This is a genomic window from Flavitalea antarctica, assembly GCF_054461535.1.
The window spans coordinates 1-57,074 of record NZ_JBTLQG010000035.1; the positions used below are offsets into that span (position 1 = coordinate 1).

Annotated in this window: 58 protein-coding genes; 29 read left to right on the forward strand and 29 right to left on the reverse strand. The window is 44.7% G+C overall.

Translation table 11 applies throughout. The annotated features are described in order from the left end of the window. The 6 genes from ACX0G7_RS22335 to ACX0G7_RS22360 all read left to right on the forward strand — a co-directional run. The coding region (locus ACX0G7_RS22335) for an alginate export family protein (protein ID WP_458925749.1) at positions 1-682 on the forward strand (682 nt) is incomplete at its 5' end. Positions 683-851: 169 nt separating this feature from the next. Then, entirely contained in the window at positions 852-1,256 is a 405-nt protein-coding gene (locus ACX0G7_RS22340) for a nuclear transport factor 2 family protein (RefSeq protein ID WP_458925750.1), read from the forward strand. A 117-nt stretch (positions 1,257-1,373) separates the two neighbouring features. Beyond that, positions 1,374-2,252, forward strand: a complete 879-nt coding sequence (locus ACX0G7_RS22345) for an alpha/beta fold hydrolase (protein WP_458925751.1) — start codon at positions 1,374-1,376, stop codon at positions 2,250-2,252. A gap of 264 nt (positions 2,253-2,516) precedes the next feature. Beyond that, positions 2,517-3,833: an OmpA family protein gene (locus ACX0G7_RS22350; RefSeq protein WP_458925752.1), complete on the forward strand. Its 1,317-nt coding sequence runs from the start codon at positions 2,517-2,519 to the stop codon at positions 3,831-3,833. A gap of 69 nt (positions 3,834-3,902) precedes the next feature. Continuing rightward, positions 3,903-4,883 (forward strand): hypothetical protein, encoded by a 981-nt coding sequence (locus ACX0G7_RS22355; protein WP_458925753.1) that lies wholly within the window; start codon positions 3,903-3,905, stop codon positions 4,881-4,883. Between the two features lie 94 nt (positions 4,884-4,977). After that, positions 4,978-6,945, forward strand: a complete 1,968-nt coding sequence (locus ACX0G7_RS22360) for a tetratricopeptide repeat-containing sensor histidine kinase (RefSeq protein ID WP_458925754.1) — start codon at positions 4,978-4,980, stop codon at positions 6,943-6,945. Between the two features lie 36 nt (positions 6,946-6,981). Here the strand turns inward: ACX0G7_RS22360 and ACX0G7_RS22365 are convergent, their stop codons facing one another. The 3 genes from ACX0G7_RS22365 to ACX0G7_RS22375 form a co-directional block, all read right to left on the reverse strand. Further along, a complete protein-coding gene (locus ACX0G7_RS22365) occupies positions 6,982-7,623 on the reverse strand; it encodes a response regulator (RefSeq protein ID WP_458925755.1) in 642 nt (213 codons plus the stop codon). Between the two features lie 53 nt (positions 7,624-7,676). Next, positions 7,677-9,086, reverse strand: coding sequence for a PAS domain-containing sensor histidine kinase (locus ACX0G7_RS22370; protein ID WP_458925756.1), 1,410 nt, complete (start codon positions 9,084-9,086; stop codon positions 7,677-7,679). A 140-nt stretch (positions 9,087-9,226) separates the two neighbouring features. Beyond that, the gene (locus ACX0G7_RS22375) at positions 9,227-10,123 is read right to left on the reverse strand and encodes a helix-turn-helix domain-containing protein (RefSeq protein WP_458925757.1); all 897 of its coding nucleotides are present in this window, start codon (positions 10,121-10,123) and stop codon (positions 9,227-9,229) included. Positions 10,124-10,377: 254 nt separating this feature from the next. Here ACX0G7_RS22375 and ACX0G7_RS22380 point away from each other — a divergent pair, with 254 nt between their 5' ends. From ACX0G7_RS22380 to arsN2, 3 genes are all read left to right on the forward strand, one after another. Then, positions 10,378-11,502 (forward strand): aldo/keto reductase, encoded by a 1,125-nt coding sequence (locus ACX0G7_RS22380; protein WP_458925758.1) that lies wholly within the window; start codon positions 10,378-10,380, stop codon positions 11,500-11,502. Positions 11,503-11,587: 85 nt separating this feature from the next. Beyond that, positions 11,588-12,505 carry an MBL fold metallo-hydrolase gene (locus ACX0G7_RS22385; protein ID WP_458925759.1) on the forward strand — a complete coding sequence of 306 codons (918 nt, stop codon included), beginning with the start codon at positions 11,588-11,590 and terminating at the stop codon, positions 12,503-12,505. A gap of 210 nt (positions 12,506-12,715) precedes the next feature. Beyond that, positions 12,716-13,171, forward strand: coding sequence for an arsenic resistance N-acetyltransferase ArsN2 (gene arsN2, locus ACX0G7_RS22390; protein WP_458925760.1), 456 nt, complete (start codon positions 12,716-12,718; stop codon positions 13,169-13,171). A 96-nt stretch (positions 13,172-13,267) separates the two neighbouring features. Here arsN2 and ACX0G7_RS22395 read toward each other — a convergent pair whose 3' ends face one another. From ACX0G7_RS22395 to ACX0G7_RS22435, 9 genes are all read right to left on the reverse strand, one after another. Next, entirely contained in the window at positions 13,268-13,804 is a 537-nt protein-coding gene (locus tag ACX0G7_RS22395; protein ID WP_458925761.1) for a YeeE/YedE family protein, read from the reverse strand. Positions 13,805-13,816: 12 nt separating this feature from the next. After that, positions 13,817-14,380 carry a YeeE/YedE family protein gene (locus ACX0G7_RS22400; RefSeq protein WP_458925762.1) on the reverse strand — a complete coding sequence of 188 codons (564 nt, stop codon included), beginning with the start codon at positions 14,378-14,380 and terminating at the stop codon, positions 13,817-13,819. 28 nt (positions 14,381-14,408) lie between these two features. Continuing rightward, a complete protein-coding gene (locus ACX0G7_RS22405) occupies positions 14,409-15,830 on the reverse strand; it encodes an MBL fold metallo-hydrolase (RefSeq protein WP_458925763.1) in 1,422 nt (473 codons plus the stop codon). 90 nt (positions 15,831-15,920) lie between these two features. Then, the gene (locus ACX0G7_RS22410; protein WP_458925764.1) at positions 15,921-16,715 is read right to left on the reverse strand and encodes a sulfite exporter TauE/SafE family protein; all 795 of its coding nucleotides are present in this window, start codon (positions 16,713-16,715) and stop codon (positions 15,921-15,923) included. Between the two features lie 158 nt (positions 16,716-16,873). Continuing rightward, positions 16,874-17,521 carry a Crp/Fnr family transcriptional regulator gene (locus ACX0G7_RS22415; protein ID WP_458925765.1) on the reverse strand — a complete coding sequence of 216 codons (648 nt, stop codon included), beginning with the start codon at positions 17,519-17,521 and terminating at the stop codon, positions 16,874-16,876. An 85-nt stretch (positions 17,522-17,606) separates the two neighbouring features. Next, complete coding sequence (locus ACX0G7_RS22420; RefSeq protein ID WP_458925766.1) at positions 17,607-18,413, reverse strand: DUF6544 family protein; 807 nt, start codon at positions 18,411-18,413, stop codon at positions 17,607-17,609. 168 nt (positions 18,414-18,581) lie between these two features. Next, positions 18,582-18,884 (reverse strand): hypothetical protein, encoded by a 303-nt coding sequence (locus ACX0G7_RS22425; protein ID WP_458925767.1) that lies wholly within the window; start codon positions 18,882-18,884, stop codon positions 18,582-18,584. Between the two features lie 17 nt (positions 18,885-18,901). Beyond that, positions 18,902-20,014: a zinc-dependent alcohol dehydrogenase family protein gene (locus ACX0G7_RS22430; protein WP_458925768.1), complete on the reverse strand. Its 1,113-nt coding sequence runs from the start codon at positions 20,012-20,014 to the stop codon at positions 18,902-18,904. 196 nt (positions 20,015-20,210) lie between these two features. Further along, a complete protein-coding gene (locus ACX0G7_RS22435) occupies positions 20,211-20,627 on the reverse strand; it encodes a nuclear transport factor 2 family protein (RefSeq protein WP_458925769.1) in 417 nt (138 codons plus the stop codon). Positions 20,628-21,031: 404 nt separating this feature from the next. Here ACX0G7_RS22435 and ACX0G7_RS22440 point away from each other — a divergent pair, with 404 nt between their 5' ends. The 8 genes from ACX0G7_RS22440 to ACX0G7_RS22475 all read left to right on the forward strand — a co-directional run bounded on the left by ACX0G7_RS22440 (position 21,032) and on the right by ACX0G7_RS22475 (position 27,460). Then, the gene (locus ACX0G7_RS22440) at positions 21,032-21,625 is read left to right on the forward strand and encodes a YdeI/OmpD-associated family protein (protein ID WP_458925770.1); all 594 of its coding nucleotides are present in this window, start codon (positions 21,032-21,034) and stop codon (positions 21,623-21,625) included. Positions 21,626-21,943: 318 nt separating this feature from the next. After that, positions 21,944-22,810, forward strand: coding sequence for an STAS domain-containing protein (locus ACX0G7_RS22445; RefSeq protein ID WP_458925771.1), 867 nt, complete (start codon positions 21,944-21,946; stop codon positions 22,808-22,810). 2 nt (positions 22,811-22,812) lie between these two features. Then, positions 22,813-23,211: an STAS domain-containing protein gene (locus ACX0G7_RS22450; protein WP_458925772.1), complete on the forward strand. Its 399-nt coding sequence runs from the start codon at positions 22,813-22,815 to the stop codon at positions 23,209-23,211. Next, entirely contained in the window at positions 23,192-23,605 is a 414-nt protein-coding gene (locus ACX0G7_RS22455; RefSeq protein ID WP_458925773.1) for an anti-sigma regulatory factor, read from the forward strand. Before ACX0G7_RS22450 ends, ACX0G7_RS22455 begins: the two co-directional genes overlap by 20 nt. After that, on the forward strand, positions 23,598-24,614 hold the full coding sequence (locus ACX0G7_RS22460) for an ATP-binding SpoIIE family protein phosphatase (RefSeq protein WP_458925774.1): 1,017 nt from the start codon (positions 23,598-23,600) through the stop codon (positions 24,612-24,614). Before ACX0G7_RS22455 ends, ACX0G7_RS22460 begins: the two co-directional genes overlap by 8 nt. Before the next feature lie 3 nt (positions 24,615-24,617). Next, positions 24,618-26,249 carry an ATP-binding protein gene (locus tag ACX0G7_RS22465; RefSeq protein WP_458925775.1) on the forward strand — a complete coding sequence of 544 codons (1,632 nt, stop codon included), beginning with the start codon at positions 24,618-24,620 and terminating at the stop codon, positions 26,247-26,249. Between the two features lie 15 nt (positions 26,250-26,264). Further along, positions 26,265-26,663: a response regulator gene (locus ACX0G7_RS22470; protein WP_458925776.1), complete on the forward strand. Its 399-nt coding sequence runs from the start codon at positions 26,265-26,267 to the stop codon at positions 26,661-26,663. A 62-nt stretch (positions 26,664-26,725) separates the two neighbouring features. Beyond that, on the forward strand, positions 26,726-27,460 hold the full coding sequence (locus tag ACX0G7_RS22475; protein ID WP_458925777.1) for an SDR family NAD(P)-dependent oxidoreductase: 735 nt from the start codon (positions 26,726-26,728) through the stop codon (positions 27,458-27,460). On the opposite strand, the gene ACX0G7_RS22480 is transcribed toward ACX0G7_RS22475, so the two are convergent. Both ACX0G7_RS22480 and ACX0G7_RS22485 read right to left on the reverse strand, forming a co-directional pair. Beyond that, complete coding sequence (locus ACX0G7_RS22480; protein WP_458925778.1) at positions 27,455-28,237, reverse strand: SAM-dependent methyltransferase; 783 nt, start codon at positions 28,235-28,237, stop codon at positions 27,455-27,457. The genes ACX0G7_RS22475 and ACX0G7_RS22480 overlap by 6 nt on opposite strands. A 174-nt stretch (positions 28,238-28,411) precedes the next feature. After that, positions 28,412-29,263 (reverse strand): helix-turn-helix domain-containing protein, encoded by an 852-nt coding sequence (locus ACX0G7_RS22485; RefSeq protein ID WP_458925779.1) that lies wholly within the window; start codon positions 29,261-29,263, stop codon positions 28,412-28,414. A gap of 420 nt (positions 29,264-29,683) precedes the next feature. Between ACX0G7_RS22485 and ACX0G7_RS22490 the strand changes: the two genes are divergently transcribed. Beyond that, positions 29,684-30,460 (forward strand): DUF2490 domain-containing protein, encoded by a 777-nt coding sequence (locus tag ACX0G7_RS22490; RefSeq protein WP_458925780.1) that lies wholly within the window; start codon positions 29,684-29,686, stop codon positions 30,458-30,460. A gap of 114 nt (positions 30,461-30,574) precedes the next feature. Here ACX0G7_RS22490 and ACX0G7_RS22495 read toward each other — a convergent pair whose 3' ends face one another. Next, positions 30,575-31,426 (reverse strand): AraC family transcriptional regulator, encoded by an 852-nt coding sequence (locus ACX0G7_RS22495; RefSeq protein ID WP_458925781.1) that lies wholly within the window; start codon positions 31,424-31,426, stop codon positions 30,575-30,577. A 149-nt stretch (positions 31,427-31,575) separates the two neighbouring features. On the opposite strand from ACX0G7_RS22495, the gene ACX0G7_RS22500 reads away from it, so the two are divergent. Then, positions 31,576-32,547: a phytanoyl-CoA dioxygenase family protein gene (locus tag ACX0G7_RS22500; RefSeq protein ID WP_458925782.1), complete on the forward strand. Its 972-nt coding sequence runs from the start codon at positions 31,576-31,578 to the stop codon at positions 32,545-32,547. Positions 32,548-32,700: 153 nt separating this feature from the next. On the opposite strand, the gene ACX0G7_RS22505 is transcribed toward ACX0G7_RS22500, so the two are convergent. Next, positions 32,701-33,756, reverse strand: a complete 1,056-nt coding sequence (locus ACX0G7_RS22505) for a sensor histidine kinase (RefSeq protein WP_458925783.1) — start codon at positions 33,754-33,756, stop codon at positions 32,701-32,703. 326 nt (positions 33,757-34,082) lie between these two features. Here ACX0G7_RS22505 and ACX0G7_RS22510 point away from each other — a divergent pair, with 326 nt between their 5' ends. Next, complete coding sequence (locus ACX0G7_RS22510; RefSeq protein WP_458925784.1) at positions 34,083-35,495, forward strand: phosphatase PAP2 family protein; 1,413 nt, start codon at positions 34,083-34,085, stop codon at positions 35,493-35,495. A gap of 12 nt (positions 35,496-35,507) precedes the next feature. Here the strand turns inward: ACX0G7_RS22510 and ACX0G7_RS22515 are convergent, their stop codons facing one another. Further along, entirely contained in the window at positions 35,508-36,182 is a 675-nt protein-coding gene (locus tag ACX0G7_RS22515) for a Pr6Pr family membrane protein (RefSeq protein ID WP_458925785.1), read from the reverse strand. 215 nt (positions 36,183-36,397) lie between these two features. Here ACX0G7_RS22515 and ACX0G7_RS22520 point away from each other — a divergent pair, with 215 nt between their 5' ends. Then, on the forward strand, positions 36,398-37,927 hold the full coding sequence (locus ACX0G7_RS22520) for a GH3 family acyl-acid amido synthetase (RefSeq protein WP_458925786.1): 1,530 nt from the start codon (positions 36,398-36,400) through the stop codon (positions 37,925-37,927). A 26-nt stretch (positions 37,928-37,953) separates the two neighbouring features. On the opposite strand, the gene ACX0G7_RS22525 is transcribed toward ACX0G7_RS22520, so the two are convergent. Both ACX0G7_RS22525 and ACX0G7_RS22530 read right to left on the reverse strand, forming a co-directional pair. Next, positions 37,954-38,610 (reverse strand): hypothetical protein, encoded by a 657-nt coding sequence (locus ACX0G7_RS22525; RefSeq protein ID WP_458925787.1) that lies wholly within the window; start codon positions 38,608-38,610, stop codon positions 37,954-37,956. Next, on the reverse strand, positions 38,607-39,173 hold the full coding sequence (locus tag ACX0G7_RS22530) for a winged helix-turn-helix transcriptional regulator (protein ID WP_458925788.1): 567 nt from the start codon (positions 39,171-39,173) through the stop codon (positions 38,607-38,609). Before ACX0G7_RS22530 ends, ACX0G7_RS22525 begins: the two co-directional genes overlap by 4 nt. Before the next feature lie 142 nt (positions 39,174-39,315). Here ACX0G7_RS22530 and ACX0G7_RS22535 point away from each other — a divergent pair, with 142 nt between their 5' ends. Continuing rightward, complete coding sequence (locus tag ACX0G7_RS22535) at positions 39,316-39,687, forward strand: DoxX family protein (RefSeq protein WP_458925789.1); 372 nt, start codon at positions 39,316-39,318, stop codon at positions 39,685-39,687. A gap of 93 nt (positions 39,688-39,780) precedes the next feature. Beyond that, positions 39,781-40,740 (forward strand): hypothetical protein, encoded by a 960-nt coding sequence (locus ACX0G7_RS22540; protein ID WP_458925790.1) that lies wholly within the window; start codon positions 39,781-39,783, stop codon positions 40,738-40,740. A gap of 17 nt (positions 40,741-40,757) precedes the next feature. Here the strand turns inward: ACX0G7_RS22540 and ACX0G7_RS22545 are convergent, their stop codons facing one another. After that, entirely contained in the window at positions 40,758-41,687 is a 930-nt protein-coding gene (locus tag ACX0G7_RS22545) for an AraC family transcriptional regulator (RefSeq protein ID WP_458925791.1), read from the reverse strand. A gap of 528 nt (positions 41,688-42,215) precedes the next feature. Here ACX0G7_RS22545 and ACX0G7_RS22550 point away from each other — a divergent pair. Genes ACX0G7_RS22550 through eutC form a run of 4 tightly spaced genes read left to right on the forward strand, consistent with a single transcriptional unit; the run spans position 42,216 to position 46,084 of the window. Next, positions 42,216-42,542 (forward strand): hypothetical protein, encoded by a 327-nt coding sequence (locus ACX0G7_RS22550; protein ID WP_458925792.1) that lies wholly within the window; start codon positions 42,216-42,218, stop codon positions 42,540-42,542. A gap of 27 nt (positions 42,543-42,569) precedes the next feature. After that, positions 42,570-43,910 carry an ethanolamine permease gene (eat, locus tag ACX0G7_RS22555; protein WP_458925793.1) on the forward strand — a complete coding sequence of 447 codons (1,341 nt, stop codon included), beginning with the start codon at positions 42,570-42,572 and terminating at the stop codon, positions 43,908-43,910. Between the two features lie 48 nt (positions 43,911-43,958). Further along, positions 43,959-45,335, forward strand: coding sequence for an ethanolamine ammonia-lyase subunit EutB (locus tag ACX0G7_RS22560; RefSeq protein WP_458925794.1), 1,377 nt, complete (start codon positions 43,959-43,961; stop codon positions 45,333-45,335). Beyond that, on the forward strand, positions 45,335-46,084 hold the full coding sequence (eutC, locus tag ACX0G7_RS22565; protein WP_458925795.1) for an ethanolamine ammonia-lyase subunit EutC: 750 nt from the start codon (positions 45,335-45,337) through the stop codon (positions 46,082-46,084). Before ACX0G7_RS22560 ends, eutC begins: the two co-directional genes overlap by 1 nt. A 48-nt stretch (positions 46,085-46,132) precedes the next feature. Here the strand turns inward: eutC and ACX0G7_RS22570 are convergent, their stop codons facing one another. From ACX0G7_RS22570 to ACX0G7_RS22580, 3 genes are read right to left on the reverse strand one after another with little or no spacing between them, the layout of a single operon-like run. Continuing rightward, positions 46,133-46,705: a pentapeptide repeat-containing protein gene (locus ACX0G7_RS22570; RefSeq protein WP_458925796.1), complete on the reverse strand. Its 573-nt coding sequence runs from the start codon at positions 46,703-46,705 to the stop codon at positions 46,133-46,135. A gap of 12 nt (positions 46,706-46,717) precedes the next feature. Then, positions 46,718-47,800 carry a calcium:cation antiporter gene (locus ACX0G7_RS22575; protein WP_458925797.1) on the reverse strand — a complete coding sequence of 361 codons (1,083 nt, stop codon included), beginning with the start codon at positions 47,798-47,800 and terminating at the stop codon, positions 46,718-46,720. Positions 47,801-47,837: 37 nt separating this feature from the next. Further along, the gene (locus tag ACX0G7_RS22580; RefSeq protein ID WP_458925798.1) at positions 47,838-48,695 is read right to left on the reverse strand and encodes a transglutaminase-like domain-containing protein; all 858 of its coding nucleotides are present in this window, start codon (positions 48,693-48,695) and stop codon (positions 47,838-47,840) included. A 271-nt stretch (positions 48,696-48,966) separates the two neighbouring features. Between ACX0G7_RS22580 and nudK the strand changes: the two genes are divergently transcribed. Further along, the gene (gene nudK, locus ACX0G7_RS22585) at positions 48,967-49,545 is read left to right on the forward strand and encodes a GDP-mannose pyrophosphatase NudK (RefSeq protein WP_458925799.1); all 579 of its coding nucleotides are present in this window, start codon (positions 48,967-48,969) and stop codon (positions 49,543-49,545) included. A gap of 50 nt (positions 49,546-49,595) precedes the next feature. Here nudK and ACX0G7_RS22590 read toward each other — a convergent pair whose 3' ends face one another. From ACX0G7_RS22590 to ACX0G7_RS22615, 6 genes are all read right to left on the reverse strand, one after another. Beyond that, positions 49,596-50,438, reverse strand: coding sequence for an SDR family oxidoreductase (locus ACX0G7_RS22590; RefSeq protein ID WP_458925800.1), 843 nt, complete (start codon positions 50,436-50,438; stop codon positions 49,596-49,598). 761 nt (positions 50,439-51,199) lie between these two features. Further along, positions 51,200-52,102, reverse strand: a complete 903-nt coding sequence (locus ACX0G7_RS22595) for a helix-turn-helix domain-containing protein (RefSeq protein ID WP_458925801.1) — start codon at positions 52,100-52,102, stop codon at positions 51,200-51,202. Between the two features lie 20 nt (positions 52,103-52,122). After that, positions 52,123-52,485 carry an Atu4866 domain-containing protein gene (locus ACX0G7_RS22600; protein ID WP_458925802.1) on the reverse strand — a complete coding sequence of 121 codons (363 nt, stop codon included), beginning with the start codon at positions 52,483-52,485 and terminating at the stop codon, positions 52,123-52,125. A 99-nt stretch (positions 52,486-52,584) separates the two neighbouring features. Then, positions 52,585-53,241, reverse strand: a complete 657-nt coding sequence (locus ACX0G7_RS22605; RefSeq protein WP_458925803.1) for a YdeI/OmpD-associated family protein — start codon at positions 53,239-53,241, stop codon at positions 52,585-52,587. A 27-nt stretch (positions 53,242-53,268) separates the two neighbouring features. Further along, positions 53,269-55,527 carry a xanthine dehydrogenase family protein molybdopterin-binding subunit gene (locus ACX0G7_RS22610; RefSeq protein WP_458925804.1) on the reverse strand — a complete coding sequence of 753 codons (2,259 nt, stop codon included), beginning with the start codon at positions 55,525-55,527 and terminating at the stop codon, positions 53,269-53,271. 23 nt (positions 55,528-55,550) lie between these two features. Beyond that, positions 55,551-56,009 carry a (2Fe-2S)-binding protein gene (locus ACX0G7_RS22615; RefSeq protein WP_458925805.1) on the reverse strand — a complete coding sequence of 153 codons (459 nt, stop codon included), beginning with the start codon at positions 56,007-56,009 and terminating at the stop codon, positions 55,551-55,553. A 302-nt stretch (positions 56,010-56,311) separates the two neighbouring features. Here ACX0G7_RS22615 and ACX0G7_RS22620 point away from each other — a divergent pair, with 302 nt between their 5' ends. Continuing rightward, positions 56,312-56,998, forward strand: coding sequence for a YceI family protein (locus ACX0G7_RS22620; RefSeq protein WP_458925806.1), 687 nt, complete (start codon positions 56,312-56,314; stop codon positions 56,996-56,998). Positions 56,999-57,074 lie beyond the last annotated feature (76 nt).

Here is a 57,074-nt window from a genome sequence, read left to right on the forward strand (position 1 = left end):
AATAAATGCTGACTTCTATTACCTCGGGTTTTACAATCCATCGGCAAGCTATACTAAACAGCCGCACCGGGCAAGGGAAACGAGACATAGCATTGGCATCAGGTTGTTCGGAAAATTATTCGAGGCTGTTGATTTCGATGCAGAGACTATTTACCAGTTTGGGACATACGGGAGTTACACAATACATGCATTTGAAGTAGACGGCAAGATATGGAAGGAGTTCAGGATGAAAAATGGAGTGCTAAAGCCAGCGGTAAAGTTTGGCTATGCATCCGGTAATCGTTCACTAAATGACAGCCGCCTGAATACGTTCAATCCTTTATTCCCAAACCTCCTGTACTACCAAACGGCAATTGGTATTTTCCCAGCTAACATTATCAATCCAAATGCAAGCCTAACCTGGAGTGCCCGGAAAATGGCATTGGCTGGGGGATTGGATTTTTTCTGGCGGGCGTCGAAACAAGACGGGTTATATGCGCCGTTTGGAACCATTGAGTTCATCATCGGAAACAGTACCTATCTCGGACATCAATTGTATACCAAAGGCGATTACCAATTTACGCCCCACCTCAGTGCAACGGTTTTAGTATCCCGGTATTATAAGAGCGACTTCGTGAAAATGAATGTAGACAGGCGGGGAATTGATTTGCTCCTCAATGTGCTACTCAACTGTAAACTATAAGCGTATGCGCATAAAAAGAAAGTACCTGACTTTTGTTACTGCTGTTTGTATGGGCTTAAGTATGGAGCTGGTCAACGGACGATGGCTCTTAGCAGAAAGAGCTTACTAGGTCTTGTATCTCAATGCAAGCCTTTTAAAAGGAACCGCATTCACCTAATTAACAATAACCATGACACAAACTAACAAAGAAACAGCATTACTTGCCTTTCGATATCTGGCTGAAGGTCACAAACGGGGCAGCTTTGACAATTACCTGAACCTTCTCACCGAAGACTATACCTTTTATGCGCCGGCAGGAGAGTTCAGAGGTAAGAATGTAGGCAAAGCCAGAGCAAAACAATTTTATGATACCATCACAACTGCCAAAGCCGATTTTATTTTTTCCGAGCCGCTTCGCGTAACCGAAAGTGGCGATACGGTAGTCATCGAATTTACTGACGAAGGTACGATCATGGGGTTCCCATACTTCAACCGTATTGCCTCATCCTTTGATATTAAAGATGGCAAAATTTATAGCTACCGGGAATATTTCGGAGATATCGACATGGATGCAATGATGAAAATGCAAGGGTAAACATTCTGGACTGAAAGGGTTATTGGTAAACGGCTATGGCATATATAGCGACGCCTTAACTGATGAATTGGAAGCAAAAGTTAGCCGATAAGATATAATTCACCTAAACAACCATTTATGAAGTTCGAAGATTTTAAGCACAAAAAAGCGAATGTGAACGGTGTTCAGATTCACTATCGCATAGGGGGAAAAGGGATGCCTCTGATACTCATCCATGGCTGGCCGCAGCATTCACTCATGTGGCATGCCATTGCACCAATACTAGCCGAAAAATATACAGTGATTGCGCCAGATTTGCGGGGTGCCGGCGGCTCATCCATTCCTACCGTTGGCTACGACAAAAAAATCATGTCGAACGACTTGTATGAACTGATTAGGTTGTTGGGATACGAAAAACTCTATGTCGCTGGTTACGACCTTGGTTCTGGGGTGGCTTACAGTCTTGCCGCTCAACATCCTGACCTTGTTGAAAAGCTGGTTGTGATGGAGTTTGGCTTACCAGGCTTCGGCTACGAAACCATTATGGCACCCGCGCCTGAATGGACTGCGGGAAGCAATTGGCACCTGGGCTTCTTTACCGTACCGCAGGTTGCGGAGTTTGCATTTGCCGGGAAGGAAAGGCAATTACTGACCTGGTTTTTCTGGCACCTGAGCCACAACGAAAGTGCCGTCAGTAAAGAGCATTTCGAAGAATACGTAAAGCAGATCTCAAAGCCGGGGGCGCTACGGGCAGGCATTGAATATTACGCAGCTGTTTGGGAGGATAAAAAGAACAATGAAGAATTAGCAAAGAACAAACTCAAAATGCCCCTGCTTGCTGTTGGAGGCGAGAGCAGCTCAGCGCAATACGTTGGCATATTGTTTCAATCGGTTGCCGATGATGTTGCCACGCTGGTTGTTCCCGACGCAGGGCATTGGCTGGGCGATGAGAATCCTGTATATCTCGCAGAAGAACTCTATAAATTTTTTTCTCAAAAAGAAACTCACGATCACTGATTTGAACCAACGCAACGGAGGAAATTACTTCGTTTCCATTTCTTCGCCGTAATATATTTGCTGTGAATACCCGCCTGGCCCACAAAATATAGCGGTTGCGGCGCTAGATTAATACCCCAACGGGGTAAGGGGGATGAATCTGTTATAAACTTTGCCTGCCTGCTACGTAGTAGTACTGAATTGCGAAAATCGTTATAGCTGCTGATCTTTTGGCGTTTCTCTTCCGGTTATTTTGCCTTTTCAACAGACAAATAACCTACAATAATGAAAAAATTATTTGCATTTGCAATGCTGACATTGCCCTTTACAGGCTTTAGCCAGCAAGGATACCTTGACAAATTAAAAGACAAAGCGAAGGCGAGGACTGAACAGCGCGTTGATGAGGGCATGGACAAAGCCATTGACAAGGCGGAAGAAGAACTCACCAGGAAACCGGAAGCAAAAAAAGGTTCCGACACCCCGAAAAAAACAGAAGAACAACCCGGGACCAATGCAACTGCGCCGTCAAGTGCAAAATCAGAAACGAAAGCAACTTCGTTTAAAGTCTATTCTAAATTTGATTTCATTCCCGGGGAACGTATTGTATATGCTGAAGATTTTTCTCAGGATGAAATCGGCGAGCTGCCACTGAACTGGAGCACCAACAAACGCGGCGAAACAGTGACCCTCGAAAGCCATCGCGGTAAATGGATGCAACTCTTTAGCGGCAGCCGTTATGCTTCGCCAGCCTTGCAAAAGCTGCCCGACAATTTCACGGTGGAAATGGATGTGATGCTGCAGTACACCGGCGAAGAGGGATATACTTATCCGGACCTTGAGTTTAAGATGCTGGAACTGCAACCGGGTGATACAAAGGCCCGGTCTTTCCTGGTGGACGAAGCTGCTGCCAACGAAGTGTCTTTTGTTCTGGTGCCCCACAAAACGGAACCGGCAACTTATCTGAAAAGCTTTGCAAAGGGTACAGACTACTTCTCTAACGAACCTAAGGAACTGAAATCGGGCAGCCTGGCGGGGAAACCCTTTCATCTTTCGGTGTGGGTGCAAAAAGAACGCATCCGTATTTGGATGGATGCCGAAAAAGTTTGTGACATCCCGCAGGGTATTCCCGAAGGAGCAGTGTTCAACCGGATCGGTTTTGGCCTGACTGCTTCGGCTTACACACCTGACCAATTTGGCGTCTTCTTGTCCAACATCAAGGTAGCCGAAGGAACCCCGGACCTGCGCAACAAATTACTTACCGAAGGCAAGTTGGTAACGACTGGCATTTTATTCGATGTGGCATCGGCTAAGATCAAACCTGAAAGTGCCGGCGTACTCAAAGGGATTGCCGCAGTGTTGAAGGAAAATACTTCGCTGAAAGTGAAAATTATTGGTCACACCGACAGCGATGGCGACGATGCAAAAAATATAGACTTATCCAAACAACGTGCTGAAGCCGTAAAGAACGCTTTGAGCACTGAGTTTGACATTGAAGCCAGCCGTGTGCTATTCGATGGCCTGGGCGAATCAAAACCAGTTGCTGAAAATACGAGCAAAGAAGGCAAGGCAAAAAACCGAAGAGTTGAATTCATCAAATTGTAATCCCGCTTATTTATTGTAACCCTGACTCTCAGCCTTTCCGGTTGTATTGAATACTTTATATAAAATCAAATGAAAATCTTTCAAACATTTCTGATTTCCCTTCTGGCAATAATGTATTCCTGTACTGGAAAAGCCCAGGAAGCGCTGTCCGTAGATGAGTTTACAGCACACCTCCCACAACCACCAGCCACTTTGCAACTGGCATTGGCAAAGCCAACTCCCGACGTGGAGATGCTTCTGGCTACTTGTTCAGGGAAGGTGAAAAAAGGCTCAGACGAAGCATACAAGCCCTTGTATGCATACTTTCTTAAAAATCTGGAGAGCGGTGCGGCAAATTCAAATGCATACAGTGCTGCAGAGCGAACGCTTTACAGGGATTATTCAAGTAGCACTAAAGGATTATCGTCCGATAACCAGTATCTCCAGTTTCAACTGCTGGTTGCGGGCAGGCCATTATTGAGCAGCGGCCTTTTGTCCTGGGGTGTAGCGAGCAAATTCTCCGGCGCTGAAAAAGACTGGTACCTGCAAGCGATTTCGCTGGAGAAGATGATTGACCATACTCTGCCAAAATCGAACGCACTGGTTGCAAAGTTAGATTTCGGCGGACAGGACCCGGCTTTAAACGCGATACACGAAACGTTCAATAAGGAGTTTGCGGCGCTGCCAAAGCTAAATGTAAAAACGGCGGAAGGTTTCACCCTCGAAGTGGAAGACCCAAATAAGGCCATAGCAGCTTACAAAATATACGGGCGAAAACGACATGAGCACTTCGCACGGGTCTATGAGACTCGATTTGCAAAGTGGCAGGTTCAGTTTCAACGACTGTCGGCGATTGCAGAGAAACTGCAAAGCTTATCGGCACAGCCATCCACCCGAACACCTGCGGGGGTGGTCTTACTCTCAGACCTGCAAGCCCGGGTTTGGAATGCTGCAACCCACCTATACAGTGCGACAGAGCGTTTATGGCAAGACATACTAATTGCGCAAGCTGGTCAGAACCAGGTTGAAGAGGCAATCAAAATATATTCTGGTTACAAAGCCAGTCTCTAGGAAGCCCAGGCTTTCAGGGGTCACCTGTTTTCTCCCGACACAATCAAACGCGTTGAATCATCAACTGTCGATTTTGACCATGTAACTGTCTTAGATGAAATGGATACCAGTTTTAGTAATCTTCCTGACAACGTCTTCCGCTTTCGCCCAGGATACCACGCTGCAACGCCTGCTTGCTGCAAAAGAAGATACGGTTAAGGTCAGGAATCTGATCCGGTACACAGGGCCTTTAATTGGAAATGATAACAAGAGAGCGGATTCACTGCTTAGGATTGCCCTGGATCTGAGTCAACGGAGCAAATTTTGGTTAGGGGCGGGGCTTTGCACGATGAATATAGGCATTACCTACATGCAAACCGGTCAACCTGATTCGGCAATGCTGATGTACCAAAAGGCAATCACATTCTTTGAAAAAACGGATCGCCGGAAATATGTTGGCTCCTGCTATGGCAATATCGGATCGGTTCATGAGATGACGGGAAACCGTGACAGTGCAATCCTTTATTATCTTAAAGCGCTCCCTTGTTTCAACATATCTTCTGACGCTTATGAAATAGCGACTATGAACAGGAATATCGGCGTCCTGTTCGGCAACAATGAAAACTTCGAAAAGGCTCTCTATTACACCCATCAGGCAATAGATATAGCCAGGCAACAAAAAACCGACCGAAAGTCGATTGTGATTTTAATTGCCGCTCTGACCGATAAATCCCGTGCCCTGAGCGCATTGAAATTGCTGGAACAGGCCCAATCTTATGCCTCCGAAGCGGTGCAAATTGCTACTACGCTCGGAGAAAATTATTCGTTGGCAGAAAGCTATTTCAACTTAAGCGAAATTCTTTTTGAGGTAAACAGGATTGATTCCGCTATTAGTTATGCAAGGAAGGCGATGCGGTATGCGCATCAAAGCGGCCTGGCAGGCTTGTATCTCAATTCGTGTATAACCCTTTCGTTGGCATACGATAAAAAAGGATGGCAAAAAGAACGGCAGGAGCTCTTAAGAAAAGCGCTGCGAAAGTCAGAAGAAACAAACCTCGTCGTACTACAGGATGATCTCTTTGAACACCTTGCTGATGCCAACTTCAAATCAGGCGCTTACAAAAGCGCCTATCTGTTTCTGGGTCAGTACATCAAAATAAAAGACTCGATTCTAAATGTTCAAAGCATGGCTGCCCAGGCAGATGCTGAAACGCGTTACAAGGCTTCAGAACGCTCAAAAGAAATTACAGAGAAAAGACTTTTGCTGACACAAGCTAACCTTTCGCTGGAAAAAAGCAACAAGCAGATTTTATATGCTGTTAGCGGTTTGCTGGCAATGACTTTGCTCGCAACCGGGCTGTATCTGCGATCGCGGTACAGACGGAAGGCATACCGGTCCAATCTTTTAAGTCTGCAAAAGCAAAAGGAGATTGACACACTGCAAGCGTTGATTAACGGCGAGGAAAAAGAACGCAGCCGCATTGCGAAAGATTTGCACGATGGGGTGGCGGGCATGCTGGCAGCGGTAAAAATGCACTTCGGCAGTATAGCCGACGGTCGCGACCTCACCCAAACCGACGGCTTTCAGCGCGGGATGAGTTTGTTGAACGAAGCAAGTCAGGAGATACGCAAAACAGCGCACAACCTGATGCCGGAGATACTGATTGCACACGGATTGGATGCGGCTCTGCAACGCTATTGCGGAAACATCTCCAGCAGCCGGTTACAGGTTCAATACGACTCCTGGGGTGATATCACACGATACAATGAAAATTTTGAACTGGCCATCTACCGGATTGTACAGGAACTGCTTCATAACGTAGTGAAACATTCAGGAGCTTCTCAGGCCATAGTGCAGTTGAGCGTTCTTGGCCAGATACTGTCACTAACTGTTGAAGACAACGGGATTGGTTTTAGGGATCAGTTACAACCGGACGGTACGGGCATCAAAAGCCTGCAACAACGTGTCTTGGCCATGAATGGTAAGATGGATATTGACGGTGCCGGTGGTGCCGGTGTCAGTGCGTACCTCGAATTCGATACAACAAGCCTGGAGGTGCAGGGATCAAAAGCAACGGCATAGTCGTGGAGTAACCGTCTGTTCGGCGCAACACCATCTTTAGTCAACCAGCCCCCGGCGGATGGCTTCTTTTACAAGACCGGCAGCATTTTTTGCCCCCAGCTTTTGCGATAAATTTAGCCGGTGTGTTTCCACTGTCCGCAGGCTGATAAATAGTTTATCGGCAACTTCCTGGTTGCTCAATCCTTCACCTACAAGTTTTAATATTTCCTTTTCCCGTTTAGTCAGCGGAATGTCGAACATCGACCTCCTTTGACCCGTCAGACTTTCATGAAGTAATATTTTTTTTACCGATTCGTCCAGAAATTCGCTTCCGCCCATCACGGTTTCAATAGCTGAAAAAATGGTTTGCTTGTCCGCATTTTTTAAAAGATAACCTGAAGCTCCGTTGCGCATCACCTGGCGAATGTAGTGGGAGTCATCGAAACTGGTGAAAGCAAGTATCTTAGTGGTAGCTTGTTTTTTATTAACGATTTTACAAAGGTCAACGCCACTGGTACCCGGCATTTGAATGTCCATCAGGAGCACGTCAATTTTATTGCTGTCCAGGTGGGCCAGCAGCGTATGTGCATCAGTGGTAGTGAAGGTGATCGTGAATTGTTCGTGGCCGGCAAACATGGCCTTTAATCCGTTGATCACTACTTCGTGGTCGTCAATAACTGCAATTTTGATTGTTTCCATGACTGCTATAGGGTCTTTGCCCGACTGGCTAAGAATAATTTTGAATATAAATATTACCGGTGAGAAACAACTGGCCTTGCCTCACTGTCGGGACCCGAAAGCGTTGGTTGATTAAATTCCAGGTAGATATTGGTGCCTTCTTGCGGGCCCGACTGAATTTCGATATCGCCATTCATGACGGCTACCCGCTTACGTATGGAGCGCAAACCGGTGCCCTCCCTTGCAAAAGGTTCTTCAAATCCTATCCCGTTATCCTCGATGGTTACCGAAAGCACCTGGGGTTGGTAACTCAACTGCACAATGGCCTCCGTGGCTTTTGAATGCTTCACTATGTTGTTCACTAATTCCTGAAGAATCCGGTATAGCGAAAGTTCAAAACTGGCTGAATACCGCGTATCATTTCCGACAGCAACATATCGTATTTGCAACTGACAATTAGTGACGCTGTTCAAAAAGTATTCAAGCGCTTTGTTCAGGCCCTTCTCCAATAAAATTTCCGGCATCAGGTTATGCGATGTGTTGCGAATCTGCCGGGCAGCCTCGTCGAGCAACCTGATGCCTTGTTGATACTCCTTATTCCCTTCCACCGACGTCTCAGCATGGGTGAGTGTTGCGAAATGCATTTTTGCTGCCACAACCATCGCTGAGATCTCGTCGTGCAGGTCGCGTGAGATACGGCTGCGTTCTTTTTCTTCTCCCTCTTTTAATGCTTCCAGAAGCTGCACTTCCTTTGCGTTTTTTTCGGCCCGGATACGGTCACTGATATCCCTGCCGGTTATAATGATCCCGGTGATCTCGGGGTCGTCCAACCGGTTGGTGACAATCGCTTCCATCCATAACCATTCACCATAACCATTCTTAAACCGGTAGGGTGGGCCCTGCAACTTTCGCTGCCCCTTCAAAAGTGTCTCCATCTCCACCGCCAGCTGCGGAAGGTCTTCCGGGTGAATGTAATCAAAGCAAAGCTGACCAATTAATTCTTTTGGTTTTCTGTGCAGTAAGGTGGCCAGCGATTCACTGACATAGGTCCAATAGCCGTTTATATCCGTAACAGCCAGCAAATCGAAAGAGTTCTCAACCAGTGCTTGAAACAGGTGCTCCTTTTGCAGAAGCTGCTGGCCGGTATTTGCTGCCTGATCCACAGATCTGCCAATGCAAAAAATGACATTCGCAACAGAGGTAAACGACCAACTGACAGAAAGCTGACTTCCATCTTTTTTATGTAGGGTATGAATTAAACATGAAAGCTGTTCGCCTTGCTGCAATTTTTTTGTAATAGCCTGAACTTCGGCGTCGTTTTTCGAAGCAATAATCTCTGAATAGAGTCTCCCCTCCAGTTCTTCTGCAGTATATTGAAGACAGTTGATGAAGGCCCGATTCACTTTTTCAAATGTGCCATCGGTGGATAAAATGACTGCCAGATCGGGAAGCTTGTCAATAAGCATTAAAATATCACGGTCCATTTGTCCAAATTAAATAAATCCTTTGGATGGAAAAAGTGAAAGCAAGATCAGATAAACGCCATAAGGCTATGAATTCTATGAAGCCATTCACCAGAAAGAAGGATCAAGAAAAAGGTCAGGTGGATACGATTTTTACTCCGCTAGTTCAACATCCTGTATTCGTGAGGCGAATACCCTACCTGTTGTTTGAACATCCGGGTGAAGTGTGACGGATACTTAAAACCCAGTTCATATGCAACCTCGCTGATGGTTTTACCAGGGTCAAGTATTCTTTCTTTGGCAGCAGAAATGACTTTTAACTGTATAAACTCCTGCGCTGATTTCCCGGTTGCTTTTTTCACCAGGTCACCAAAATACCTTGACGACAAATTCAGTTGCGCCGCACAATCTGCGACTGAAGGTAACCCTGCTGTTTGCGGCTTCTCTGAATGAAAGTACTCATTCAAAAGATTTTCAAACCGGGTCAACACATCGCTATTCGCATATTCCCTTGTTACGAACTGCCGGTCGTAAAAGCGAACGCAATAGTTGAGGAGCAATTCAATGTTATTGACGATGAGTGTGCGGCTGTGTTTGTCTATTGCATGCGCTAATTCATGCTGAATTTTCTGAAAGCACTCCACCACGAATTGCCGCTCAGCCTCAGATAGGTGAAGGGCCTCGTTTGCCTCATACGAGAAGAAATGATATTCGGCAATGTGCTTGCCCAGATGAGTTCCCTGGAGTAAATCAGGATGAAAGCAAAGTGCCCAGCCAGTTGGTTGGAGCATCTTTCCACTCTCTTCGAAACCAAAGACCTGTCCCGGCGCAATAAACAACAGCGTTCCTTCTTCATAATCGTATTGATTGCGGCCATACTTCAACTCTTCACACTTCGTGTCCTTTAGAAAGACGATGTAGACGTCTGATAAATAACGAGTCGCCATTACCTGCCCTGACAATGATTGGTCAAGAACACTGATTAAAGGATGTAACGTTTTCTGCCCGCGCTCCCGGTTGAACTGCGTGACTGTTTCTATTTTTCGAATGGTTTTCACGAATCGCATTTTGGTATCATAAAGGTAGAATAAGGGTTTTAAAGTGCTGACTTTGTCACCCCCAACCGGGAATAATGGTAAGGAAATCAGGAATTGGTATAACCTGTCACATACCAGTTATATGGACCTTTGTCTGGCCATCAACAAAGCCCTGTAATCAGGTGTCTGCAGGTAATCGTTTGTCGGCAGTCATTTTTTGGGAAGTTAATTTGTTTGATAAAGAAGGCCTTTCAAAAAAATCTAAAGCAGAAATAATGAAACGACGTGAACTTTTGAAATCGACCCTATTCGCGGGTACCGGCGTACTGTTTGGGGGGAAAAGCATTTCAGCTTCAACTGCGGTTAACCTCGGGGAAGCAGAATCCGAAACCAGCGGATGTACGATTTTATCAAATAAGCGCACCCTCGGAAGTGGTAAAGCGGCTCTGACTGTTTCGGCCCTGGCGCTCGGATGTATGGGCATGCAAAACGGTCGCGGAACTGTTCCCGATGAGAAGATGATGGAGAGACTTATCCGCGAGGCCTATGACCGTGGATGCAATTTCTTTGACACGGCTGAAGGTTATAGCTCAGGTCGGAATGAAGAGCTGCTGGGCCGGGCCATCGCACCCATCAGAGATAAAATAATCATCGGTACCAAGTTCACCGTTGACCTAACCAAAAACCCACCGGTAAACGACAATCGCCCCCAACGAATAAAAGCCGCATGCGAGGCTTCGCTACGGCGGTTGAAGACCGACCATATTGATCTTTACCACCAGCACCGTATAGATCGGAACGTACCGATAGAGGATGTTGCCGGAGCAGTTGCTGATCTGATCAAGGAAGGGAAGGTGCGGTATTTCGGCCTGAGTGAGGTTAGTGCTCAAACTATCCGCAGGGCGCATAAAGTTCAGCCTGTTACCACTGTTCAGAGTGAATATCATCTGATGTTCCGCAAGCCTGAAACTGAAGTTTTTGATACACTGAAAGAACTTGGCATAGGCTTTACCGCCTATAGTCCGATCAACCGTGGTTTTCTTGGGGGGTCGCTCACAGAGTACGCTGACATGAATACCAACGATATTCGTGGCGCCTGGCCACGCTTTACACCCGAAGCGCTACGCGCAAATACCCGTATTCTGCAAGTGATAAATGAATTCGGAAAAATACGCAGCATGACGTCGGCGCAAATCGCCATGGCGTGGATGATGAGCAAGTATTCCTTTATCGTGCCCCTGTTCGGGACCACCAAGCTGTCACATTTGGAAGAAGATTTGCGAACGGCTGATTTCAATCTTACGCCAGAAGAGATCAGCGACTTAGAAACAAAAGTTGCCGGGTATCCCGTGGTGGGAGATCGCTATGATGCAATACAACAGGAAAGGGTTGAATACTAGCTTCCACCTGGCGGCAAAGAAATCTTAATTCAGTGATGTCAAAACAAATAGAAAGCGGGCACTGGTCATGCTATAAATAAAAGTTATGGTTTCAAAATCTTTAATAGTAATAGTTTTCACATTTGCCACGGCCACGTTTACCTTGCAAGCGCAGATTACATCTGACACTACAAGGAAAAAATACCAGGCAAAGGCCCCGGCGTCGCAGCCCTTTGGCAAAGAGGCTTTTACAGCTTCTGACAATACTGTAATCCGATGGTTAGGCATGGCCGGCTTTTTGGTAAACAGTCGCGGTACAACCTTCATGATTGATCCGCTGTTACAAGGTTATGATATGCCACTCTTAATGAAGTTTCCGTTAATCCCACAAGGTGTGCCGCGACTTGATGCAGTATTCGCCACACACAGCGATAACGATCATTACAGCGTGGAAACCTTCAGGAGTTTAGCTCCGGTTACTAAAGAGTTTCATTCAACAATTTATGTTGATTCTTTAATGAAAAACGAAGGCTTAAATTCATTTGGTCATTTTATTGGCGATACATTTAGGGTGGGCAACACTTCAGTGCGGCTTACCCTTGCCGACCACGACTGGCAGAACGATTTTCCTAAACCTGGTCAGCGTTATTTCGAGCCCGGCGATGCCTGCGGCTTTTGGTTCAATACGCCCGACGGTAACATCTGGGCACCAGGCGACAGCCGTTTCAACCAGGAACAACTTCACATGCCCACTCCCGATGCCATTTTATTTTATTACTCCGAAGATCCGCTTTACCATTCGGGACTGGAAGGCGCAGTGAAAATTGCTAATGCCTATCCTAATACGCCGCTGATACTTAGCCACTGGGGATTTGTTGATGCCCCGGATTTTACACCCTTTAATGGCGACCCAAAAAACCTGAAAGAAAAAGTGGTTAACCCCGAACGCATAATCGTTATCGCCCCAGGGCAGCCGTTCACATTGAAACGATTGAAAACTAAAAATCTTACCAGTCCGTTGTAAAGATGAGATATTGAATACACTCATTGCCAGGTCTCTCCGGTACAGTCCCGGCAATTGAAAAAGTAATAGCTTACTTTATGACCTCCGGAATTTTTTCGTATAAGATGAAGGTTTTTTAAATGGTCAATATATCGTAATATTGCGATACTAATCCTGATCAAGCTTGATGTTATCGACTAACGATTTTTTGACTTTTATTAATTTTATACCATGCAGATAGTCAAAGCAACGCAACAAAACCGTGATAAAATTAAAAGCCTGTTACAGTCGCAAAATCTTCCTTCACAAGATCTGCCGGATTTACTTACCGACTTCTATGTTGCGGTTGATGCAGGTGAGTTGATAGGTCTTATTGGAATGGAGCGATATGGAACTTATGCTTTACTGCGCTCAATGGTAGTACATCCTGATTATAGAAACAAACGTATAGCGGAAACCTTGGTAACCCGACTCGAAACGGAAGCAAAGTCAACCGGTATTGCGGAAATGTATCTTCTTACCGAAACAGCAGATAAGTATTTCAGCAAAAAGGGGTACACTATCATTACAAGGGATGTAGTCCCTAAAGAACTTAAAGGCTCATCTGAGTTTAGTCATGTATGCCCGGTAAGTGCCATTGTAATGAAAAAACAATTAGTTGAACAACCCGAAAAATTATCCAGGTAACACAGCCAGTTTGTTTGCAATAATTTTGACAACCATGTAGAAAGGCATCACAATTGGCTGAGGATAGCTGCTGCAATTAATTTCCTGCGATGCAAACTAATGCGGTAATTTATCCCTGAAATATCCATAAACCCAGGTGCCGGCAACAGCACTTAACAGCACCATGACAATCACCAGAAAGCCGGAGCCGATCTGGGCAAACAACGGTCCTGGGCAAGCACCTGTCATTGCCCATCCCAACCCGAAGATCAGGCCGCCAATGATCTGCCCCTTGTTAAACTTTTTTGGATGAAATTCGATAGTCTCACCATAAATTGTTTTTACCTTGTATTTTTTGATAAGCCAGACAGAGATCATGCCGACTATAATTGCGGTTCCAATCACGCCGTACATGTGAAAGCTTTGCAGGCGAAACATCTCCTGGATGCGGAACCATGAAGTTATTTCAGCCTTGGTAAATGTTATGCCAAAGATTATGCCCACAAGAGCATACTTCAGGTTATGATACCATTTGTGTTGCAGATGGGATTCATTGACACAGATTGTATCCAGTGATCTCGATTCGTAATCGGTGTCGTCAAGTTCTTTTTCTTTGTTATCGGTAGGATATATATCACTTAAAATGCCACGCATAAGGTATTGTTTTTACAATTTCAAAATATAGGGAAGGAATACATTGGCCATCAGGAAGCCGCCAGCCATAAAGGATGCCGTCGCAATCAGGGAAGGTAACTGCAGATTGCTGATGCCCATAATAGAATGGCCGCTGGTACAACCCCCGGCATAACGGGTACCAAAGCCCACCAGGAATCCGCCGCCAATAAGCATGATCAATCCACGTATGGAGAACAAGCTTGAAAGGCTGAACAACTCCTTTGGCAGAACGCCTGAATGGTCTTCAATACCATACCCTTCTAACTCTGCAAGTAGCGCAGGCGACACTTTCACTGGATCTGGGTTAGTCAGAAATTGCGTTGCAAGGAAAGCGCCAATAAGAATCCCGGCTACAAAAAACAGATTCCATATCTCTTTTTTCCAATTATACTTAAAGAATGAAATGTTGGCCGGAAAACACGCAGCGCAGGCGTGTCGCAGGTTAGCTGAGATGCCAAAGTGTTTGTTGCCCAGGATCAGCAATGCCGGTACTGTTAGTCCTACAATAACTCCTGCCACGTACCATGGCCAGGGCTGCTTTAATATTTCCATCATATGCTCAGTTTTCTATTCTTAGTATTCATTATTTTTTTACCAATGTCGACGGACATGAAAAGTCTGTCACCGCAACAGCACCGGTTTTCTTAATAGCTTCGAATCCGCCTTGAACATCCACCAGATTGTCAAATCCTCTTGCCCGCAAAATGGAATTAAAAATCATGGAGCGATAACCTCCGGCACAATGGACCAAATATCGCTGGCCAGGATTGATTTTTCCAATTGCATCGTTGATGTTATCCAGCGGCAGGTTGATGGCGCCTTCCACGTGCTCATTATCATACTCAGCTGGCCTGCGGACATCGATGACCTGCATGTCTTCCTGGTTTGCGAGCTTAGCAAATTCCGCTGCATCAATAGATGTTATTGTATCAACTTCTTTACCTGCTTTCGACCAGGCCTCGAAGCCGCCTTTCAGATAACCGATGGTATAATCATATCCAACTCTTGCAAGCCGGGTGATCACTTCCTCTTCGCGACCTTCATCGGTGACCAGCAGGATTTGCTGCTTAATGTCCGGAATGAGCGCACCTACCCAGGGAGCAAAACTGCCATCAATACCAATATTGATGGAATTAGGAATAAAGCCCCTGGCAAAAGTCCCGGGTTCACGGGTGTCCAGTACGAGGGCGCCGGTTTCATTGGCTGCGGTTTCAAAAGCATCGGGCGATAACGCGTGCTTACCCCGCTGCATCACTTTTGATATACTTTCATAGCCTTGCCTGTTCAACATAACGTTTAGTGGAAAGTAAGCAGGTGGCGTTGTCAGCCCTTCCGTTACTTCCCGTATAAATTCTTCCCGGGTCATGTTTTTCCTCAATGCATAATTGGTTTGCTTTTGATGCCCCAATGTATCCGTCGTTTCCTTACTCATGTTTTTGCCACAGGCACTGCCGGCACCGTGAGCAGGATAAACGATGACTTCATCCGAAAGCGGGATAATTTTGGTGCGCAAAGAGTCATATAAGATGCCAGCCAGCTCTTCCTTTGTCATGTGTGCTGCTTTTTGCGCGAGGTCAGGCCGACCCACATCCCCAATAAACAAGGTATCGCCACTGAATAGTGCCACTTCTTTCCCGGACTCGTCTTTTAATAAGTAGCAGGTGCTTTCCATGGTATGTCCGGGCGTATGCAGTACCTTAAACGTTAATTTACCAACCTTGAATTCTTCGCCGTCTTTCGCAATAATCGCAGGGAAAGATGGGTTTGCTTTCGGCCCATACACGATAGGTGCGTTAGCCTGTTTTGCCAGATCCACATGACCGGAGACGAAATCTGCATGGAAGTGGGTTTCAAAAACATACTTAATCCTGGCGCCGTTGCGTGTTGCTTTTTGAAGGTAGGGTTCCACCTCCCGTAAGGGATCAATTACCACTGCTTCACCTTCGCTTTCGATGTAGTAAGCACCTTGTGCCAGGCAACCCGTATAAATCTGTTCTATTTTCATTTTGTTCATTTTATAAATTGATGATATGCAAAATTCTTTTCTTCCGGTATATTTATTCGTGACACGTGTCACGCCTGTAAATGCTTTTTATCATAATATCGTTTCTTTAACAAGGATATAGATACCCATCACCAGCACGAACCAGCCAAAGCCTTTTTTTAGCCTGTCCCCAGTGATTTTATTACTTAAAGTGCTACCAAGAAACATTCCGGTGACAGCTATGCCGGTTACCTTCAGCAAGAACAACCAGTGGATAGGAAAATGCCCGAGATCGCCGGTGAAACCTACCAATGAGTTTAAGGCTATAATCATGAGAGATGTGCCAATGGCCGTCTTCATAGGAAGTTTCAGGAGGAGGACGAGCGCAGGAATCAGCAAGAAACCCCCGCCGGCCCCCAAAAACCCTGTTACCAACCCTATAACGATGCCATAGCCTACAAGTTTACTAAAGCGCAGGCAATCACTGCATTCTTGTGCCTCAACCATTACATTTTTCCTAAGTAGCATGCTGACTGCGGCGGTGAGCATCAACACGCCAAATAGTACCATTGTTAACAATGCTTCCGTAATCGTAATTCCGCCTATGGTGATTATGTCTTTGGGGATCAACGGCACCAGGAATCTTCGTGTTAAAAAGACGGTAACAATTGAAGAGGCTCCAAAGAGTAAAGCGGCTTTAATATTTACTAATCCTTTACGAAAGCTATCAACAGCGCCAAACAAGCTGGTAGAGCCAACGATAAAAAGCGAATAGGAGGTGGCCAGCATAGGCTGCAATCCAAACAGATAAACCATTACCGGAACAGTGAGTATGGAGCCACCACCTCCGATCAGGCCGAGGGATACACCAATCAGCAAGGATGCCAGGTAACCAAAGATTTCCATGTGACTTGATTTGTGTGCAAACCTCACACAAGCCAGGCATCATTGCCGTGATAAAGATCACGCCAGATCGTTATTGCAAAAAATAATACAGAGGACATACTAACACAATCGACAAGCAGATCAAAAACAAACCGGTTTGTTTGACACTGTGATGTTTCTCATCTCAATGCCTTGTCGAGATTAACGAATTTTACATAGGAGCCCATCAGTATTACGACGCCGTTGTCTGCCAACTTGCGCATCAAACGGGAAATTACTTCCCGGGATGAGTTCAAATCTTGCGCAATTTCCGTAAAGGGCAGCTCAATTCTGTCTGTCTGAAATTGTTGCTGATGACGCTTCAGGTAGAACACCAGCCTCTCATCCATATTCCTGAAAGCTATGTGATCAATGGTTTGCAACAGTTCATCAAAACGTTCGCGGTAAGAATTGAGTGCAAACCGCGCCCAGCTTTTATATTTTCCCATCCATTCATCAAGATAGTTTACCGGGATACTTAATACAGTTGCTTCTGTAACTGCTTTTGCCATCAGCCCGCTGGTCTCCTGGCCTAAAGCACATACCAGCGAAATTGCGCAGGCTTTCCCGGCATCAATGTAATACATGAAGAATTCGTTCCCGTCTTCATCTTCGCGGTAGATCTTGACCAGTCCATCAAGGACCAGCAGGGCCGACCGGATGTTTTGACCGGTACGTATCAGCAATTCACCAGCGCTTAGTATTCTTACTTCAGCAACTTTGAGAATTTCTTCCTTGAGGCCCTCTTCCAGGGAAGGGAAATGCCTGGTAAGCTCTTGTTCGGTCATAACCACAAAGGTAAACAAGACCATGCCACAAAAACATCGTTTACGCATTAAAGCCCTGGATCATCCTTTTAGGCTAAACTCAATGTTAGCCTGCCTTATTATACTCCACGTCTTTGATGAGAAATTTTGCGTAACTGAAATCGCCTTTGTCTAACCTCCATAACACCTCCGTTGTTGTAGGAACCAGGACGTTGCTCCTCTCTTTATAATCGGATAGTTTAATGATCCAGGTTTCTAAATTCTTTTCGCCCATATATCGCTTTGTCTCCAATTCGCTGATCTCACCACCGCCATTAAAGGTGACTAAGTAATACAGTGAGATTCCGTTATGGTGAAAAGTTAGTTTGGCTGTACTTGAATCAATATCCGACCATTGAAGTCTTTCGCCGGGCAACAGATTTGTCGGATACAAAATGCTTTCGCCAAGCCACCGTATCAATTCTCCTTCATCATATTTTTCTCCCCTGGCATCGACTACTTTAAATAAAGAAAAAAGGGAAACAGTGAGCCTCCCTTTATTTCCGATGTACATGTCACGGGCTGTAAACAAGGATGTAGTGCCTTTCCAGATAAAGCCCGGTGTTTCAGTGGTTACATTTTGCTCTCCTTTAATAGCTACCCAATCCTTATCTATTGCGGTTTTAAACAGCCCTTCATGGGTAAACCGTACTGTGGTGATATAGGCTTGACCTTCTTTTAAGACATGGGTAAAATAGCGTTGCACCGGAGCGGGCAAGCCCTCCAATTGTTTTTGGGTATATGTTCGGCTGGAACCATTTTTTACTTTTGACAGTAGTTCCGTTACCTGTTTGCGGTATTGAATATGTAATGAGATTCTCCCAATCATCAATATGATCAGTGCGAAGCCGATTATTGATAGGGCAATGATCATAGTCTTACTGGTTTTCATTTGTAGCGAGCCGGTAAATCAATAAAGATTCACCAACGCTGTATAAGCCATATAGCCTGATACAATATTGAGGAATAGCCAAATCCCGGTATGCAGCGTATTAATGCAATTCAGTTTTGTCATAGGGTTATGTAGGCTTTGAACGCCCTGTTAACCCTCCCGGTTCTTCTCAACCATAGTCCTGATTTCTTCCGGGCTTGCATTTCTTAAGGTTTCTACTTTTAGATGTTTACCTACAAGTCCGTGCTGTCCGGTAAATGCAAGGAAACACGAGTCTTTAGGCATTTTATTACCATACAGGTCACTTTCCATGATAAAGATGTTTTCTAAATGTGGGTATTCGAAAATCCGTGCTCCGGGAGCAATCTGTGCATTTACTGGTTGTTCCGATAGTTTGAGACCTAGTTTGCTGATGGTTTCCTGGTCGATGTTAACGTCGCTTGTGTTTTCCATGATCCTGTTTTTTGCAATTACTCATTGGTTAATATAACTTTCAGCGCTTTCTCTTCTGCTGCATTTTCAAACGTTTCATAAGCCCGCATGATATCACTTAATGCAAAGCGATGGGTAATGAGCTTAGTTGCATCCAACCTTTTTGCGGTCACTGTTTTTAGGAGCATGGGTGTTGATACCGTATCTACGAGCCTGGTTGTAATTGTAATGTTTTTCGACCATAGGGTCTCCAAATGCAACGGAGCGGACTTGCCGTGAACACCTACATTAGCGATGCGTCCACCGGCGGCGATGATTTCCTGGCACAGTACAAAGGTGGCCGGAATGCCGACTGCCTCTATAGCCACGTCAACGCCTTTATTATCCGTCAGCAGCATTATTTTTTCGCTGGCATTTTCGGTACTGCTGTTTACTATATGAGTCGCACCAAACTGTTTCGCAACTGCCAGGCGATTATCATCAACATCTACCATGATGATTTCTGCAGGTGTATAAAATTGGGCCGTCAGTAATGTCGCAAGGCCTATCGGCCCGGCACCAACAATTGCCACCGTGTCACCGGGCGCCACCTGCCCGTTCAATACGCCACATTCGAAACCGGTGGGTAGAATGTCGCTTAACATCACCAATGCCTCTTCATCAGCGCTTGCGGGTACATGATAAAGGCTTGTATCGGCAAAGGGTATGCGTACATATTCTGCCTGGGTACCATCAATCAGATGGCCAAGTATCCAACCACCGTTTTCACAATGCGAATACATTCTTTTTTTGCAGAAAGAACATTTACCACAAGATGTTATACAAGAAATTAAAACGTGATCTCCTTTCTTGAAATCAGTTACCGCTGTTCCGGCTTCTTCAATTATACCGATGCCCTCGTGACCCAGGATACGCCCGTCGGTAACTTCGGGTACATCGCCTTTGAGAATATGAAGATCGGTTCCACATATTGTTGTCTTTATGATCTTCACAATCGCATCGGTAGATGTTACTATCGCTGGTTTCGGTTTTTCTTCCCAGGTTTTCTTCCCCGCTCCATGATAAACAAGCGCTTTCATGTGCAGTCCTTTTTTTTCGATGGGTGGAGTTAAAGCTGCAGTGAGCTCATTAGCCAGGATATTAGTTGTCATTATGTTGATTGTTCAGCCGGAGGAATATCCCGCCTTCCTGTAATGTAACCTTATTAGGCCAATAGCGCCGTATTACCGGATCAGTGAGACCTTTAATCCCGCATTTGGATCAGGAATAATAAGGAAATTGTCCTATTTCTACTCAAATAGGTTGACAGTTAAGGGATTATCAATCAGGTGTGGTAATGACGCATCTTCACTCAGTTAAATTCGTTTGCTGCGAGGCAACGAAAAACCACTTTCCGTTTCGTCTTTGAAAAGTATATGTGCATGCAACTTCCGAGGTAGCTTCATTTCCGTCACTTCCAATCCGTGTTGTTTTGTGTATTCCACTAACAACAGCCAGGTCGCCTGATTGAAAAACAACGGGTTCCAGGATCTCCGTTTTAATAATCTTCGCAGTTTCCTTTGGAATGAGTTCCGCTTTCTTTTGAAACTTGCCCTTTGGATTACTATATCTAAAATCTTCAGCCAGCCGGGTTGTGAGAAATGCCTTGTTGTCTTTTTTGTACTCGTCTAACATTTCCTGAAAGGTTGCCTGGGTAAACGTGCTTTGAGCCAGGCTGAAAAATCCAAAAGATAATAATGCGAGGGAAATCAGATACTTTTTCATTGCTGTTGCGTCACGTCGCCACGGTTGGTTGGTTAACAATAGTTGCTGTAGAGGTCGGAACGGGACTGATTTCACAATAGCTATTGGAGCGATGGACGGGGCCGATGAGCAAATAGAGTTGACAGATTGAGGGATGGGACTGCTGGTTAATAATAGTTATTAGGGCGAGGAATGGTATTGTATAACAGGGGGTACAGTTGTATAAGAAATTCAACCGGAGAAAAAAGTCAAACAGAATTACAGGAAAGAAGATCGCCGTGACCAACATTTGTCGCGTGAACCGGTTAAAGGTATGAATTTATCCGAATAGTCCAGTCGACGTTCGGCGGGGGCAGCTTCAAGGCAGTAGGCATGTCAACAAAGATTCAGGTTGTTTGTTTACGTAATGACTTAAGCTTAAGCAAATGGAAACAAAAGATGGTGTAAAAACCTTCTATGCGAAAGACAGGGAGGCGTGGCGGAAATGGTTATCTAAACACTGCGACAAAGCAAAGTCTGTCTGGTTAATTATCTATAAAAAGGGTGCTACCAAAAAAAGCATCAGTTATGCTGAAGCGGTAGAGGAGGCATTATGTTTCGGATGGATCGATAGTAAGCCGAATAAACGGAATGAAGAAAGCTTTTACCAGTTCTTCGCCAAAAGAAATCCATCGAGTAACTGGAGTAAAATCAACAAGGATAGAGTAAAAAAGTTAATGGAGGAGGGATTAATGACACCTCCAGGTCTCGCGGTCATAGAGCAAGCAAAGGCAAATGGAAAATGGGAAGCTTTGGACGATATCGAAAACCTGGTTATACCCGGTGATCTGAAAACCTTGTTGAACGCTAATCAGGAAGCTGCTGGTCATTTTGAAGCCTTTCCACGTTCGGTGAAGAGAGGTATTCTGGAATGGATACTAAATGCAAAGACGCCCGCCACCAGGCTCAGAAGAATCGAGGAAACTGTAAGTCTTGCTGCGAATAATGTAAGGGCTAACCAGTATAAACCAAAACCATAGATCCTATTCCCTTGCAACTTACTTTTGGTTGGAAAAATCTCCTTTGATCACAAACATTCACGGCTCAGGCCGGCACCTTATTAAGGCTGATAAAAAATATCAGTGTTTTCGACTAACGGGCGCCGTCATTGAAAACACCCGAAAAGTGACTCGTCGCCCGCATCCGCTGACAAAAAATCAGCGAAATCCAGCGAATTCACATATATTTCGACTTCTCGGGTAAATGTCTCATAAACTTTGGCAATAGCGACCTATTTTCATGCGACATAATCCTCCAATACTAATTTAAGGCTAAGATTTAAAATACAACTAACATTCATGAACACAGACATCGCAAAATTGCTTCAAAAGAAAAAGAAGCAGATCTCAGAAGATTGGATGAGCGCTCAACTAAGTGATGCCGGTCTCCGCGAAGATCTGATGAGTAACGAAGAATTAAGAGAACAATCCGAGGAATTGCTAAACTCCTTATTGAGGGTCATTACAGACAGGAATTTGACCGAGGTTCAATCGTCGGAGTTTGAGCCTGTCCAGGAAATACTGGGCGGCATTTCTATTTCAAGAGCCAAACAGGGATTTTCGCCAAGAGAAACCGGAATCTATCTGTTCAGCCTTAAAGATGCATTATTGAACACATTGCATTCTTCACTGGGAGATAATCCTGCGGCACTGGTTGATGCAATCTCAAGGGTAAACAAGCTTATGGATAGCCTGGCGACTTTTACCTTCGAAACTTATATTAAAGGCAGGGAAGATGTGATCCTGCGCCAGACCAACGAGATCACAGAAATTTCCACTCCCGTGATCCGTGTCTGGGAAGGCATTTTAGCACTTCCTATCATCGGAACCCTTGACAGTGCCCGCACCCAGGTTGTGATGGAAAACCTGTTGCAGGAGATTGTTGCGAGCGGGAGCACGATAGCGATACTCGACATCTCCGGTGTGCCGGCTGTTGATTCACTCGTGGCTCAACACCTGATTAAAACGGTTGCAGCTACCCGCCTGATGGGTGCTGAATGTATTATCAGCGGGATCAGGCCCGAGATTGCCCAAACCATCGTACATCTTGGTATAGATCTTTCCAATATTGTTACCAAGGCCACCATGGCGAGTGCTCTGAAATATGCTTTTAGCCTGCTGAAAATGGAAGTCAAAAAAGTTCAAAATAATAAAGCAGCATTTTAGATATGGATAGGATTCCGATTCTCCGGATGGGTAATTTTTTGCTGGTTACCATCCAGATTGATTTATACGACAGGCTTGCCACAAACCTCGAATCCGACCTGGTTCAGATGGTAAACAAAACAGAAGCAAAGGGCGTACTTATTGACATCTCAGCTTTATCTATCGTTGATTCCTTTATGGGTCGAATACTCGGCAACATTGGCAGCATGTCAAAAATTATGGATGCTGAAACGGTTGTCGTGGGCATGCAACCCGCTGTTGCCATTACGCTGATTGAACTCGGCCTGGAATTGAAGGGCGTTCATACTGCTTTAAACGTTGAGAAAGGGATGGATTTATTAAAAGAGAAAATTGGTTCTGATGAGTTAGAATCCGAAGACGATGAAGCTGGTTCTGAATAAAGATAAAATGCAGATTGAAAAGGAGCAGGACGTGGTGCCCTTTCGCAACCGCGTAAAAGAATATGCGGTAAAGACCGGCATGAGTCTCGTTAATCAAACGAAGCTCATAACTGCAGCCAGTGAGTTAGTCCGGAATATGCTTAAATATGCAGGCGGGGGTATCGCGTTGATAGAAGTGGTAACCCAGGGAAGGGATACCGGGATACGACTCACTTTCGAAGATAAGGGTCCGGGAATCAAGGACATTTCCCTTGCTATGAAAGATGGTTACACCACCGGGAAAAGCCTGGGCATTGGATTACCGGGCACTAAAAGATTAGTGAGCGAATTTGAGATTAAAAGTGAAGTAGGGGCAGGTACCAAAGTGACAATTCTAAAATGGAAAAATGGTTAGCAGAACACATGTTGCGTTAAAAGCGGACGATAGAAGTTATTTTGCCATTTTAAAGAAAGAGATTCACAACCTTGCAGCAAGTGCCGGTTTTAATGAAGGAAAACTTGGCGAACTGGACATCATAGTGGCCGAAATGGTATCCAACCTTGTCAAACACGCAGGTGGGGGACAAGTGCTGGTAAAACTGATCGAAAAAGACGGGAACCAGGGCATTGAGCTGATCAGCATAGATAATGGTCCCGGTATGACGGATGTAAGTCGCATGGTCGCTGACGGTGTATCCACAAAAAACACGCTGGGGCAGGGCCTTGGGGCTATGAAAAGATTATCTGATCTTTTCCAGGTTTATTCTCTCCGTGACTGGGGTACCGTAATCCTTGTCCGCCTTTTCAACGAGGAATTCCCACGCTTCAGTAAATTGCCGAAAGATGAGATCAAATCGATAGTATTACCCAAGCCGGGCGAATCAACCTCTGGCGACGGTTTCTTCCAGAAAGCTACAAACGATCATATAAGTTTATTTTTAGGGGATGGACTCGGGCACGGACCTGACGCAGCCAATGCCGTTCTGGAAGCGGGAAAGGCCTTTCTGAATTGTCCGGAGGTTGAGCCTACAGAAGTTATCAGGCACATAAACGATGAAGTAAAAAGAACCAGGGGACTGGTTGGAACGATCGCTATCCTTGACCTGGTGAAAAAAAAATGGAGAATATGTGGCGTAGGGAATATCAGCACCAGGGTTGGTAATTCATCCGAAACAAAAAACCTTATGCCATATAATGGCATAATTGGTTTGAACGTACCGAGAACACTAAACGCACAAGAATTGGACTATGAAAGGGGCCAGCACCTCATAATGTGCAGTGATGGACTGAAATCGAAATGGGACACGGTCCGGTATCCGGCTATACAACGCTATGATGCTTCCATTTTATGTGCCTCACTACTGAAAGATTATGCGAGAAATACTGATGACATGTCAGTCGCAGTCTGTAAGATAAATTTATAGCGGATGCATGAATTAGCAAGAGTAACGTTACAAAATGAGATGGATCTCATCCTTGCCCATAAACGCTCCATGAAGCTGGCGGAGTTGTCTGGCCTGTCCCTTTCAGCACAGACAACATTTGCCACGGCGGTTTCAGAAATATCCAGGCATACCATTGAAAGTCAAACGGGTGGTTGCCTGATACTGAGTGTGGAGACCAGTGCCCGGGATAAGTATATAGTGGCCTGCCTGCAGGACGAGCAATCCGGCAACGAAACTGAAAATACGGGCCTGGCTTACGCTAAGCGGCTGGTAAATAAATACAATGTTTCCTCATCTGAAGCCGGAAACTCCATAGAATTATTCTATTATATTGAGCCTTCATTTCGTATAGATATACATAAGCTGGATGAATGGAGAAGGTTGTTCCGGAATGAACCTTCGATTTCGCCTTATGAAGAACTCAAGCGGAAAAACGAACAGCTGCAGGCCCTTTCGGAGAAAGTTCAAAAAAGTGAAGCACAGTATAAGGCCCTGACTGACAGCTTACCCATGATTATATTTTCAATGGATAAAGAAGGCAGGATTTTATATGCTAATGACTGGCTGGGAAAATTTACCGGTGAATCGCTTGAAAGCCTGAATAGAAACAAATGGAAATCGGTGGTATATAAATCGGATTATGATGCTTTTCTTTTGCTGATGAAGAATCCGGTCATGAAAGGTGCGGCCATTTTAAAAACACAGGCCAGACTCAGGAATATTAACAGCAACGAGTATTTATGGCACCAGGTCTCGTTATCACTCTTTGATGATCAGGATGCGCAATCTCATCACTGGATAGGTTTTATAGTGGATATTCATGCACAGAAGGTCTACGAAGAGACTTTGAAAGACAATGTCGAGTTAAAAAGGACACAGGAACAATTAAGGGAAAACCAGGACACACTCGAAAAATATATAGGCGAACTGGGACGAAGTAATAAAGAGTTGCAGGAGTTCGCATTTGTGGCATCCCATGATCTGCAGGAACCCGTCAGGAAATTACTGTATTATAGTGACACCGTTTTAAGCAGATACCGTAATTCACTCGATACCAAAGGGGTTAATTATCTTGAGGGTATTAAACGTGCTTCCGAAAGGATGCGGAATCTCATTCACGATTTGCTGCTTTTTTCACAGATAAATAAAGCTGAATTAAAAACCCAGGAGATTGACCTCAATGAGATTGCCAACGAAGCTTTCCAGGACCTGGAGCTGGTAATTGAGGAAAAAAAGGCCACGATAAAAATTCAATCATTACCCAGGATAGCGGGTGATGCCCGGATGTTGCGACAGCTGTTTGAAAACATTATCTCCAATTCACTCAAATATTCCAGGCCCGCACATGCCCCCGTTATCGAGATATCATACGAATCAGAGGGTGATCATCACAAACTTTCATTTAAAGACAACGGTATAGGTTTCGATGAACAGTATCTCCCCCAGATGTTTACCCTGTTTCAAAGACTGCACGATCGGACAGTTTATGAAGGGACAGGGCTGGGGCTTGCGATTTGCCGAAAAATTGTTGATATTCACGAGGGAAAAATCTGGGCTGAAGGCAAGGAAGGAGAAGGCTCTGTATTTTTTGTAACTTTACCAATACTTCAATAGGCAATAACCGCTCGCATGGCTTCAAGGAAAATACTGCTGGCTGACGATGACGAGGACGATAAACTGATTATCCAGGATGCAATGGAATCACTGGGAGCCGGCGATGTGATGATGTTTGCCAATGATGGTGTACACGCTCTGGAAGTACTTGATCTGAATTTCAGCGCCGCTATGATCCCGTCCCTGATTGTCCTGGATCTCAACATGCCCAAACTGAACGGTACAAATACCCTTCAACGTCTCAAGAGCGACGACCGTTTCAAACACATCCCCATAATAATTTATTCCACTTCCGTTAATCCTATCGAAAAAGAACGTTGCCTTTCCCTTGGGGCAGATGCCTATCTAACAAAGCCGTTATCATTTAATGAAAGTGTCGATTGTGCGAAAACATTCCTGAAACTCTGTAATTAGGAAAAGCATCAAACGGACGGCTCGCTTCAAAACAGTCCCAAAGTCATAAATACAGTACCCGGATGGCAAGAATATTTATCACTGGCTCAGCAGATGGTCTTGGACAACTGGCAGCAAAGGAGCTGATCGCAAAGGGCCACCAGGTCCTGCTTCATGCACGTAATGAGAAAAGAGGCCGGGAGGCCCTTGATAAACTGCCCGGTGCAGATGGTGTTGTCACTGCGGACCTGGGCAATTTAGAAGACACAAAACGGCTGGCTTTGGCAGTAAACGCGAAAGGGACGTTTGATGCCGTCATTCACAATGCGGGGCTTTATAAAGCTCCACAAAAAGACGTGTTTGCTGTCAATACTCTGGCTCCATATATTCTTACCTGCCTGGTAAATGTACCGCAGCGATTGATCTACCTGAGCTCCGGTATGCACTTGCAGGGACATGCGAAACTGAACAATTTCAGATCAGATATCGGTAGTATTAGCTACGCTGATACAAAGCTGCATGTAATGCTGCTTTGTAAAGCAGCGGCAACGAAATGGCCACGGGTTTACGCCAATGCGGTCGATCCGGGTTGGGTTCCCACAAAGATGGGTGGAAAAGGAGCCCCTGACGATCTTAAAAAAGGATATGAGACACAGGTTTGGCTGGCCACAAGCAACGATCTGCCGGCAAAGGTAAGCGGCCGCTATTTTCATCATCAAAAACAAAGACATTATAACCCCGCAGCTGATGACCTGGCATTGCAGGAACAATTTGTGAACCTGTGCGCAGAGATTACCGGCGTTGCGTTTCAATCATGACCCATATTCCAGAAGCACCGATCCTGTTTTTTCGGCTACTAAATACAACTGTGCATCGCCCAGTTTGTACTCGTCTTTATTCGTTGAGCTGTACAATTTGATTGTTCTTAAACCTGATTTTCCCAGCAACCTGATCAGTTCTGCCACCGTGTAGACATAGTGGTTAAAGTGATGCACTTCCTGTTGGTTGTCCTTCGTATAAGTAAGTGTGGTTAATAAACAACTGCTCCATTCGTCATAGTCATTATTTATTTCCATGGTCAGACCAGGCAGCTCATATTTACTTTCTTTTATAAACTTCGAAAGGAAACTTTCAGCCATCAGGCCTGTATTGATGGTCCACCTGGCGCCTTGCTTTAGCGCCTTCGACACCTTGCTTACAAAGCTTTCCATACCCTGGTAACTAAAATATCCAAAGCTGTTTCCCAGGCAAATTGCTCCATCGAACGGACCGCTTAAATCCACCGATAGTATGTCTCCTTCTATGACCCCGATGCTCAGCTGTTCGTTCTCCACCTTCTTTTTCAAAGCAGTTGTGTATTCCTTTGCAATGTCAACGGCTGTTACCTGGAACCCATCCCTGGCTAACGCTATGGAATGTCTCCCTGTTCCACAAGGCATATCAAGAACGGCCGAGCCGGGTTGCAGGTTCAGAACATCTTTAACAAAGGCAACTTCAGCAGACGTCCATTCAGGTGTCACCGCTTTTTCCCACATCTCGCAGTTGATACCGGAAAAAAAACTTTCGTACCAGTTATCGGGGATCTGAGTCTTCATGTAAAAACTTTGATGTTTAAAATGTTGCATTCGTCCTAAGCGATTAAGGGAATTGAGGAGCTACCTTATGGTTATCATAATTGATCCTGAGAGATTGTCTATGCGAAGATAAATTGCACAGGACTATAGGAATAGTAAAAATCGGCCAGCTTGAAAAAAGCGATCAAATCGTGGTTATTTAAGTTGAATTCGTTTTAAAAAAACAAATTTTTCAGTGGGCATATCTGAACTTGTATCCTGGAACGATGGATTTGCGTTTGCGAATTCCTTAAAATCCCTGATCATGTGCATGTGATCGAAATAACCACACTCATGTGCAATGGACGTCCAGGTGCTTTCCGGGTATTTTAGTTTTGTGTTGACGGCAGTATTAAATCGCAATAGGCGGCAGTAGAACTTTGGTGATACCCCGGTTTGTTCTGCGAATCTTCGAGAGAAGTTTCTTACACTCATATTCGCTTTCTGGGCATACTGATCAACGGTCAATAATGGAGAATGGTGAAATAGTTCATTCGAAACATAAGTTATACCATCGTACAGGCTGGTTGATTGCTTCCGCAAATTGAGAAAATGCAGGAGAAACCTGTCTGTCAATTCGGCCATCAGGTAGATGGTGCCGGCATTTTGTAATGATTCGTTCAGATCTCTTGCGATCTTTCCAAATACCTCGTCGAGATAATATTGTTTGTTGATGAACACGTTTACGGGCATGCGGAATATTTTATTGAAACCGTTTGCCTTGAACTGGATTACGAATGTGTGATAGATGCCATTGAAAGATACACTGCCATTGCTGTGTGAAAGGAGACCAATAATACTTCCGCGTTCTTTGTTAAGGGGGGAAAGCTCGCCCTCACTGGTATAATGATATGGTTGATCAGAGAGATGAAAAACAAGACTCGTTTCGTTGCTGGCTGGCCAGGAACTCCGCAACGTTATCTTTTTTCCGTGGGAAGTGGACAGGATATAATTATCAATAAAATGACTCAGAGAGGGATGAGGCGGTATAAAAAAATTCGTGATCACAGTGTTGCTAAATTACTCATTGTTTAAACCCGGCAAAAGCCGGTGCCAGGCTTTCAGCGATTTCCGGGTAACGAAAGTTCACACTTAATGTTAGGAATTGTAAATGTATTTCACATCCATAGAAAAATTCAGATGTCAGAGTTTCTGCCAGGTAGTTATCAAATGCCCTGAAAAACCATTAATCTTCCTTAAATCAGTCAAATATGGACTGCATGATTAAGTTTCCGTCTCACAGTATGCCTGCAATTGGACCGGTTATTCCAGTTGCTGGTTTTCTCTCTTTTACATTAACTTGCTTAGAACGTATTAAACAGGTGTTGAACAATCCTGCAAGCCAGCTCTGAAATGTGGAATTAGGTATCATTTTTTTTATATTTGATAATTACAGAATCCAGAGTTCACGGTTCTTAATCACTATCCATGTTGAACATCTATCGCTCATTGGGAAACAGGGGCTTTATAAAGAAGAAACTGACAATAATTACCTGCCTGGTTTTCATCAACGGTTTGATTCGTGCTCAATCTCCTACGCAGCAGGCATGGTTTGACTATATCCTCAATTACCCTTTCGCAAAGAAATATAATATCGAGAACGCTTTCAGATATAGCACCCTCCTTAGCAAACCCAGATGGTGGGCGCTGGATTATGCACCCACGCTTGAGTATGCGCTCAGTCCAAGGGTCGACCTGATGGTGGCCTCAACGTTCTCTTATACCTTTCAATCAGAAAACTACAACTCATTTGAGGTGAGGCCAATGCTCGGAACGAAGATTCACCTCACTCCATACCAGCGCATTCTACTGCGACTACTGTTACGATTTGAAATGCGTAATATAAAAAACCTCGACACAAAAGAGTGGCAAACTACCTTTCGACCCAGATCCCGGGTAGAATTGCTTATGCCCCTTAATAACCGGACTATGTCAGCCGATGACTTGTGGTATGGTTTGGTTGATGCTGAATTGTTCTTTACTATTGAAGACGTCGAGGAACGTTTTGCAAACAGATTCAGGCTTCGCACCGGATTGGGTTACCGTCTGAATTATGGGTCGCGATTTGAACTTATTTATACGCTCCAAAAGTCAAAAAATTCTATAGAGGACAATTTTTATACATCCGATAATATCTTCAGGTTCCGATATAAGCATTATCTGCGGAAACATAAGCCCACCGCCTCGACCGGAACAAGCGACTGATGCGGTACAGTCCCCGATGGCTTTCTGGAACCCAATCATATTCCTCACAGACTTTCTGAGCTTAGGAACACCAGCACAATGAAAAATTTTTTTGAGTAAAAACAAATATTAAGCTCATGCATTGCGTGAATGGTGCCTCTTCTTAAACACTGACGGATTTTCCCCTGTAAGTTTCCTGAATAATTTGTTGAAGTGCGAGAGGCTTTCAAAGCCGACTTCATAACAGGCCTCCGAAACGCTCAGGTCCTTCAGTAATAAAGTTTTTGCCTGTGTGATCCTGTATTGATTTACAAAGTCGGTAAAAGTCATTTTTGTTTGTTTTTTAAAATAACGACAAAACGCTGCAGTACTCAGATGAACATCAGCCGCTACTACATTAACGTCTGGCTTCTGATCGTAATTCGCATGGATATATTTATAGACAGCTCCCATCCTGATCTTGTCATCCATGAACAATTTGATACTCGTATCCTGGTGATTGAGTTCAGTTATTTCCGTCGAATTTGCAAGCACCTGGAAAACTTCCAGCAGATTCAATAGTTGTTCAAAATGCCCTTTACCCTGCATCACTTTCAACTTTTCAGCTACAATTTTTTTGGTTGTCTTACCGAAGGCCAGGCCCAGGCCGGCACGTTGAAAAAGATCATTGATCAGCGAAAATTCCGGCGTTTCTTTGAATGCATCACCCAGGAAATTTTCTTTAAGCTGGACGACTGTCTGATCGTATGCTGTTTCGATACCATAATCGAAGTTCAGGTGCGGAACATTGGGTCCGATCAGTACAAGGTCGCTCTCCATATAACCCGAAATATGTTGTCCCACATGCCGGATCCCGTTGATGGCTTCTACATAAACCAACTCGTATTCCGGATGATAATGCCAGAAAAAATAATTCTTCAAACTCGGTTTAAATAGTTTGAAAGATTGCCCGGGATCCGGGAGAACTGTTTCTTTCTGAATTTTCAAGACCCTGCTAATTTGCTCCAAAACTCCAATAAATCGTGGACAATGACAAAAATATGTCAATACTGAGCAAAAATTGGTCATCACGCAGGTAAAGAATTATTCATCCCTGGGAGAACTTTGAACAATCAAATCACGAAAACACTTGTTATATGGAACAACGAACCATGGCCCCGACAATGGGAACAATGAATGCTCACAAAGACATACCCGGAAATCCCTCCACTTCAAAAAGCAGCAGGGTAAAACTGAATGACCGCAGCAATGGTGAACCGCTTGGACTCTTAACAGAGGAACAGTGGAAATTCTGGATGCATAACGGATATATAGTCATAAAAGATGCAGTTCCAAAAGAGCAGGTCAAAAAACTCGCCAATTTTCTATGGGAGTTTGAGGAAAAGGATCCTGCTGATCCGGAGACCTGGTATGCACCACCAAGAGCTGAGATGAAGATGAAGGAGCTCACAAATACCGGAATGGTAGAAGTGTACAACCACCAGTATTTATGGGACAACCGGCAGTACCCCAAGGTGCACCAGGCATTTGCTGATATCTGGGGCACGAAAAAACTCTGGGTTACTATAGACAGGGCAAATCTCAATTTCCCTATTCGTCCCGGCCACGAATACAAGGGTTTTATCCATTGGGATTACGATCCTGAAACCCGGCCACAAAATGTGCAGGGAGTTTTGGCGCTTGCGGATCAGACCGACAAAAACATGGGGGGCTTTCAGTGTGTACCCGAGCTGTACCGAACCTATGATACATGGAAGCTGACGCAACCGGAAGACCGTGATCATTTTAAACCCGATGTTACCGGTTTTGAAATTGAAAAGGTGTCGATGGAAGCGGGGGACCTGTTAATATTCAACAGTACTCAACCGCATGGGATAAGGGCAAACACAAGTGCTGATAAGGTGCGGATGGCTCAATACATATCAATGATGCCGGCAGAAGAAGAGAATGATGAACTGAGGGAATGGCGCATTTCGTCATGGAGAGAAAGAAGAGCTCCTGAAGGTTATGCTTTTCCGGGTGATCCAAGGGGATGGGAGCAGAGCAAATATAAAACTGCTGAATTATCAACTCTTGGTAAGAAATTACTCGGACTGGAAAAGTGGTGAACTGGATTAGAAACGGCAACCTGCAATTAAAGGTGAAGGGCATAACATGTGAGCGGCATTACATGTGAGAGTTATTATATGCGACTGCATTACTTGTGAGTGGCATAACATGTGACTGGCATTGCCTGTGAGTGGTATAACATGTGACTGGCATTACCTGTGAGTGGCAAGGTTGATCTTTAAAGTTGCGGTAAACTCAGAAGCGCCCTGTTGAACGGAGAGGTTGTAATCGGTATATAATAAATGAAGTTGTCGCCTCAGGTTAGAGAGCCCGATGTTTTCCGTGACAATGCCGGTTGACACAACGGCATCAGAGGAATTTTTGACTATAAAAAGCAATTGCCTGCTTTTTACTGAAAGATGAATACTTACATACGGCATCCCCCTGGTTTCAGATACTCCATGTTTGAATGCGTTCTCAACCAGGGGGATCAGCAGCAGCGGGGGCATAGCTTGCCGCATGTCTTCAATATCATTGTTGAAGTTCACACGTAATGAGTCATCATAACGGAGTTGCTCAAGCGCAATATAGTCACTGATGATCTTTAATTCCTGTTCAATGGCGATGTAGTCGCCACCGGCTTCATATAGCATATACCTGAGTATTTTCGACAGCCGCAAAATAGATTCGGGTGCCAGGTCCGATTTTTCCCTCGCAAGGGCATAAATATTATTGAGGGTGTTGAACAAAAAATGCGGATTGGTCTGCGATTTAAGATAATTCAGTTCAGCCTGTTGTTTTTCAATCTGCAGCAGCTGGGTAGATTGTTTTAGTTTATAATAGTTATATAAATGCCTGGTAATCCCAAAAAAGAAAATTGAACCCACACTAAATGACATCTGTTGGGTTACTACACCGTCAACGGTTCCGGCTGTTTGATAAGGGTTATAGAGCCCAAGGCCGATACCAAAAAATCGCCACCCCGAGAGTCCCCATGAATACAGCATTAGTAACAGGAATGTCATCCCAATACCGACAAATACGTTGTTTATAACAGACTTTCTTCTTCGAAGAACAAAAGGGATTGCGTATTCAAAAAGGAAAAAATTGAGTGCAAGGACATACATGGTTCGCCATGTATTATTGACGGCCCGTTGAAAAAAAGTGTCCGTATTAGACGTCAGATCATGAAGCAGGTTGAAGGATAAAAATGCAATGGCCACCCATAGATAAAACCTCAATGTTCTTTTGTCGAATGGCTTTTTCATTTTTTATTTATAGAAAATAAATATCGGTAAATCTTTGTCTTCCCGTTGTATTATCTATAGATGACCTGAACCATTGTACAGGCAACACGCTTCGGTCAATCAACCCCACATAACCAGTGCATATTTCTAATCGGTGTGACTTAAGTTTTCCCGGCTTCATCTGGCAGAAGCTGTTCATTGTCGTTTGTAGACTTTGAACCGCTGTTCATTGACAGTGAGTAAATGTTATTCTTTTTATTGAATAGACTTGTACCAGGACAAAAATGACGGCCCTAACCTCATTTGAAATACTTCCTGGATTCAGACAACAATAAAAACAATAGCACATGAAACAGATTATGTTCTCATCCATTTTTTTCCTGGCCGCAATTATGGTGTCGGCCCAATCGACAGGAAAAAAACAACCCACAGATTATAAACAGCTGGCTTCCTTCCAACCACCTGCTAATTATGAGGCCGCTTCGTGGAAGATCTGGCACCTGGATAATCCCGGGCAGATATCCATCGCCGCTCCTCCCGGACCTGATCAATCAAAATTGGAGTTGGAGACAATCCGAAAAGGTTTGAAAAATCCTGATGCCTCAAAGCTGGCTGCTATTAAATACTGGGATGCCGGTGCCCCTTCCTACCGGTGGAACCAGATTGCAAATAACGTGATGCCCTGGGAGAATCCCGATGTGTTGCTTCGTATGCCTCTTGCCTGGATGAGCCTGGCAGTCTATGATGCTACCGTGATTGCCTGGCAGGAAAAGCTAAAGTATAAAAGGAAAAGACCAGGTGCTGCAGATCCTTCGCTGAAGGCTGTGATCAGTGGGCCATCTACCTATTCTTATCCCTGTGAGCACACAGTAACTGCGGCCGCAGCAGCTTATGTTCTAGCCTACTTTATTCCCGGAAAAGGTGATTCACTGTTGGCGCTTGCCCGGGCCGCGTCTCAATCCCGTGTAGATGCGGGCGTGCAATACCCGAGTGATATTGAAGCAGGTTGGAAGCTTGGTGAACAGGTGGCTCTGCAAATTATTGAGAAGGCGAAAAATGACGGCTCGACAAAAAAATATACCGGACCAATAAATAAAGATCCTAAGAAATGGACGGGTGCTTACCAGATGGGTATCACGTTGCCATTGTTTACGCCAATGTTTTTAACATCGGTTGATCAGTTTCGTCCGCCACCACCGCCAGATTTTGAAAACGAAATGAAAGAAATGAAAAATTTTAAGCAAACATTCCGGTCACGCAGCCTGGCTTATCATTGGGCAAGTCTCGGACCTGGCTTCTGGATGGAGCTTGCCAGTCAGAAAATGTTTGAGAATCGCATCAGTGACGATGCACCTGCTGTGGCAAGGATCTATGCAGTAATGAATACAGCCTCGCATGAAATGGCCATCGCTGTTTTTGATGCTAAGTATGCATATTGGGGCATAAGACCATCGCAATATGATAGCACATTCAAGCCATTAATTCAAACGCCACCATTCCCGGGTTATCCTTCAGGTCATGCAGCCGGCGCAGGAGCCACCGCAGCCATACTGGAATATTTTTTCCCGGCAGATGCAAAACAATTTCACCAGCTCGCACAGGACTGCGCTGACTCCAGGTTTTACGCCGGTATTCATTTTAAAGTTGACAACGAAACTGCACTGACGCTCGGAAAGGCTTTAGGCAAATTTGTTGTAGAAACATGGATGAAAAATGAGCCTGTTGAACACGGATACAAGACCGCGAACCGGAATAAGTGAGCAGTGGCCTATTCACGAATTGGATAATGAATCGTATGTACTTTCCCGTTGGATCGCAGATCTGTTCCCGATCAGGATCAAGGTGGCTGACACCACAACCACAGCGACTGCGATCCCGGTAGCATTAACAAAAACGTCCGGTATAGATAATTTGCCAAGGTCCAGGAAAGGGTAAGGATAAAATCCAGAAAATGAACCCCTGATCAATACAAAAATTACATAGATAAGCGGGTATAGTAACCACGGTAAAATCGCTTTGTAGGGTAGCTGATTTTTAGGCACAAATAAGATCCAGTGTAGAAGAAACAACAAAGGAATCACGGTGTGCAGCAATTCATCAACCGGCTTTTGCAGGCCGGTTGGTTTCCAGAGCGGTCTTAGCACCACATTATACACGATGCCCACTATCAGAATGTATGTTGTCACAGCTGTTTGTGTGGTGTAGCCCGCCGCAAATTTTCCAAGGGCGGAATCAGGGAAACATAATACAGAGGTGCAGACCAACGCAACGATGAGGTTGGTTAATAATGTGAAATAGCTGAAATACCTCACCAGGAGTTCGGGTAAAGGCGCCGCTTCAGAACCGATATTTATCTTCATCTGGGCAACTAATGCAAACCAGCCACAAAGGACGATTATTATCAATAACAATATTTCCCCGGACCTGGTTTTCCTGGCAGTTTGCATAGGTGTTAAAGTTCGGGGATTTTGCTTAATGCAATTAATTAATTCAGATCGACAGGCGACCCAGCTTTCCTCGCGACTATACAAAACTTGCACAACAGGTAGCCTATTTTCCGATTTTGATGCCTAAAAGCTCAATAGGCTAAAAATTAACAAGGTGCAGGTGCAGAATATTCGCCGGAGGCATAAAAATTGCAAACCTGCCGGAAACACAATCTATGGCGCTGATTGGCGAGGTTATTAAAAAGGCGATCGACTTTACGGGGTACATCAGTTCCGAACCAAATCCTGTTAAAGCACAGAAAGCCGTGCTTAAGCAGTTATTGAAAAAATCAAGGTTAACAGCTTTTGGAAGGAAATATAAATTTGGTGAGATACTCCAAAGTACCGACCTGGTTAAATCTTTCCAGCAGAATGTTCCCTATCATGATTATGATAAAATCTATTCAGAATGGTGGAAATACCTGCTTGATGGTCATCAGAACGTAACCTGGCCCGGCGGGCAGAAGTTTTTCGCACTCAGCAGTGGTACTACCAGTAATAAAAAATACATCCCTGTCACAGACGACATGTTAAACGCTATCCGGAAATCCGGCATGCAACAGGTGATGAGCCTCAAAAATTTTGATTTACCTGCCGACTTTTTTGAGAAGCAGATAATGATGCTGGGTAGCAGTACAAGCCTCATCCAGGCGGAGGACCACCAGGAAGGCGAGATAAGCGGGATAAGCGCCGCCAATATACCGGCCTGGTTCAAGAGTTTTTACAAACCCGGGTTTGAAATTGCTTCAATTGAAAACTGGGATGAGCGCGTCAGGAGAATTGCAGAAGAAGCACCCGGTTGGGATATCGGAAGCATTACAGGCATTCCATCCTGGGTTGAACTGATGCTTAAAGAAATTATCAACGTAAACAAGCTGAATAATATACATGATATCTGGCCTAACCTCCATGTTTATACTTCAGGCGGGGTTGCATTTGAGCCATATCGTAAGAGTATGGAAAAGTTATTCGGACGGCCTTTGATTTATATCGATACCTACCTGGCTTCTGAAGGATATCTCGCCACTCAAAAAAGACCCGGCACTTCGGCAATGTCACTGATAGTTAACAACGGGGTGTTTTTTGAATTTGTTCCGTTCGTCGAGGAAAACATTGATGATGAAGGAATGGTCAAACAGGACGTTCGGGCATTAACCCTTGAAGAGGCAGCTGAAAACACCGAGTATGTACTATTAATATCTACTGTTGCTGGCGCATGGAGATACATGATTGGTGATACAGTAATTATAACAGATAAGAAACTGGCAGAAATCAAGATCAGTGGAAGGACCAAGCATTATCTCAATGTGGTGGGAGAACAGCTTTCTGTTCAGAAGATGAACCAGGCAATACAGAAACTAGAGTCCGCTCTGAATATCGAAGTTGCAGAATTCACTGCTTCAACGGTAATGACAGATGACCAGTTTTTTATGGAATGGTACATTGGAAGTGATAAGCCCGTTGATGAAGAAGCGGCTGCGAAAATTATCGATGATGAATTAAGCGAAAATAATAAGAACTATAAGGTGGCGAGGGGAAAAGCACTAAAGGGTGTGAAGGTTAAAATAATCCCATCTGGTCATTTCTATAAATGGAGCGAGGAGTTTAAGAAAATGGGTGGGCAAACAAAAATCCCACGGGTCATGAAAGAAGAAGATTTTAAAGAATTCGGCACTTATGTATCGCAGTTGCCAGTGGGACAATAAACGCTAACCAGTGGAGCAATAACCATTCATTTGGCCGCTTCAGTTTGTTCTTTAAGTTTTCGTTCTTCCAGCTTTCTTACCTGTTCAACGATGTCGTCCGGAGAAAGATAAAGCTTTGCAATCTTGTCTTTATAAGCCTGGGGTAGTTCGGCATGATCCAGGATGAATCGTTTTGTGGCTATGATATAAGGACCAAGTCCATGATTAACTGCGTACGTGTCAGCTATCACCTCAACATGTTTCACGTATTTACCTGATCTGAGATAATTATAACCAAAAGCTACCAAACCACGATTACTCCTGCTCTCATAATCCATGATATGTCCGAGCTCATGCCCGATCCACCCGATCATAATTTCATCCGGTAACTGGTGTATTGGTGTAACCGTGTGGGTGAGCCTGAATAACGCACTTATATTAATCCGGTAACTGCGATTTGTTCTGCGCCTCAGCAGCGATGAAAACAGTGGTTGAGCCTGCATTACCGACCCCTTGATACGTTTTTTGAAAACGAACTGGATCGAAGTGTTTTTGAGTTCCGGATAATGGGAAAGCGCCTTCAGCACGTTTTTTTCAATGATCGCGGGAATCTTTTTGTTTGTCCTGTATTCATTTGCTTCTGCAACCTGTGCTGATATGTCCTTAACAATGCTGCTCATAATAAACAATAGGATCCATTTCATGATTTATTCATCTGCCTCTCATTTCGAGAGCTGGCCATGACCTTCTCACGGTGACGAAATCCCCATTCACCAAGAGCCACCAATACCGGCTCCAGGGTCTCAGCATAATCCGTAACCAGGTATTCAACAGTCACCGGTGTGTAAGGATACACATGCCTCGAAACAAACCCATTCAATTCAAGATCTTTCAACTCAGTAGACAGAACCCTTGCAGAGATCCCGGTTACCGCTCTCTGCAAATCATTGAACCTTTTGTTGCCATCCTTCAGGGCAATAATAATCCTGAGCTTCCATTTCCCTCCGATCACATACATAGCATCACCTACAGCTGATAAGTGCCGGGTACACTGCTCCGGGGTGACGATTGGTTCATGGGATTTGCTTTCCGATCTTTTATGCAATTCCGGGGCCATTATTCCTCCGGCGATTTCTTTTCTGCCGGAAGAAATTTTGCTACCGGAAGACGCTTCCCTTCCCGACGATGTTTTCCTGGCGGAAGAAGCTTTCCTTCCCGATGAAGCTTTCCTCGTGGTCGTAGGGGCCGATTGATTTATCGTCTGCATAATTTGTTTTTCGTTCGTGAATCGTCGATTTCTACTGGCCTGGTAACAAATCTCCCGGGGATCAATTCGCACTAACCTTTGTATTAGTACTAATATTTAGTAAGCGAATCTAGTATAAGTTTGTCGCCTAAATCAAATGTTTATGAAAATCTGGAAAATTATAACAGTTGTCGCTACGGTCCTTGCAGTTTCGATGGTCATATTAAGCGGGGTGATGAAGTTTATCGGCGGCGAGGAAATAACAACGGCGATGGAAAAATTCGGGGTATTGCCATACCTCCTGGTGCTGGGATCTATGGAAATTATATTCGCCCTGTTATTTCTGTTCAGGCCAACCATGAAAATTGGTTTTATTCTTCTTACCTGTTATTTTTCAGGGGCGCTTGCCACTGAGTTGAGTCACGGCATGCCATTAAACGCAGTATTGCCATTGGCGCTGGTCTGGATTTCTGCTCTCCTGCGGGATAAGACAATATTTTTCCCAATGACGGCGACTCCGGTTCCTAAGTTCTGATTGCGATCCTTTCTTTGTATCTTCTGCCGCAATAATTTTTACGGATTGCAGGAGTATATGACACAAACCAGGTTATCAAATTTAACTAAGGCATTGTTTAGGCTATTGTTGCCAGGTCTTTTTGTATTAACTGGCTGTTCACCACAAAATGAGCTCGCGCAACCCTGGCCTGGCTCCACGCTCATCTTTCAGTCAGGCTTTGAGAACAGCGTCATAACACAGCGGGGAGACTATGCGGATATTACCGGGGCGGATCCAACTTTCATGGGAAAGAACGATTGGACCAAGGATCTTGCCGACAGACCGGATTTTGGGAAGTTCGGTATCCAATATCATATCGGCGATTCATCTATGAGAAACGCGACGATCATTCCTGAACCAGGAAATAAAGCTAACCACGTAATGGCGTTTACCCTTGTCAAACCGCTGGTGAATGGTTCGAACGGACGTATCCAGGCGAATATGTATGGCAATAAGGGATTGAAAGAATTCTCCCAGTCTGTCCGCGTATTCCTGCATGAAGATTTCAAAAAACTGTATTCATATCCGGATGAAATACGTTGGCTTACCATTGCGGAATTCTGGAACAACATCACCTGGAGCCAGTCGGTTCCAAACAGGTTTCGTATTACGTTAGGCCTGGGTAAATCAACGGGACCAGTAAACAATCTCTCTTTCATTCTCGAAGCTGAAGATTGTGAATTGTTCGCAGATAACAGTCAGCGATACACGAAGATCTGGGCGGAAAAAAATCAATCTGTAGTTGTACCGGTTGGCAAATGGTTCACCATGAACTACTACTATAGAGAAGGAGATAAGCAAACCGGCAGATTTACCATGTCTGTTAAGGCTGAGGGCGGACAAGAGCTAATCGTCTTTGATATTCACAATATCACGCACAATACAGCGGATCCGGCTCCGGACGGAGTTTCAGATCTTAATCCACTAAAACTTTACACATCGAAGGCCCTGGTAAATTTCATGCAGGCGCAGAATGGAAACCTGCAAGTCTATTTTGACGACTTTAAATTTTTTTCCGGGAAAATGAAATGATCGATCAATTAACTTCGTCATAACGATTTCCTGAATCGCATTCTATACATACGTGGGGTAACGCCTTCCATTTTATGAAAAAGTCTCACAAAATAATTTGTATCACTGAAACCGCACTGGAGGCTGACTTCGCTCATGGACTCGTTAGTTTCCGCAAGCCGTTGTTTTGCCAGTTTTATTCTTTCGCGGTTTATATATTCAAGGGGTGAAATGCCAAACTGTTCCCTGAATATTTTGAAAAACATATTGCGGCTCAGGTATGCCTTACGGCTCAAAGTATCGATCGCAATTTTTTCAGTAAGATTCTCAGAAATATAGTTCAGTACATAATGAAGCCTCGAGCCGTTGGTCCTGTTTTGTTGATCTGAGATCCGTCCCAGGTTCTGGTTTTGTATCAACCGGATCAACAGTTCCTTCAGGCTAAGATCTGCAAAGATATTTTTGCCTGTATCAGAGCTGGTGCACACCCGAATCAGTTTATTTATTAGTTCAGTTAATTCATTGTCGTTATCGAAATGATATTGATTGAACTGAACATTCCAATTTTGTCTTTCCTCTTTGTCGCTATTATAAAATTCGTTAAGATAGTTGACAGTATTATTCAGATAAGTATGATCAACTGCCAAAGCAATGCATTGAGTAGGATTGGACTCACTCGCGTCAGGGAAATCAATTAACATAGATTCATTTGCGGAAGCGATCACTGTTTCACCGGGCTTATATTCGAATGCAGGTTTGCCAGGAAGATGCATGATCTTTCTCCCCCTGACCATAGAGGTAATAACAAGGTTGTTAAATGTCAATGGCACGTTGTAAGCTTCCTGGTAACTCTCAAACACGTTGAGCTCACAATTCAGAAGATTGAATACCCGCCTGTTCTCAACAAGTGCCTGAAGACTTCCTGGCTTTGTAAGTTCAACTTTGTCTAAGTGGTGTTTTGCAGACAAATCCGTGTTTTTTGGAATAACAAGTGTATCGAAAATAAGTTTGCCGGTTAACTGAAGGTACGATCGTGCTACAAAAAGGTACGAATTAAAGGCTAAAGTTGGTACTGGTTAAGGACATTTAGAGTGATATTATTTACGAGTGAGTCAGATCATTATCGGCAAATTGAGAATATGCTGATTTCCTATGGTAAACAGAAGTTGGGATCTATTAATTCAGACCGGCGGAATATGACAACGGTGACCCAGGGGTCACTGTTTGTTTTTATACAGGTTCTCCCCGCAACTCCGTCCATTGCCGACACTTGACTTGTTCTCCCGCGGTATTACTGCCTCCTCACGGATACTATGCCGTGCCTGGTAAGCGATCACTGATTTCCTGTATCACGCTGAATTAACCGCGGCCATCAAATCAATCGTGATTATTACCATCATTGAACATCCTGTGCGAATTAACCTGAAAATTCCAGATAAGTAATAAAAATTTCATATTTCATTATTCCTGACACATGGGTATATTTGGTAATGACCATGATTGACTTAACACGAATACCAAATGCCCTGGTCCGGAAAGCAATAGAAGCTTTGCAGGATGGAAACAAAGAACAATGGTTTGAGCTGTTTGAGGACAATGCGACCCTTTATGATGATGGAAGGCAAATCTCCTTTAAATCATTTTTTCAGACCGCGATAGGGCATGAAAGATTTACCAGCATCGACAAAATTGAAAATGCGGGCCAGCACATTTTTGGCCATTTTCATAGTGACCAGTGGGGTGACTTTAAAACATTTTTTAAGTTTCATTTATCCGGAAATAATAAGATCAACAAGCTGGAAATAGGCCAGGCTAAATACTAGCGGCCATACTACAGCCTAAATCGTGCAATGACTCAACCAAACTCTGATACGCTCAAGCGTACCCTCAGGCCGGTTCATCTCTGGGCAATTGCTGTGGGGCTGGTCATCTCTGGTGAATACTTTGGTTGGAACTACGGCTGGGCAGTTTCAGGAACCGTCGGCTTCCTGGTCGCCACACTCGTGGTCACGGTTATGTATATAACTTTTATTTTCAGCTTTACAGAACTCACTACCGCTATACCGCATGCCGGGGGAGCCTTTGCTTATGCGTATCGCGCAATGGGGCCATTTGGTGGTCTGCTGGCGGGTTATGCTACACTTATTGAGTTTCTGCTTGCAACCCCGGCAATTGCGTTTGCCTTAGGCAGTTATCTTCATTTTCTTTATCCTTCCATTCCTGTCTTGTGGTCGGCAATGCTCTTTAATGTCCTGTTTATCCTGATCAACATCTCCGGTATAAAGGAATCTGCTGCATTTTCAGTGTTTATCACCATCCTGGCCGTTGCTGAGCTACTCTTATTTATGGGCATCATCGCACCGCATTTCAATGCTTCGAATTTCATGTCCAACCCAATGCCGTTTGGATGGAAGGGAATCTTCGCTGCCTTGCCCTTCGCTATCTGGTTCTATCTCGCCATAGAAGGTGTCGCTATGGTGGCTGAAGAGGTAAAGGACCCGTCGCGGAATATCCGGAAAGGTTATATCTCGGGCATGGCTACGCTCGCGTTTCTTGCCCTTGGCGTTATGATCCTTACCGGTGGCATTACAGACTGGAGAAAGCTGAGTAATCTTGATTATCCTCTTCCCGAAGCCATCGGTATCGTACTCGGGAAAGGAAGTACACTTACGCAGATATTTGCAAGCATCGGGTTGTTTGGTCTTATTGCCTCCTTTCACGGCACCATACTCGCTGGTTCAAGACAGGTATTTGCCATGGCAAGAAGCGGCTATCTGCCTTCCCCGCTTGCAACGGTGAATCATCGTTTCAAAACGCCGCACTGGTCTATTGTAGCAGGCGGATTTATCAGCTTCGCCGCCCTGTTAACCGGTACTACCAGCCAGGTTATTGTGTTATCAGTATTAGGTGCGGTAGTGATGTACATTACCAGCATGATCAGTCTCTTTATACTGAGAAAAAAAGAACCCGCCATGAACAGGCCATTCAAACTACCTTTTTATCCTGTTTTTCCAGCTGTGGCCCTTGTTCTGTCTTGCGTCTGCCTCGTGGCAATTGTTTATTATAACCTGTGGCTTACCATGATTTTCGCCGCCGGCCTGGGGTTATGGCTGTTGATATTTGTAATGATGGGAAAACATAAATTGCCATTAAAAGACGAACTTTCGATGATTGCCGGACCCCGGGGCTGAAGCCGGCTCAGCCAGGGTTAGCCTGCCTTCACAGATAAATCCAGACACATGGGTTACCAGCATATTATCGGCAACAAAACTTATAGCTTCAAAGATTTGAAAGCATTGCTGGCAAAAGCTTCTCCTTTCAGAACAGGCGATGCCCTGGCAGGGATAGCCGCTGACTCCTATGAAGAAAGAATTGCAGCGCAAATGACACTGGGAGCTGTGCCCCTGAAATCCTTTCTTAACGAAGCGATCATTCCCTATGAATCCGATGAAGTCACAAGGTTGATCATCGATTCGCATGATGCGGGTGCATTTACGCCTATTTCCGGATTAACTGTCGGTGAATTCAGGGATTGGTTATTAATGGACGAAGTAGATGGCGGGACGCTTGCGGATCTTAAATGGGGCATAACTCCGGAAATGGCGGCAGCAGTCTCAAAACTGATGCGAAACCAGGACCTGATTGCTGTTTCAAAAAAAGCGGAGGTAGTTACAAGATTCAGAAATACCATAGGTCTAAAGGGCAGATTTTCTACCCGGCTGCAACCGAATCATCCTACCGATGATGCGCGGGGAATAGCCGCAAGCATTATAGATGGTTTGCTTTATGCAAGTGGTGATGCAGTAATAGGAATTAATCCTGCCCTGGACAGTCCCGCAGAAGCGCTACGGCTGCTCATGCTAATTGATAACCTGCGTAGTCAGTTTGAAATACCCATTCAGTCCTGTGTACTTACTCATATTACCACAACCATAGGACTCGTGAAAAGCGGTGGCCCGGTTGATCTTTGTTTTCAATCAGTCGCCGGAACTGAAAAGGCAAACACCAGTTTTGGGATCAACCTGTCCGTTCTGCAGGAGGGTTACGATGCCACCTTATCACTTAAGAGAGGGACAATCGGGAACAATGTGATGTATTTTGAAACAGGGCAGGGATCCGCACTTTCTGCCAATGCTCATCATGGAGTTGATCAACAAACCTGTGAAGCGCGTGCTTATGCAGTGGCCCGGAAGTTTGATCCCCTGCTTGTTAACACCGTTGTTGGATTTATCGGGCCGGAATATCTTTATGACGGTAAACAAATTACCCGGGCTGCCCTGGAAGATCATTTCTGCGGAAAGTTACTGGGATTGCCCATGGGGGTCGATATTTGTTATACTAATCATGCTGAGGCTGATCAGGACGACATGGATAACCTGCTAACCCTGCTCGCTGTAGCGGGATGCAATTTTGTAATGGGAATTCCTGGTTCGGATGATATCATGTTAAACTACCAGTCAACATCTTTTCATGACGCATTGTATATAAGAAAACTGCTTGGATTAAAACCGGCGCCAGAGTTTGAGCAGTGGCTGTTGACCCGGGAGATGATTGATGCGAACGGGCGCTTGTTAACATCCGGTAACCTGAAACAGCTGGTACAACATTTATTCTGATGAAAGACATCATCATACATGATAACTGGGAAGCGTTGCGTGAATTTACAGACGCAAGAATTGCCCTGGGAAGAACCGGCAACAGCATCCCGTTACAAAAAGAACTTGAGTTTAAATTAGCGCATGCACATGCCCGTGATGCGGTCCATTCTGTTCTTGATACAGAACGGATGATAGACCGCCTTCAGCAATTTAAACTACCCGTGCTGACAGTATCCAGCCAGGCAACTACAAGACAGGTATATCTCCAGAGACCCGATCTTGGCCGGTTGCCCGATGAAGCGTCTTCCAGGAAGGTCACCGCGTTTTCATCACCAAATGATATTGCTTTAATTATCGCGGATGGCTTGTCCGCCACTGCTATAAATCAAAATATATTGCCCTTGCTGGAAGTATTGTTACCCGGTCTTAGATCTGCCGGTTTAAATCCTGGTCCGATAACTATTGTTCAACATGGCCGCGTTGCAATCGGGGATTCAATAGCTTACGGCCTGCGATCAAAAGTCGCGTTAATGCTTATTGGTGAAAGGCCGGGACTAAGCGCCGCCGATAGTATCGGGGCATATATAACTTACGAACCAAGGCCGGGGCTCACGGATGAGTCGCGCAACTGCATTTCGAATATCCGGCCCCGGGGTTTATCATTTGAAAAAGCCAGCGCTAAAATTCTATACATTGTTACACAGGCAATCCAAAGGAAGTTATCTGGCATAAATCTTAAAGATAACGACGGCCTGATTGAAGGGTAGGCCGGGCCATTATAATAATATTATAAGTCGTGAAAGTAACGATGAGCATCAGTCAATGATGATATCATATTTATGCAGGAGCCCGGGAAGTCCTTCACTGGAAAACTTTGCCTTTTTTATTTTATTGAGATCCGGGTCGAGCGCGTAATTAAAAGAGGTCCTTAAATCTGCCTTCTCGAGATTTGTGTTTTCAAACTTCGCCTTAAAAAAATCGCATTTCAAAAAAGAACTGCCGGCGAGATCAGTGTCGGTAAAGTCGACTTCATGCAGTGTGCAGTCTTTGAAACGCGTTTTCTTCATTACCCGTTTATAGAAGGAACTAAAGTTCATAACACAGTTATCAAAATCAACAGAAAACAGGAACTCATTGCAGTTTTCAAAATTGATTCCGATAATTTTTGATTCCCGGAATTTCACTGTATTTAATGTGGCACCTGCCAGCTTTGTCATACTGATGTTACAACCTGTAAATTCACATTCAACAAAACGGACACTTGACAAATCGAGATTTGCAAAATTGCAGTTTATGAAACGGCAGTTTTCATATTCTCCCTTCACAAATGGGCGCACCGTAAAATCAACCGTATCGAATTGTTCGTCTTCGAAATAAGTTTCACTCATGGCAGGTGATGATTATGGGACTACTGTAGTAAATAAATAAACAGCTAAAATAACCAGCAATACGATTCCGGGCAATATGTTTGTTTTACCCGTAGCCAGCGAGAGCATAACCGTAAAGAGTGATAGAATCAGGAGTACCATTGACTTTGTATCGATACCAAGCGTAAGCGTGATGCCCGTTAAGATAGAAACAATGGCAACTGCAGGTATAGTAAGACCGATACTGGCTAACGCCGATCCGAGCGACAAATTTAAACTGGTCTGGATACGGTCATTCCTGGCCGCGCGATATGCTGCGAGTCCCTCAGGCAACAATACAACAGCTGCTATAATTACTCCCACCAGTGATTTGGGTGCTCCTAAAGCAGCCACAGCGTTTTCGATTACAGGTGCCAGCGATTTTCCGAGAGTAACTACGCCGGTCAGGCAAACAAGCAATAGCAGCAGACTTAACAGTGCAGTTTTATTTGTGGGGGGAGCCGCATGTGAATCTTCACCGCTGGTTGTTTCGGGTGGAAGAAAGTAGTCGCGGTGCCTTACCGTTTGAACCAGCACAAAGGATCCATACAGAACGAGGGAAATCACAGCTACAAAGATGAGTTGACTGTCGCTGTATTGACCACCCGGCTCAGACACGGTAAAGTTTGGAAGTATCAGGGTGAGTACACAGATTGCGGTAAGTGTGATCAGCGCTGCACCAGCGCCTGCAAGGCCAAAAGACTGCTCTTTAAACCGCAGCCCGCCAACCAGTAAACAAAGACCAATAATGCCGTTGAGGATTAGCATTACAGCAGCGAACACCGTATCCCTTGCGAGGACGGCCGTTTCAGGTCCGCCAGCGAGCATTAGCGAAACGATGAGGGCTACTTCAATGATAGTAATTGCCAGGGCAAGCACGAGAGTGCCATATGGTTCTCCGACCCGGTGAGCAATCACTTCCGCATGGTGCACAGCGGCGAGTACGCCGCCGATTAGTGCAGCCGCAACAACAATCATGTACAAGCCTGTAAGGCCAAGACCAACGCCCACTAAAGCAAGCATGGCAAACACAGGTGCAATGATGGTCCAGATGGGTAGGCCGTTTTGTTGACTCATGGATACAATTTAAGGGCGGTTATTTATGACGCAGTACTTAAATCAAGGCCGGTGCGTCATAACTAATACCATCAAATTTACCGGATTCATAGTGAAATGGTATCAGGACGCCTTCAGCAAGCTGGCTGTCCACGGTCATCGAATCCAGAGTGATATTACCGAATATGTTCGCGATGGCGGTATCAGCTGCATCCCTTCCCACAGCAATTCTTACAAGTCCGTTCAAAGGAGCCAGCTTTGTAGCATCGAAAAGTACCCAATGTCCAGCCAGGTAAACTTCGAAGCACGCATGAAAATCCTGGGGGGTTAACTGGTATGCGTATGCGGAGCAATATCTTGCAGGAATGGTCAGGGCCCTGCACAATGCTATGCCCAGGTGAGCAAAGTCCCGGCAAACACCTGCCTGCTGTGTAACCGTATCATAAGCGGAAGTTTCTGCGTTGGTTGAACCGCTCAGGTACTCCACATTTTTGTGGATCCAGTTGGTAACTGCCAGAACCTTTTCAAAAGGATTCTCGATGTTGCCGAACTGGTGATCAGCAAAGCGGAATAGTCTGTCGGACTGACAATACCTGCTGGGATACAGATACGTAAGGATCTCCGGTGGGAAATCGGATACCTGCATTTCGTCCAGTTTTTCGAAATTGATAGTTTTCCAACTATTGTCCACCACACCGGAATAAGAATAATTCAATGGGCCCGGCGTAGTAACCGTTGTCCGGATCAGCCTGTTTCCATCTTTACCGCTTTCAAGCTCAGATGTTTGGTAATCACCTGCAACAAGGAACGATTCATATAATAACTGCTGATTTTGGAAAGAAGGGTGGATGTTTAAAATTAAGGTACTTGGTTCGCTGACATTATAATTTAAGATCGAAGTAATTCTGAATTTCATTGTATTTATTTCCCGGATGTTTAAAGGTGTTGCTGTAAAATATAAAAAATATAGGCAATCAAACGCACTTTATATATCAATATATAAGCCAGCAGGTTATCTGTACATGGTTACAGGTGACATCCATGGGTATTCGCTGGCTTCAAAAGACCAACAGGCGGTTTGATTATCAACATCATCCCGCGTTTAATGAACGGGTTGTAAAAATTGCAGCATGGCAGCGGAAAGCCGCTCAGCTATTGCTAAATTGCCCGGCATTAAACCTTGGAATATGAACGAAAGGGTGAAGATCCTCGATACAACAATACTCTCGGACAACTGGTATGTCCTTAAAAAAGTAACCTATGAATACCGTCAAAAAGATGGTAAGTGGCTCACTTACAACCGCGAGGCCTATGATCGCGGTAATGGTGCCACAATACTGCTTTACAATACAACCGAGAAAACAGTGATCCTGACCCGGCAATTTCGCATGCCGACATACATAAACGGGAATGAATCCGGGATGTTGATAGAAGCCTGCGCCGGTCTGCTTGATAAAGACAATGCGGAAGATTGCATCCGGAGGGAGACAGAAGAGGAAACCGGGTACAGGCTAAAGGATGTGAGAAAAATTTTTGAAGCTTACATGTCACCCGGATCAGTAACCGAAGTATTGTATTTTTTCGTTGCTGAATACAGCAAAGCCATGAAGGTGAATGACGGGGGTGGAGTAGAACATGAGCAGGAAAATATCGAAGTCCTGGAGGTCAATTTCGATGCTGCGCTAAAAATGATATCAACCGGAGAAATCAAAGACGGTAAAACGATTATGCTCTTACAATATATCAGGCTGAACAATATACTGTAAGAGATGGATAGTGGATAGCCTGTGTAACGATCCACTATCCATTTCGAATGTTAGCTGGCAAATGCTGTTGTAGTAGCAAGATGCTCCACGTTTTTCATATCTGCCTGCACGCTTTTGATTTTGGCTTTGGCCAGGTCATAAGCATCCCCCCCGAGGAACAGGTGTAATGGGGGCGTTTCGAGATTTGCAACGTCGATCAGTACCTGTGCTGCCTTATCGGGATCCCCCGCCTGGTTTCCATTAATGCCCTCCTGGTGAAGACTCTGGGTTGCACGCACAACTGAATACTCGGAAATTTCGTGGGAAGGCACACGCAATGAGCCGGAGTCGAGGAAATTTGTCCTGAAATATCCGGGTGAAACAATGGTTACCTGTATGCCGAAAGGTTTTACCTCCGGCGCGAGCGATTCGGAAAAACCATGTACCGCAAATTTTGTTGCCGCGTAGATGCCAAAGCCAGGGAAAGCACCGTTAAACCCGCCGATCGAAGCTATGTTGAAGATATGCCCTGATCTTTGTGCACGCAGGTAAGGCATTGCTTTTCTTATCACGTTTAGTGATCCGAACACATTGATGTTGAAGTTTTCTCTTGCTTCACCATCGGTTAGTTCTTCCAGGCTGCCTATCTGGCCGTAGCCTGCGTTGTTTACCACGACGTCAATACCTCCGAAATGATCCACTGTTTCTTTGATTGCGGCTTCAACGCTGTTTTCATCAGTGAGTTCAACCTTCAATGGGAGGAAGTTTTCAGGTGTTGCTGATATAGCATCCCGGAGATCATTGATGTTCCTGGATGTGGCCGCAACGCGGTAACCATTTTCAATTAATTTTTTGGTGAGTGACAGTCCCAGTCCTTTCGATGCTCCTGTAATGAACCATACCTTTTTTTTCATGATGTTTGATTTTTGTGCTTGTTGTTTTTGATACTTCAAAGTTAGACCAGGCCAACACAAGGGTTCTTACCATCATCAAACCAATTGTTATATAATTCAAACATTAGTTCAATAATCACATAATTCAGGCATCGATAAGGAGTACTAAATATTATCCGGTATTAAGCTGGGACCTGTGACGCAGAGAAAGATGTCAATCAAGAAAGAACTGTTGAACTGGTAAGAAGCAGAGCAGGCTATCAGCCCTTGATGAGATTGAACTAGTCTAAAAAAAATCAGGCAATACGATTCATCCCTTGATCAGATTGAACTAGTGTAAAAAAAATCAGGCAAGCCGATTCATCCCTGATCAGAATGAACTAGTCCGAAAAAACCACGCAAGACTAATCGTCCTTGTTCGGCTTAAAACAAGTCTATAAAAAATCAGGCAAAACTGTTCAATTGCGATCGGACTAAACAAGGCTGAAATAAAATGGGTCTGTCAACGCTGGATCTGGTTAAACATATCTGCAAGCAGTGGATCTATCAACCATGAATCAGGTTAAACAAGTCTGCAAGCAGTGGATCTATCAACCATGAATCAGGTTAAACAAGTCTGCAAGCAGTGGATCTATCAACCCTGGATCGGGTTAAGCAACTCTGCAAGCAGTGGATCTATCAACCCTGGAGTGGGTTAAGCAAATCTGCAAGCAGTGGAGCTATCAACCCTGGATCGGGTTAAGCAAATCTGAAAGCTGTTGAGCTACCAACCCTGGAGTGCGTTAAACAAGTCTGAAAGCAGAGGGAGCCATTTGCGTTTGCTTGCGGAAGAAATTTGTGAAATGAGAAGGTTCTTCAAAGCCCAGGCAATAGCTGATCTCTGAGATGTTCCAGTTTGTATGTTTAAGAAGCGCCATGGCTTCCCTGGCGAGCCGGTCGAAAATATGATTCGTAGTTGTCTTGCCGGTTGTTAACCTGATTGCCCTGTTAAGATGATTTACATGAACCGAAAGTTGTTCTGCAAAATCTCTCGGTGATCGCAGCGTGAAGCGTTGATTGGGTGATTCGATGGGAAACTGCCTTTCAAGTAATTCGGTAAACACTGATGTTATCCTTGAATTGGCATCAGTATGCTGGTATAAGTTTTCTGCCGGTTGAATCTTCAGGGCATAGTGTATAAGTTCAGTGATATAATTTCGGATCAGATCATATTTATACACATAGTCTGATTTTATCTCATTCAGCATTTTGTCAAAGACCTGTGAAACATAGAGATCCTGTTCAGGTGACAATGAATAAGCCGGTTTACTTCCCTGCATAAACATCGGTAGATCCCTGATTCCCCCACGAATTCCTTCAGTAAAAAATGCTTCCCTGAATATGCAAAAACAGCCAGTGTCGTTATCCGTTAGTTGTTCAAACTTATAGGGAACCGATGGGTTGAAAAATATGAGCGTACTGCCATTTACTTCTATGCTCCTGTCAGCATAATGATAGGCGTGCTTGCCGCGCATCAGGGCAACTTTATAAAAATCACGCCTGGAATATTGCACCGGGGTACCATTCGGACCCACGCAGTCTGCCATCCTGAAAACATTGAAATGACCGATATCCTTCTGCAGGTTGCCGGGTAACCAATTCATTTTGTTCTGGTAGAATTCTTCCAGTGTTTCTGTTTTTGGCATACATTAAAGTTTAAAAAAACTCAGGATTTTTGACGATAAAATACATGACCGCCGTAATACAAAATGTCTTCACCACTAAAATAACCAGAGGCAATAAATCCCGTGTCGTCTGAATAGCGGATATAATTGCCCTTGATTTCAAATTTGCCGGAATACAGACTTTGCCTCGGTCCATGGGATTCGTCATAACGGCCTTCGGGAGTTAACTCCTGCCTCAGATAACCATCCGCGGTAACCCAGGTCCCGGCATAATTCACTGAATTATTCAAAGCACCGTGTGTAACTAACTTAATTTTTTCGCTTTTGATCAACAAAGATGTGGTGCCTGCCATTGTCAGCAGCATGATCATTGAAACAATAATAGTGAGATAATTGATAGCCATAACATTGTCTTTTGCAGTTCAAAGTTACGGCCGGTCCGGGTTGGCGAAATTATAAGTATCAAATCAATAATTGCAAAATTCAAACAATTTTCGAAGGATTTATAAATTCCTCGGGTTTTTCCATTGTTGCCGAAGTCTTTCGATTGTTCCCTCGACACGTTTTTTCCTGGTCTCTTCTTTTTTTGCCGTCACGATCCATTCAACATATTCCTTCCGGTGTGAAAAGGCGAGTTTGCTAAAGTAATCCGCCACTTTATTATCTTCCGACAGTGCTTTTTGCAGATCTTCCGGGATCCTGATTGTTTTCTTTACCGGGTCGATATATTCAAAAATTACTCTCGCAGCTTTGTCCGGTTTATCCTGTTGATTGGAATCTGTTTCCCTTCTCATGGAAAATGCGGACCAGGTCTCATTGAAAGATATGAGGGACAGCCACCTCAGGCCTGGTTCCTTCATCAATGAATCCCAACCAACATCGCGGGTAAGATCCGTCTGCAGTTTTGATGTTCCCTTGGGATAATAGATCCAGCAAATCACATTCTCTTTAAGCCGTTTCTTAAATGCCGGGAGACCGGATTCGACGTCCTTTTGGGTTTTTACGAACCAATGAAGCTGGTCGTAATTATTAAGTGCCGGGCCCGTTGTAATGCCGGAATCCCCGGCTTCAATTGTTTCATCAAAATCAGCAGGAGCGTTTATTGTCAGGATTTTCATCCCGGGTTTAAGCCTTAGTTTATTTATCAGGGTTAATGCCATAGTGCTTTATTTTTACAAACGGACCATTCAGTCGTTGGGCAGCGGCAGACGAAGTACCGGCAGGTCACGGTACCTTACTCCTGTTGCACGGTAAATAGCGTTAACGACCGCTGCTCCGGCAGGACCTTGTGCCGCCTCTCCGGCTCCCATCGGGCCTTCCGCGGGATTATTCAAAACTACTACTTCGGTTTCAGGAGTCTGGCTAAAGCGGAATATAGGATAGGTCTTCCAGTCGATACTTTGAATTCGATGACTGTCAAATTTGACCTCCTCCTGCATGGTCCAGCTTGCAGCCTGGATCATTCCGCCCTCGGTCTGGTTGATAATACCGTCGAGGTTAATGGTCTCACCCGCATCTATAACCGAATACATGTTATGAATGATGATCTGTTGATTCACTTTGTTATGTGAAACTTCAGCAGCAACCGCACAATAGGCCGCTGAATTTTTGTACCTGGAAAACGCAATGCCCAGTCCATATCTTATATTCTGTCCTTCAGTCGGATCGGCACCTACATTATTTACAAACCTGGCATTCACCGGGTTCTCCTTCCTGGCATCTGCCATTGCTTTCAATTTTAGTAACACTGCTTTAGCACGGTCATCTCCAAGATGCATAAGGCGAAACTCAAACGGATCTTTACCTGCCTTTTCAGCTAGTTCATCCATGAAGCTTTCGATAGCGAATATATTTCCATATGCCCCCAGGCTCCGGAGTGCAGAAACACGCAGTGGACCATCAAAAAAATGTACATCTATTTGTTGGTTAGGTATTTCATAATAGGGTTCCGCATTGCGATATGCACCGCCGCTGAATCCAGCCGGCTTCGCGATAAAAGGTTTTGCAATATATTTTGCGGTTAACAGGTTTTCCGGATTGCCACCTGGTCGGGTCGCATGTGTGTCGGACCAGAGATCGTATTTCCATTCAGTGATTTTTCCCGCCGCATCCAGCTTCGCCTTTATGTCTGCTATCATGGCGCTGCCATAGGGTTCCCAGGCATGTTCATCCTCCCTTGACCACTGTAACCTGATGTGTTTGCCGGGATGAGCGAGGGCAAGCAGGGCCACTTCTGCGGATACGTCATCGGCGCCATTGTGGCCGTAGCAACCTGAACCGGGAACACCTATAATATGGATGTTCTCCAATGGCAGGTTTAACATTTTTTGCAGCGACACCCTGAGTGGATATATACCCTGGCTATGGGACCAGATATGAAGCATTTCCTTGTCATATAAAGCCACCGAACAGGAAGGCCCTATCGAACCATGCATCATATATGGCTTATAGTACGAAGCGGAAGAAACGCCCTTCTTGTCGTTCGCATCTAATGAGACAATTCCTTTTGTTTTTACTTCCTGTTTTTTTGCAGGAAGTGTTTTAATATATTCTTTCAGCGTTTTTACACCTTCGGGGATCAGAGATTCTTTTGTATCCCACTGACAGAAATTCTTGCCAACGTTTTGAATCTGGACCGAGGTATATTCCTTTTCAGTGATCACACCAATGAAGCTGCCATCAACCACGGCTTTTATGAGCCCGGGGAACTGGATCTTCAAAGCAACTTCGTCGAGAGCAACCAGCCGGGCGTTGTATGAAGGTGGCCTTAGTATCCGTGCATGCAACATACCCGGGAACCTGAGATCCTGGACAAAAACCGGTTTCCCCGTTACCATTTGCCTGATGTCCTCCCTCGGAATTGCTTTTCCGGAAAGTTTGTATTCCTTATTTGGTTTCAGCTTCACCGGTAATGTCACTTTATCAGTGATCTGCTTCCCGGCCAGTAACTTAACAAAAGAGATTTTTTTAGCCTGATCCTTCGAACTGATTGTCCCTTCAGCCATCACCAGTTTTGATTCCGGTGTTTTCAAAGCAATTGCAGCAAGTGAAAGCAGTTTTTGCCTGGCCGCAGCAGCTGCATAACGAACAGACATCGCACTATTATCTATCGAACCGCTTCCCGCCGTGTAACCCTCATCAGGGGTCAACCCGGTTTCTGCCAGCGTCACATCTACCTGGTCCATCCGCATGTCCAGTTCTTCGGCTGCAACCTGCGCAATTGCAGTTCGTATACCCTGGCCAAGTTCCATTTTGCCGGTGAATACATGCAGACGCCCCTCAGGCGTGATCCTCAACCAGGCATCAATTGCCGGGTTTCTCTTCAGACTCTGGGGTAATTCGTGTGCCGGCACCTGGTTTAAGCCTGTTCCGGCAAGCAGCGGCCTACCCAGGCTAAATCCGATAGTGAGGCAACCAGCATTCTTCAAAAATTCTCTGCGGATCATAATAAATGTGTTACAATCAAAAGTTAACCAATCACCCGCTTTACGGCACGGATAGCGCGCGACTGTGTACCGCAACGACAAAGGCAGCGTTGGAGGCTCTCCCTGATTTGTTGATCATCCGGGTTTGAATTCGTATTTAATAATGACACTGAACACATTACAATTCCGTTCAGACAAAAACCACATTGCGCTGCCTGCTCTTCGATAAATGCTTCCTGCACCGGATGCAGCTTATCATTTTTTGTCAATCCTTCAATGGTCGTGACCTCATGCCCAGCCACCACCGATACCGGGATCATACAGCTTGGATGAGCCATGCCATCTATCAGTACCATGCAGGCCCCGCATTGTTGCAGACCACATCCGAACTTCGGACCGTTCAGTTCGAGTTCATTGCGCAGTATGTACAATAAAGGGGTGGAGGCTTCCGCTTCAATGGCATGTTCACGGCCATTCACTACCAGCTTAAAGGATGAAATCATAATATAAGATACACCATAAATGTAAACGATTTAAGAGGCAATTGCGCTGAACTTATGGCCCTCACCAGGGTAGCAACGGGCACTATTCATTTTGACATTAGCAGTCCGGTTTTCAAGAGTTTGGTACGGTTTTATCACTTGTAAGGGAAATATCCTTAATAATGGCCTGCTCGTTACAATGTTTAAACATTGAATTGATTATTTTTTTGTATTTTCGCCCGGGAAACGGTCATGGGTCGCATTGACCCAACGAATTCCTGCTATATCAATAAACCAAATCAATAAAGTAAAAAACCACAATTATGAAAAGTAAACATTTATTCTATGTTGCATCGCTGATCGTTTTCGGCTTCGCGGCCTGTACGGATGCCCCAGAGTCGGATAGTGCAACAACCGGCGAGGCCAAAGCGGTTGATAGCGCCAGCGGAGTCAGTTACAACGTTGATCCATCCACAAGTAAGGTGGAATTTATTGGTACGAAGGTGACAGGTTATCATGTGGGGGAGATCAAAATTAAGAACGGTTCACTGGCGGTGAACGATGGAAATATCACAGGTGGCAATTTCGTAATGGATATGACCAGCCTGAATATTTATGGAGGAGATAGTGCTGCTGATAATAAGCTTGAGGGTCATCTTAAGTCTGCAGACTTTTTTGAAGTTCAGGCTAACCCGGAAGCAACGTTTGTTTTGACTTCTGTTAAGCCGTTTTCAGGCACTGTAACAGACACGGTCGACAAACGCCAGGAAGCAATAAACAAATACAAAGTGACCAATCCAACACATACAATAAGCGGAAATCTTACTATAAAAGGAGTTACAAAAAATATCGAATTTCCTGCACAGGTCACTGTAAGCCCGAATTCGGTTGATGCTCTCGCAAAATTCAACATTGATCGCAGGGAATGGAACATTGTTTACCCGGGTAAACCTGATGATCTGATCCGCGACCAGGTTCATCTTGGTATTGCGTTGAAGGCGGCTAAATAAAATAACACTTGTTATCTGTTAGCCTGACTGCAGACGAAAATTACACATGCGGTGCCGTGTATCAACCGGGCCGCAT

Excerpts from the sequence above, each read along its gene's own strand:
- ACX0G7_RS22340 (WP_458925750.1), top strand. The coding sequence starts at position 852 with ATGACACAAACTAACAAAGAAACAGCATTACTTGCCTTTCGATATCTG.
- ACX0G7_RS22345 (WP_458925751.1), top strand. The coding sequence starts at position 1,374 with ATGAAGTTCGAAGATTTTAAGCACAAAAAAGCGAATGTGAACGGTGTT.
- ACX0G7_RS22350 (WP_458925752.1), top strand. The coding sequence starts at position 2,517 with ATGAAAAAATTATTTGCATTTGCAATGCTGACATTGCCCTTTACAGGC.
- ACX0G7_RS22355 (WP_458925753.1), top strand. The coding sequence starts at position 3,903 with ATGAAAATCTTTCAAACATTTCTGATTTCCCTTCTGGCAATAATGTAT.
- ACX0G7_RS22360 (WP_458925754.1), top strand. The coding sequence starts at position 4,978 with ATGAAATGGATACCAGTTTTAGTAATCTTCCTGACAACGTCTTCCGCT.
- ACX0G7_RS22365 (WP_458925755.1), bottom strand. The coding sequence starts at position 7,623 with ATGGAAACAATCAAAATTGCAGTTATTGACGACCACGAAGTAGTGATC.
- ACX0G7_RS22370 (WP_458925756.1), bottom strand. The coding sequence starts at position 9,086 with ATGGACCGTGATATTTTAATGCTTATTGACAAGCTTCCCGATCTGGCA.
- ACX0G7_RS22380 (WP_458925758.1), top strand. The coding sequence starts at position 10,378 with ATGAAACGACGTGAACTTTTGAAATCGACCCTATTCGCGGGTACCGGC.
- ACX0G7_RS22385 (WP_458925759.1), top strand. The coding sequence starts at position 11,588 with ATGGTTTCAAAATCTTTAATAGTAATAGTTTTCACATTTGCCACGGCC.
- arsN2 (WP_458925760.1), top strand. The coding sequence starts at position 12,716 with ATGCAGATAGTCAAAGCAACGCAACAAAACCGTGATAAAATTAAAAGC.
- ACX0G7_RS22395 (WP_458925761.1), bottom strand. The coding sequence starts at position 13,804 with ATGCGTGGCATTTTAAGTGATATATATCCTACCGATAACAAAGAAAAA.
- ACX0G7_RS22400 (WP_458925762.1), bottom strand. The coding sequence starts at position 14,380 with ATGATGGAAATATTAAAGCAGCCCTGGCCATGGTACGTGGCAGGAGTT.
- ACX0G7_RS22405 (WP_458925763.1), bottom strand. The coding sequence starts at position 15,830 with ATGAAAATAGAACAGATTTATACGGGTTGCCTGGCACAAGGTGCTTAC.
- ACX0G7_RS22410 (WP_458925764.1), bottom strand. The coding sequence starts at position 16,715 with ATGGAAATCTTTGGTTACCTGGCATCCTTGCTGATTGGTGTATCCCTC.
- ACX0G7_RS22415 (WP_458925765.1), bottom strand. The coding sequence starts at position 17,521 with ATGACCGAACAAGAGCTTACCAGGCATTTCCCTTCCCTGGAAGAGGGC.
- ACX0G7_RS22420 (WP_458925766.1), bottom strand. The coding sequence starts at position 18,413 with ATGATCATTGCCCTATCAATAATCGGCTTCGCACTGATCATATTGATG.
- ACX0G7_RS22425 (WP_458925767.1), bottom strand. The coding sequence starts at position 18,884 with ATGGAAAACACAAGCGACGTTAACATCGACCAGGAAACCATCAGCAAA.
- ACX0G7_RS22430 (WP_458925768.1), bottom strand. The coding sequence starts at position 20,014 with ATGACAACTAATATCCTGGCTAATGAGCTCACTGCAGCTTTAACTCCA.
- ACX0G7_RS22435 (WP_458925769.1), bottom strand. The coding sequence starts at position 20,627 with ATGAAAAAGTATCTGATTTCCCTCGCATTATTATCTTTTGGATTTTTC.
- ACX0G7_RS22440 (WP_458925770.1), top strand. The coding sequence starts at position 21,032 with ATGGAAACAAAAGATGGTGTAAAAACCTTCTATGCGAAAGACAGGGAG.
- ACX0G7_RS22445 (WP_458925771.1), top strand. The coding sequence starts at position 21,944 with ATGAACACAGACATCGCAAAATTGCTTCAAAAGAAAAAGAAGCAGATC.
- ACX0G7_RS22450 (WP_458925772.1), top strand. The coding sequence starts at position 22,813 with ATGGATAGGATTCCGATTCTCCGGATGGGTAATTTTTTGCTGGTTACC.
- ACX0G7_RS22455 (WP_458925773.1), top strand. The coding sequence starts at position 23,192 with ATGAAGCTGGTTCTGAATAAAGATAAAATGCAGATTGAAAAGGAGCAG.
- ACX0G7_RS22460 (WP_458925774.1), top strand. The coding sequence starts at position 23,598 with ATGGTTAGCAGAACACATGTTGCGTTAAAAGCGGACGATAGAAGTTAT.
- ACX0G7_RS22465 (WP_458925775.1), top strand. The coding sequence starts at position 24,618 with ATGCATGAATTAGCAAGAGTAACGTTACAAAATGAGATGGATCTCATC.
- ACX0G7_RS22470 (WP_458925776.1), top strand. The coding sequence starts at position 26,265 with ATGGCTTCAAGGAAAATACTGCTGGCTGACGATGACGAGGACGATAAA.
- ACX0G7_RS22475 (WP_458925777.1), top strand. The coding sequence starts at position 26,726 with ATGGCAAGAATATTTATCACTGGCTCAGCAGATGGTCTTGGACAACTG.
- ACX0G7_RS22480 (WP_458925778.1), bottom strand. The coding sequence starts at position 28,237 with ATGAAGACTCAGATCCCCGATAACTGGTACGAAAGTTTTTTTTCCGGT.
- ACX0G7_RS22490 (WP_458925780.1), top strand. The coding sequence starts at position 29,684 with ATGTTGAACATCTATCGCTCATTGGGAAACAGGGGCTTTATAAAGAAG.
- ACX0G7_RS22500 (WP_458925782.1), top strand. The coding sequence starts at position 31,576 with ATGGAACAACGAACCATGGCCCCGACAATGGGAACAATGAATGCTCAC.
- ACX0G7_RS22505 (WP_458925783.1), bottom strand. The coding sequence starts at position 33,756 with ATGAAAAAGCCATTCGACAAAAGAACATTGAGGTTTTATCTATGGGTG.
- ACX0G7_RS22510 (WP_458925784.1), top strand. The coding sequence starts at position 34,083 with ATGAAACAGATTATGTTCTCATCCATTTTTTTCCTGGCCGCAATTATG.
- ACX0G7_RS22515 (WP_458925785.1), bottom strand. The coding sequence starts at position 36,182 with ATGCAAACTGCCAGGAAAACCAGGTCCGGGGAAATATTGTTATTGATA.
- ACX0G7_RS22520 (WP_458925786.1), top strand. The coding sequence starts at position 36,398 with ATGGCGCTGATTGGCGAGGTTATTAAAAAGGCGATCGACTTTACGGGG.
- ACX0G7_RS22525 (WP_458925787.1), bottom strand. The coding sequence starts at position 38,610 with ATGAAATGGATCCTATTGTTTATTATGAGCAGCATTGTTAAGGACATA.
- ACX0G7_RS22530 (WP_458925788.1), bottom strand. The coding sequence starts at position 39,173 with ATGCAGACGATAAATCAATCGGCCCCTACGACCACGAGGAAAGCTTCA.
- ACX0G7_RS22535 (WP_458925789.1), top strand. The coding sequence starts at position 39,316 with ATGAAAATCTGGAAAATTATAACAGTTGTCGCTACGGTCCTTGCAGTT.
- ACX0G7_RS22550 (WP_458925792.1), top strand. The coding sequence starts at position 42,216 with ATGATTGACTTAACACGAATACCAAATGCCCTGGTCCGGAAAGCAATA.
- eat (WP_458925793.1), top strand. The coding sequence starts at position 42,570 with ATGACTCAACCAAACTCTGATACGCTCAAGCGTACCCTCAGGCCGGTT.
- ACX0G7_RS22560 (WP_458925794.1), top strand. The coding sequence starts at position 43,959 with ATGGGTTACCAGCATATTATCGGCAACAAAACTTATAGCTTCAAAGAT.
- eutC (WP_458925795.1), top strand. The coding sequence starts at position 45,335 with ATGAAAGACATCATCATACATGATAACTGGGAAGCGTTGCGTGAATTT.
- ACX0G7_RS22570 (WP_458925796.1), bottom strand. The coding sequence starts at position 46,705 with ATGAGTGAAACTTATTTCGAAGACGAACAATTCGATACGGTTGATTTT.
- ACX0G7_RS22575 (WP_458925797.1), bottom strand. The coding sequence starts at position 47,800 with ATGAGTCAACAAAACGGCCTACCCATCTGGACCATCATTGCACCTGTG.
- ACX0G7_RS22580 (WP_458925798.1), bottom strand. The coding sequence starts at position 48,695 with ATGAAATTCAGAATTACTTCGATCTTAAATTATAATGTCAGCGAACCA.
- nudK (WP_458925799.1), top strand. The coding sequence starts at position 48,967 with ATGAACGAAAGGGTGAAGATCCTCGATACAACAATACTCTCGGACAAC.
- ACX0G7_RS22590 (WP_458925800.1), bottom strand. The coding sequence starts at position 50,438 with ATGAAAAAAAAGGTATGGTTCATTACAGGAGCATCGAAAGGACTGGGA.
- ACX0G7_RS22595 (WP_458925801.1), bottom strand. The coding sequence starts at position 52,102 with ATGCCAAAAACAGAAACACTGGAAGAATTCTACCAGAACAAAATGAAT.
- ACX0G7_RS22600 (WP_458925802.1), bottom strand. The coding sequence starts at position 52,485 with ATGGCTATCAATTATCTCACTATTATTGTTTCAATGATCATGCTGCTG.
- ACX0G7_RS22605 (WP_458925803.1), bottom strand. The coding sequence starts at position 53,241 with ATGGCATTAACCCTGATAAATAAACTAAGGCTTAAACCCGGGATGAAA.
- ACX0G7_RS22610 (WP_458925804.1), bottom strand. The coding sequence starts at position 55,527 with ATGATCCGCAGAGAATTTTTGAAGAATGCTGGTTGCCTCACTATCGGA.
- ACX0G7_RS22615 (WP_458925805.1), bottom strand. The coding sequence starts at position 56,009 with ATGATTTCATCCTTTAAGCTGGTAGTGAATGGCCGTGAACATGCCATT.
- ACX0G7_RS22620 (WP_458925806.1), top strand. The coding sequence starts at position 56,312 with ATGAAAAGTAAACATTTATTCTATGTTGCATCGCTGATCGTTTTCGGC.